This is a genomic window from Vibrio sp. TRT 21S02 (genome assembly GCF_050113675.1).
GTDB lineage: Bacteria > Pseudomonadota > Gammaproteobacteria > Enterobacterales > Vibrionaceae > Vibrio.
Genome location: NZ_JBNJOI010000011.1, coordinates 115,344 through 166,407, shown reverse-complemented (window position 1 = coordinate 166,407; position 51,064 = coordinate 115,344). Strand labels below are relative to the sequence as shown.

The following is a 51,064-nucleotide window of genomic DNA, read 5'->3' as shown; positions in this document are numbered from 1 at the left end:
TTCAATTTAAGATTTTGTCGGCTCAATGAATACTGAACATTACATAAGTAATGTTTGAATTGACTGTGCTGAATCTTTCGATTCAATGGTCACTTCGTTTCATTGAAACCTAATTTGATACCGAAGTATCTAATTGGATTATCATCAACGAGTGCCCACACAGATTGATAGGTTTATATTGTTAAAGAGCTTTCCATTCGAGCTTCGCTCAAGTGGACGGCCATTTTAGCGAGTTAACATTCAGTGTCAAACACTTTTTCGTTATTTCTCTTGAGGTTAATTTTTTTATCCTCATGACCTTTGTTGCCTTATTATCGTTAGTTCGATATCCCGTGACAACGGTGGCGCATTATAGGCACTTCCTTTGGGAACACAATAGTAAAAAACAAAAAAAACAGCACTTTCAAACTGTTCGTTCACCTTTTAATCAAGATGATAAAAAAAGGAGCGACTACGCTCCTTTTTCAACCACAAACAATTCAGTTTTACTGATGTATTATCACTTGCTCGTTACTAACCACCAGTTGTACTTTCTTATCAGGCATAACCTCACCAGCTAAAATAGCTTTTGCTAGTGGGTTTTCGACACTTTGCTGTATTGCACGTTTTAATGGGCGTGCACCATAAACAGGATCAAACCCGACTTGCGCAATTAACTCAAGTGCTTTGTCTGATACTTCAAGTTCAAAACCATGCTCTTCCATACGGTTAGCTAAACGTAATAACTGAATTGATGCGATTGACTTAATATGTTCACGGCCTAGTGGATGGAACACAACGCTCTCATCAACACGGTTTAAAAATTCTGGACGGAAATGTTTAGTCACAACCTCCATCACTTCATTTTTAATTCCTTGATAATCTAGAGCAGCAAAATTTTCCTGTATCTTGGATGACCCTAGATTCGATGTCATGATCACAACCGTATTACGAAAATCAACCGTGCGCCCCTGCCCGTCAGTTAATCGTCCGTCATCTAACACTTGCAGCAAAATGTTGAACACATCTGGATGCGCTTTCTCTACTTCATCTAATAAGATGACTGAATATGGTTTACGACGGACAGCTTCGGTAAGATAGCCCCCTTCTTCATAACCGACATAACCCGGAGGTGCACCAACCAATCTGGCGACAGAATGTTTTTCCATAAATTCCGACATGTCGATACGAACCATGGCATCTTCACTGTCGAACATAAAACTCGCAAGGGTTTTACATAGTTCCGTTTTGCCCACACCTGTTGGACCTAAGAATAAGAAAGAGCCAATCGGTTTGTTAGGATCAGATAACCCAGCCCGGCTACGGCGAATTGCATTCGAAACTACTTCTACCGCTTCTTTTTGGCCAATAACACGCTTATGCAGAACTTCTTCCATGCGAAGCAATTTTTCTTTTTCGGCTTCAAGCATTTTAGAAACCGGAATCCCAGTTTGCTTTGAAAGCACTTCTGCAATTTCAGCATCCGTTACTTTATTTCGCAGTAACGTCATTTCCTGCATTTCAGCTTGAGTCGCTAAATCAAGTTGCTTTTCAAGTTCAGGGATTCGCCCATACTGTAGCTCAGACATACGATTTAAATCCCCGGCTCGTCGAGCAAACTCCATATCCATTCTTGCTTGTTCTAGCTCGGATTTAATATGTTGAGTACCTGACAAGGCGGCTTTTTCTGCATTCCAAACCTCTTCAAGCTCTGCAAATTCACGTTCTTTTTCGCTTAATTCTTCGTTCAGTGATTTAAGACGCTTTTCACTCGCTTCATCATGCTCATTATGTAGCGCTTGTTGCTCGATTTTTAATTGGATGATTTTTCGTTCTAATTTATCCAACGACTCAGGCTTCGAGTCAATTTGCATACGAATGCTCGATGCCGCTTCATCAATTAAATCAATGGCTTTATCTGGTAATTGACGATCAGAGACATAGCGATGGGATAAACTTGCCGCTGCAACAATCGCAGGATCGGTAATTTCCACGTGATGGTGCAACTCATAGCGCTCTTTTAAACCACGCAAAATTGCAACAGTATCTTCCACCGTCGGTTCATCCACTAACACTTTTTGGAAACGGCGCTCTAGCGCTGGATCTTTCTCAATGTATTGTCGATATTCATCAAGAGTCGTGGCACCAACACAATGAAGTTCTCCGCGTGCAAGTGCTGGTTTGAGCATGTTGCCCGCGTCCATAGAGCCTTCACCTTTGCCAGCTCCAACCATCGTATGCAATTCATCAATAAAGAGAATGATGTTGCCTTCTTCTTTGGACAGTTCATTCAGTACTGATTTGAGACGTTCTTCAAATTCACCACGATATTTTGCGCCTGCAACCAATGCGCCCATATCAAGAGACAATACTCTACGACCACGCAGCCCTTCTGGAACCTCATTATTGATGATACGTTGTGCCAATCCTTCAACAATTGCAGTTTTACCTACGCCCGGCTCACCGATAATCACTGGGTTGTTTTTGGTACGACGTTGCAAGACTTGAATAGTACGACGAATTTCATCATCTCGACCTATTACAGGGTCCAATTTACCTTGTTCGGCACGTTCGGTTAGATCAATCGTGAACTTCTCCAGAGCCTGACGCATCTCTTCTGCATTAGGATCGTTAACCTTCTGACCACCACGGATTTTCTCAATCGCGTCATTTACTTTTGTTTCAGTAAGACCAAGTTCTTTAAGCAAAGAACCTAAAGCGCCACGGTCTTCTAAGGCTGCAAGCAAAAACACTTCAGATGAGATGTAGGCATCTTGACGCTTTTGAGCCACCTTGTCACAAAGGTTGAATAGTGTCCCCATCGCACTAGAGAGTTGAACATCTCCTCCAATACCAGAGACTTTTGGTAAACGCTCTAGGATTTCACTGAGTTTTGAACGTAGGTGGGTAACATCAACGTCCAGCATGGTTAACAATGGACGAATGGGACTACCATTTTGGTCTAGCAATGCCACCATTAAATGGACAGGCTCGATATATTGATGGTCGCGACCTAACGCCAATGATTGGGCATCAGAGATAGCGATTTGAAATTTACTAGTGAATCGATCAAGACGCATATCAACCTTCCTAAACTCAACTGAGATAAAATCTTTTAATCAGTATGAAAGATGGCTGCGGCGTCTACGATTTTCAAGGGGTTGGGAGAAGATATTTCGTGGCTATTCTAGCCAAATGAAGGTGGCCTGTCGGCCAGTTACACCATCGCGGCGAAACGAGTAAAAACGCTCTGGGTTTTCAAAGGTACATAGCTCACAGCTAAAAACATCACTCACGCCACAATGATTTAAATGTATCGTTGCTAGCATATTCATATCTGCAAGCCATTTGCCTGTTTTAATCGGTTTAAACGCTTCAATAGCCGTAGGATGAACACTAATAAAAGCGTGTAGAACATCTTCTCCTACTTCAAATGCATTCGCACCAATAGCGGGTCCAAGCCAAGCCATGACTTCGCCATCAAACTTAGCCAGCGCTTCTTCAACAATGCCATTAGCAAGGCCACGCCAACCAGCATGAACGGCCGCAACTTGCGTACCGGATTTATTGGTTAATAAAACAGGCAAGCAATCTGCCGTCATTGCAGAGCAAACCACGGCACGTTTAGTGGTAAAAGCGCCGTCGGCATCTAATACATCTAAAGTGGTCGAAGCCAGTTCTGCAACAACGGTTGAGTGAGTTTGATTCAACCAAACTGGCGCCGAAGGCATCTCCGATTGTTCCTGCAACCAGTCGCGGTTACTTTGAACAATCGATAAATCATCCCCAACATGCGCACCAAGGTTTAATCCTTGATATACACCTGTTGAAAAACCATCAAGTCGTGTAGAACTAAACGCTTTGACATTTTTCGGCGCTGGCCAGTTGGGAACAACTTTATCCATGTTAAAACTCTTCTTCTAAACCGTGCTCTTGTGCGTCTTGACGTAACGCTTCAGACATCTCGACCATATCTTCAGGTACTGGAGCATGAAATTCTAACTCCTCCCCTGTGACCGGATGCTCAAACCTTAACATGACAGCATGCAGGGCTTGACGGTCAAAGTTGCGGATCATTGCGGTTAACTCTTCAGTTGCTCCAGATGGAATGCGAGCTCGACCGCCATAAGCGATATCCCCAAGCAATGGATGTTGCAAGTAGGACATATGCACACGGATTTGGTGAGTACGACCTGTTTCTAGTCGTAAACGAATTCGAGTGTGTTCGCGGAAATGCTCTGCCACACGATAATGCGTTACCGCAGGTTTCCCCATAGGACTAACGGCCATTAGCGTACGTTTTGTTGAATGACGCCCAATTGGCTGTTCAACACGGCCACCAGCGGTCATACGACCAATAGCAATCGCTTCATACTCACGCGTGATCTTACGTTTTTGCAGCGAACGAACTAAACGCGTTTGCGCAGGAACGGTCTTTGCCACAACCATTAAGCCCGTCGTGTCTTTATCCAATCGGTGAACAATACCAGCACGAGGCACTTCTGCAATGGCAGGGAAATGATGCAACAATGCATTCAATACCGTCCCATCCGGTGTCCCAGCTCCTGGGTGAACCACAAAATCACGCGGTTTATTAATGACAATGATGTCATCGTCTTCATAAACGATATCAAGTGGAATATCTTGAGCTTCCCAACGCTCTTCATCTTCAAGCTCTGCTTGAAGTGTGATCAGCTCTCCTCCCATGACTTTGGTACGAGGCTTTGTTATTACATTGCCATCCACCTGAACCTTCCCATCCAACAACCATTCTTTTAGTCGTGAACGAGAAAAATCGGCAAACAACTCGGCAATAGCCTGGTCTAAACGTTGACCTAGTTGGCTATCTTTTACGGTATTCGTTAATTCAATCTGCTGAGCCATATCGAACTTTTTCAAAAACTGTGAGACTAATGCTCACTACTGTGGAAAAATAATGCATTGCATCATTGTATCCGTTACCAACGAGAATGTAACGGAAGCGAAAGAAATATTTATCTCAAGGGATCGACGCCTGACATGAAACAGCACACTTTATCTGGCTTATTGGTACTATCATTATTGGTTGGCTGCTCTAGCAGTGAAGAGATTGTTCCGGATGTACCGCCTTCTGAGCTGTATGCCGAAGCACAGACCTCCCTGCAAAGTGGTAACTGGTTAACCGCTATCGAAAGACTGGAAGCGCTCGACTCACGCTACCCATTTGGTGCTTACTCTGAACAAGTACAGCTAGATCTTATCTATGCGTATTATAAAAATGATGACTTAGCACTCGGGTTAGCCACGATTGAACGCTTTATGCGTTTAAACCCGACTCATGGAAAGTTAGACTGGGTACTATACATGCGTGGATTAACGCACATGGCTCAGGATAGAAACTTTATGCATGACCTCTTTAGTGTTGATCGTAGCGATCGCGATCCAGAGCCAGTCAAAGCGGCTTTTGCCGACTTTAAGAAGTTACTTGAACGTTACCCAACGAGTCCTTATGCAGAAGACGCTCAAAAACGTATGTATGCGCTAAAGAATCGCCTTGCAGAATATGATCTTGCTACGGCGGACTTCTATCTACGTAGGGAAGCTTGGATTGCAGCAATCAATCGTACACAAGAGCTGCAAAAAACGTATCCCAATACAGAAGCTGCACGTAAGTCTTTAGAAATTCAACTTGAAGCTTATAAACAGCTCAAATTGGAAGATGCGATAGAACGCACTAAAGCTTTAATGGAACTAAATCCAATTTAACCGCACTACATCTAACAATTAAAGCCGCTCACTCTGAGCGGTTTTTTTTATGCTAATGATCCAACGCATTTCAAAACAGCGTTTGTTAGAAAACAATAAAGGAATTTTCGGAATTTAATTCACAAAATGAGGGTGGGCAAAGATTAGACAGGCACTTTTATCAGGCTGTAAAAAGTCCCTAAAAAGTGGAAGTTTTTTAGCAAGCTACCCTTTCAAATCTAATGACTTTTGCTTTGAGTACAAGCTTTTTTTAGCAAAAAAATAAGGACTCTTTGCGATTGATCACAATAAAATTTCATCAATAAAAACCCTCTCACTTTAGTGATCTAGATCACATTCTTTTATCTCTGAATAAGTAATCTGGAGTTAACCCATGAGGGATGACACAGAGGAAAAATCTATGAAAGTAAACATCACTGGCAAAAAAATCGAAATCACCTCTGCAATCCGCACTCATATTGAGAGCAAATTTAAGAAGTTAGAAAAATGGCAAATTGATATCATCAGTTGTCAGGCAACGTTCAGTGAAGAACCAAATAAACAAAAGAAAATTGAAGCTGTAATTACGGTACCCAAAGGACAACTTGTTGCTTCAGCAGTGCATGAAGATCTTTATGCAGCCGTTAATGAAGTTGAACAGAAACTGGAGCGTCAACTGAATAAGTTAAGCCATAAGTCCGAAGCTCGCCGAGCGGACAAACCAGAAGTTGAAGAGGTAGAATAATCTACCACTGGAGGATTCAAAAAGTAGCGCCTAATCGGGCGCTATTTTTTTGCTTGACGCTCCCGCCCCCCTTGCTTATTGTGGGTAAGAAATCATTATTTAGATATTATCTATGCAAAATCCCACTCTGTTCTTTTTTGACTTCTTTTTTCTCCAGTAACCTTGGAGGCTAATTCGTTTTCAGAAAGAAAGTCAAAAACGAACAGAAAGCCTCCCAAACGGGAGGCTTTTTTCATTGTTTAAGGAACCCAGAATGACCAAACAAAAATACTCACTCGATGACATTCGTCTACGGCTCAATGAACTCGACGATCAGCTGTTAAAGCTCCTCTCCGAGCGTCGTGAGTTGAGTATTGAAGTGGCAAAAAGTAAGGTTCAAACCTCTAAACCCGTGCGTGATGCAGAGCGGGAACAACAGCTTTTAGTCAAGCTGATTAACAATGGTCACACGAAATACAACCTTGATGCCCAATACATCACTAAACTCTTCCACACCATCATTGAAGATTCAGTACTGCTACAGCAATCATACCTTCAAAACCTAACCAACCCTGAGCTAAGCAGAAAACCGTTAGCAAGAGTGGCATTTCTAGGCGCTAAGGGCTCATATTCGCACTTAGCCAGTCGTGAATACTTCAGCCGCAAAAATATGGAGCTGGTTGAGTTAAACTGTGAGCACTTTAAAGAGGTCACCAATACCGTCGAAGCGGGTCATGCTGATTATGGTGTGCTGCCAATTGAAAATACCAGCTCTGGTTCTATCAATGAGGTGTATGACTTGCTCCAGCACACCACGTTATACATTGTCGGTGAGTTAACTCTTCCGATTGAACATTGCTTACTCGCAACATCTGAATTGCACATTGAACAGCTTCAAACCCTGTACTCACATCCGCAGCCACATCAACAATGCAGTGAGTTTATTAGCCGCCTAAAAGGGGTGACGCTGGAATCTTGCGCAAGCACTGCTGATGCAATGAAAAAAGTAAAAGAGCTAAATCGAAGTGATGTCGCGGCTATTGGTAATGCTTCTAGCGGAAAACTGTATGGCCTACAACCAATTCAAGGCCATATTGCCAATCAAACAGAGAACCATACTCGCTTTATTATTGTCGCTCGCAAACCTGTTGAGGTTTCGACACAAATTCCGGCTAAAACCACATTAATCATGTCGACCTCTCAAGAAGCTGGCTCACTGGTCGCAACATTGCTTGTTTTGCAACGCTTTGGCATCAATATGACTAAGTTAGAGTCTCGCCCAATTATGGGGAATCCATGGGAAGAGATGTTTTATGTCGATTTAGAAGCACATCTAAATTCTGATGATATGCAATTAGCATTAGCTGAATTAACCAAGCTCACGAAACATTTGAAGGTCTTAGGCTGCTACCCAAGCGAAAACGTTAAGCCAACACAAGTTAAGTTGCAGTAATAACATTACTTGGCTCAAATAATTCCAATTGCAAGCTGACATGCATAGCGAATCCCCCTACCATTTGCCGTTGCAAGGATGTACATACGCGGTATTCCGGTTACCAACGTTTTAGTAACTGGAATACCTAAATACAATGAAATGGATTTTCACTCTTCTCGGCGGCATGAAAAAAACTCTATTCATCGCCCTTATTTGGCTGATAACGTTTTCCAGCCGGGCACACGATTCTGGACTCAGTATTTATTTATGGGAAGATACTCTCTCCCAAGACTTAATGACTGAATGGGAGAATCAAAACAATTCAACACTCACGCAGTCTCATTTTGACAATGATGATCAGCGGAGCCAGTTGATGCTGAACAGTACCGAGCTCCCTTTTGATATTGTTGTTTTAGATAATATATCGGCTCAGATTTACGGCAAATTAGGGCAATTCGAAGATCTCTCCGACCTGAAAAACCGAAGCCATAATGGGTCAAAATGGCTTAAGGCATGCGGGAAGTATGCCGTACCTTATTTTTGGGGAACAGTGGGTTTGGTATATCGAAAAGACAACGTAACTACGCCGCCCAAAACTTGGAGTGACTTTGTCAATCCACCTGCCGAATTACGTGGTCATATTGGCATGCTAAATGACAGCGTTGATAGCTTTCTTCCTTTCTTTTATAGCATGGGCACTTCGCCATTAACCGACAAAACTTCAGAAATAGAAGCGGTCTACCCTATATTTGCTCAATTTAGCCAACACGTATTGTCCTACGAATACGTGCTTAGCTACATCCGCAGCCATACCAATGCCAATAAAATGAAGATGGCTCTTGCCTACAGCGGCGACCAATACTCGATGAACCGTTTTCTCGAAGAAGATTTGTGGCAATTCGTCACTCCTGAAGGCGAAATTTACCTTTGGGTGGATTGCTTAGCAGTGAACAGTGCTTCGAGTCACAAAAAACAAGCGAAAGCATTCATAGAGTTTATGATGGATCCCGCTAATGCTGCAAAAAATGCAATAGATGTTAAAGCTGCAACACCGAATTCAAGTGCATTAAAACTATTGCCAGAATGGTACCTAAATGATGCATCATTGTTTCCAAACAGGGAGAGGGTCGAACAGGGGCAAATTGATAGCCCTTTGTCGGCAGAAAATATTAGCCTGAGAGCTAAGATAATTAATACGATACTTAAACGTCATGAAGCTCAACACTAGAGTTCTACTGCTTGTCGCACCCGTCGTTCTATTGGGAGCCGCGCTTTCTAGTTATAGTATTTATACCAACCAGAAAGATTCACTGATCAAGCGAGAAAATAGTTATTTACAGCTAACAATGGAAAAGTTAGCTGGCCATTTTCGTCAATCTAGCGCGCTATTGAATAGTTACTCATTAACGCTCACAAAGAGTGATGTCATCGGTAACTATTTTACCCAGCACAACACCCCGTACCGGGAACTAGAAGTGCTCGATAACCTACAAAACACCATCGCCACGCTTCAAACCAACAATCAAGATAACGTCGCTGTAACCATTCTTGATAACCAAATGAACATGTTGTTTTTTGCCGATAACCGCAATGATCCGTTTTCCAAGCAAGATCAAAATGTTCTCGATTATGTCCGTCAGGTCTTTGCACAAAGCCAACAAAAAACGCATATCGGCTATACGCATGACTATCAAGGGGATACCACCCTCATTCGTTACGACATCCTCGACAAACACACGTTAAGAGCCCCACTCAGCTATGAAACAGACGATGTGTTTTTTATCATAGTCCATCTCTCTCTGAACAAATTTAATGATCTAAGACGAATTATTGAACTCGACAACGACAGCAGTATCTTTTTTAGTGATGATCCGGTGATCCGCTCTGGTATGACGCAATCAGTAGAGCTCAAGCCCGGACTGTTTGCTACACTCGATCCTGCCCGCTATCTGCTGGAACGAAAGCTCAACCGTTTAGAGCACGAATTGATGCTATCGTATCTCGCCTCTTCAACGATCACCGTCTTGTTACTTTCACTGCTTCTATACCGCCATGTCACTCGCCCAATAGCCCGTATTGATCACCAACTACAATTGGTCGAACTCGGTAAACGCAGCAACATTGAACGCCTTTCCAGTGAAGATGAAATTGGTCGTTTGTCTGCACGTGTTTACGACATGTACAATGAACTAAACTCAAGTTATCAAAAAACGAAAGCAATGGCTGAATACGATCACTTGACCCAATTGGCCAACCGTTATCAATTTCAAATGTACGTCAAACGTATTTTGGCAAATAAGCTCAATAACCTTCATGCTTGGATTTTGTATATCGATCTGGATAACTTTAAATACGTGAACGATAAGTATGGTCATCACCAAGGTGACTCTTTATTGGTTAATTTTGCCGAACACGTTCGTTCGTTGTGTAAAGAGTATGAGTTAAAACATGGCATTAAATGTCTTGCCTCACGGTTGTCTGGTGATGAATTCGCGATTTTTATCTCTTCGGCCCACAAAAGTGCGCTGGCAGATGCTCTTGCAACTGCCATACTAGAGCCTATTCAGGCTAATCATAATTCGCCGTTAGGCAACTTCCCAATCACCGCCAGCATTGGTATTGCATGTTACCCTGAAGATGGTGATAACATAACCAGCCTACTTTCACATGCCGATACCGCCATGTACCAAGCAAAGCGAGCAGGAAAAAACCAAGTTGCTTATTACTCTCAAGAGCTTGATAGCGTTGTCCGTCGCAAAGCTCAAATTGAGCGAGCACTTCGCAGCGGCAGGCTCGACGATGAGTTCTCTCTGTTATATCAACCCTATTTCGATGCATTAGGCACGAACGTCGTTGGTGTAGAAGCTTTGTTGCGATGGCACTCACCTAAGCTAGGCACGGTTACCCCCAGTGAATTTATTCCCATTGCGGAACAAACCGGATTGTTTGGTGCAATCGATCGCTGGGTGATTAATCAAGCTTTCCACGATTTTGTTCAGTTGCAACAAGCCCATGAACACCCAATTCAGTTATCAATTAATTTGTCATCAGCCGAATTAGATTCACTTCAACTGGCCAAGTTCATTGAAGCGGCAGCAGAGCAGCATAAAGTAGTGCCTCATCTGGTAGACTTCGAAATTACAGAAACTTTCGCAACCGACTCTCAAAGCTACTCTTTGTTGCACGAACTATCGCTTATGGGTTACAAACTGGCGATCGATGATTTTGGCTCTGGCTATACCTCTATCACTCAATTGGTAGAATACCCTGTACAGAAAATAAAATTAGACCGTGAGTTTCTTTCAGCACTGCTCAAAACCAATAATCAAAAAGTGATTAAGCCGCTGGTTGAGCTTTGTCATTCTCAATCGATGAAAGTAACCGCGGAAGGGATAGAGTCCGCCGAGATCCATCGTTGGCTGGCAGAAAACGATTGTGATTACATGCAAGGGTTCTATTTGTCTAAACCACTAACACTACAAGAAATCACTCACCCTAATAATCTCGATAATGGAGCCGAACATGAAAGTGAAGAAGATCGTCGTAGCTTCGCTTAACCCAGCTAAAATAAAGGCGGTTGAAAGCGCCTTTAACACTACTTTTCCTGAGCAATCTTTTGAATTTGTTGGCGTTAGCGTTCCCAGCGAAGTCGCGGACCAACCGTTCAGTGATACTGAAACACACCTTGGTGCGCTAAATCGTGTCAAGAACGCCAAGTTGCTTCAAAAAGATGGTGACTTTTATGTTGGGCTAGAAGCTGGTATTGAGGACAACATGACGTTTGCTTGGATGGTGATTGAATCAGATAAGGTACGAGGAGAGTCACGATCTTCAAGCTTAATGCTCCCCCCTCAGGTATTAGAAAAGCTAAACGATTCCAATGAGCTTGGTGATGTCATGGACGAAGTTTTTGCGACAGAAAATATCAAACAAAAAGGTGGAGCGATTGGGTTATTAACCCACCATCAATTGACCCGAAGTTCGGTCTATCACCAAGCATTGATCTTAGCCCTTATTCCTTTTATTAACCCAGAACATTTCCGTGCAAATCTGTAGAGATGACAAAGGGAGCCTAGGCTCCCTTTGTTCTTTAATGCTTTTCTAGCAATTCAGCTATCAAGGCTTTTTCTTCGGTACTCTTCGATTTGAGCTCGTTAGATCCCCGAGTGATCGTCGCAACCCCAACTCCTAGTAACTGGCTGATCTGACGCTGGGACAATTCCCCTTTCAGAAGTTCATGAAAGATATTAACCCTAGCAACCAGTGCGTCGCGCTCATCAGGCGTGAGCAACATAGTCAATAACATATCATGTTGCTCTTTATCAACGCTCTGTTTTATTAGTGCAATGATCTGCTGCCAGTCTTGGAACTCAGGTTGTGCTGCCATGAATTTAAACTATTCCTTATCAGTACTTGGCACTTGCTTCATTCTGATTTAAGAACGCACCATCAACACCTAAAATCTCGCGATAATATGTTTCAAACATCAATATATTTTGCACATAACCACGGGTTTCATTGAATGGGATTGCTTCAATAAATGCGTAAGCATCAAGCTTACCTTGGGTACGCTCGCGCCAAGTTTTTACACGATGTGGCCCTGCATTATACGCCGCCAAAGCAAAAATTCGATTGTTATCGTACTTTTCCAATAAGCTCTTGAGGTATTGGCTACCGATTTCGATATTTTTTCCAACCTCGTAAAGATCATTGCTCCCTTGATATGAGAGTTTATATTTACGAGCTGTGTATTTGGCTGTTGATGGCATGATCTGCATAATACCGCGCGCACCTACTGGTGAACGAGCTTCTACATCCAATGCACTTTCCTGACGCGCTAATGACATCAAAGTGATCGGGTCGATATCATGTTTATCGCCGTAAAAGTTAAACCACCAGCGATGAGCGACCGGGAAACGCATCTCAATGTTATCCCACATTTTAGCTTGAATACTGGCTGTAACCGTCAGATGGTGCCAACGTTTACTAGCCGCATACGCAGCTAACATTTCCGATTGCTCTTCAGTCACATTGCGTAATAACCAACGCCATTCACTTTTTGCTGCCGCTATCTTGTTTACCTTAATCAGCTCATCAATACGCGCTAATGTTTTTGAAAACGGCTTTACCATCTCAGGTTTATACGTCAGTGACGCAAAAGAATAATTGATCGATTGCTGGATCTCTTTTGCGGCAGCTACACTATAAAAATTCAGCTGACCAACCTGCTTTTCCAATCGTTTCTTACCTTGATTGGCTTTGCCTAACGCAATCTCGCTACGACCAAGCCAATACTGCCAACGCATGGACTGCTGTTTATCTAGCGGTAAAGTGGCAATCCACTTTTGCAGCCCTTTCCAATCTTGCTGTTGAATGGCTAATCGAGCTCGTCGCTCAATCAACGCGGTATTTTTTGAGGTTGAGATAGCTTGATCTCGCCATTTGGCTAAAGAAGCTGAATCGGTATTGATCAAACGGAAAGAAATATAGTCCGCTAACGATTGGCGTTCTTTCTCATCCAGCTTTTGTGTTTTTGCCACTTGATTGAGCGCTTGTTGTGCTTTTTCTACATCGGTACGCGCCAACTTCTTCATCGCAATAACGGCTTGCTTTTGATTGAACGGCGTAACAAGGTGTTTTTTGGCAAAAGCAACCACAGACTCCGGTTTACTGTACAACGACTTCATCGTTGTTGCTTTATCCAAGTAGCTTTGGCTTTTTAACTGTTTTTTCAGGTAGTTCATTAAGCTACCGTTACGCGCTTCAAACGCCAGCAGCATTCGCTCCATCACAAGCTTTTCAGTCTGGTGTCCGGCGTTATTCCATGCCTTAAACAACGGATCACAAGATGAAGAAACGCTCTTTCCACTTAACCATAAATCTTCCGCTCCTTTAAAGGCGAGCTCCTTGCTACCAGCGTGATACTGCGCTCGGTAATACAAGCATTGATAGCGCTCTCCTTTCGGCTCATCGTGTTGAAAGTCGAGTAACGTTTTCCATTGTTTTTGAGCTGCCAGTTTATTCAGATATGGCGCGCTGATCCGTGCAGAAAAAGGAAACGTTTTATGTTCTGAAATAAAGCGATTAACTTGTTTTGGCGTTTTACTGCCAAGATCGACCAAAAACGCTCGATAATCCACATAAGGTGTTAATGGATAACTCGCTATTTCAGGCCTGATTTTTCTATATTCAGAGACCTTTTTTTGGTCTAACAGTTGTTGTGCTTTATCGTATGTAGCACGTTGATGTTGAATGTCTGAAGCCTGCACCCAATGAGAATACGTACTGCCACTCATCATCACCGCAAACGTCAGCAATGATGATGGTAGGCGCTGTGACAGTAAAGAAAACGAAGGCATCATAAAGTCTGATAAGTCCTTTTGAGAATGATGTACTTTGACCTTTCATTAAGGCTCATACTCATGGGGTAAGTAAAGGATAAAGATCTTAAATCATCATAATTTCACACAGGAGTGACATACTAGACAAAAGCATTAATTAGTTACAATGAGATTGATTAATAGACCTTATCATTCCTGATTACCTTTCATTTGGGTGGTAACAAATCCTGCTTTCTTGGTATAGAATGCCCTTTTATTATGACTCAATTGTTAGGAACGATCGGCAATGGCTGAATACGTATATACCATGTCGCGGGTGAGCAAAATCGTGCCACCTAAGCGTCAAATTCTGAAAGACATCTCTCTTAGCTTCTTCCCAGGTGCAAAAATCGGTGTTTTAGGTCTGAACGGTGCGGGTAAATCAACGCTACTACGTATCATGGCTGGCATTGATACAGACATTGATGGTGAAGCGCGTCCACAACCGGGCCTTAATGTGGGTTACCTCCCTCAGGAGCCAGTACTCGACGAGTCGAAAACCGTTCGTGAAGTGGTTGAAGAAGCGGTTGCTGACGTGGCTGATGCACTTAAGCGTCTTGACGCGGTATATGCGGCTTATGCCGAAGACGGTGCCGATTTTGATGCACTTGCAAAAGAGCAAGGCGAACTGGAAGCATTGATTCAAGCAAAAGACGGTCACAACCTAGACAACGCGCTAGAACGCGCTGCAGACGCACTACGCCTGCCAGAGTGGGATCAGAAGATTGGACACCTATCAGGTGGTGAACGTCGTCGTGTTGCTATCTGTCGTCTGCTTCTGGAAAAACCTGACATGCTACTACTCGACGAACCAACCAACCACTTGGATGCGGAGTCTGTAGCATGGCTAGAGCGCTTCCTTGTTGACTACACTGGTACAGTAGTGGCAATCACCCACGACCGTTACTTCTTAGACAACGCTGCGGGTTGGATCTTAGAACTTGACCGTGGTGAAGGTATTCCATGGGAAGGTAACTACACTTCTTGGCTAGAGCAAAAAGATGCGCGTCTACAGCAAGAAGCATCTCAAGAAAAAGCTCGCCAAAAAACCATTGAGAAAGAACTTGAATGGGTTCGTCAAAACCCGAAAGGTCGTCAGGCGAAATCTAAAGCACGTATGGCGCGCTTTGAAGAACTACAAAATACTGACCATCAGAAACGTAACGAAACCAACGAACTGTTCATCCCACCAGGTGAGCGTCTAGGTGATAAAGTTGTCGAAGTGAACAACCTGACTAAATCATTCGATGGCCGCGTTCTGATTGACGATCTATCGTTTAGCATTCCCAAAGGTGCCATCGTCGGTATCATTGGTGCCAACGGTGCAGGTAAATCAACACTATTCAAAATGCTAAGTGGCACTGAACAGCCAGATTCAGGCACGATTGAGTTAGGTGATACAGTGAAACTGGCGTCTGTAGAGCAGTTCCGTGACTCAATGAATGATAAGAACAGCGTATTCCAAGAGATTTCTGAAGGCGCTGACATCATCAAGATCAACAACTTTGAAATCCCTGCTCGTGCTTACTGCTCTCGCTTTAACTTCAAGGGCTCAGATCAACAGAAAATCATCGGCGAACTGTCTGGTGGTGAACGTAACCGTGTGCATCTTGCCAAACTGCTTAAAGCTGGTGGTAACGTATTGCTACTCGATGAACCAACCAACGACCTAGATGTTGAAACACTACGTGCACTAGAAGAAGCACTGCTTGAGTTCCCTGGCTGTGCCATGGTTATCTCGCACGACCGTTGGTTCCTTGACCGTATCGCGACACACATCATTGATTACCGCGATGAAGGTCAGGTTAACTTCTACGAAGGCAACTATACTGAATACATGGAGTGGCTGAAGAAGACTCTTGGTCCTCAGGCAGCGGAACCACATCGCATCAAGTACAAGCGAATTACTAAATAGTATTGCTTGAATTTTGCACAAAGGCCGCTATGATTAGCGGCCTTATTTATTTGCGGTTTATATGGTTACGCTAGCTTGTGTTCTTAGGGGCTATAATATAATTGCGAACGGTAACGCATTGAAGCTACTTGGATTCTGCTAAGCTTCTTAGAAGTCTATATGAGGGATAACCATGACTGAACGACGTCGCTTTTCACGCATTATTTATCAGGCACAAGCAACTTTGCAGCAAAATGGCACAACAATTAGCGCAGAAGTAAATGATTTATCACTGCACGGACTGTTATTAAAGTCCGAACAAGCAGATAAATTGACCCCTAATCAAACCGTAGATGTTGAATTTTCGCTTCCCGACAGTGATGTCGTTATTCAGTTGGTTGGCAACTTGATAAGTGGCTCCAACGGAATACTAAGAATGAGCATCGATCATATCGATATCAATAGTATTGGACACTTGAAGCGGTTGGTAGAACTCAACGTAGGTGACGACAGCTTGCTACACCGTGAGCTAGAACACCTATCGGATTTAGGGGAATCTCCCCATAACTAATGCGATATGTCACGAAAAATAACGATTTCTATCCCTTCTTCTGATGGAGAGCAGCTTTTTTATATCACCAGAAAAACCGCTCTCATCATACTAAGCTCTATCATTTTGATCACTTGCACCGCGGCGAGCTACCTCTATACCACATGGCGTAGTCAGCAAAATACGCAAGATGACTACCAGCAATTGCTCAACCAAGTACGTCAAACAGAACAACAAAAGAGCGAGTTAGAGCAGCAATACAACGAGCAACTGGACGTCGCTCATTCTTTATCTCTTGAGTTAGAAGAAAAACAAACCCAGCTTCAAACCTTAGGGAAGCGGGTCTTTGATGTTGAATCGGTCCTTGGGATTAGTAACACAGAGGAAAGCAATAGTGAACGCTCATTAGAAGAGCGGGTTGATGCAGCAGCGATCGATTCTGCAGTACGTGCAACCATGTTTCGCATGATCCCAAACGACACCCCGTTGGAATATAACCGCGTATCCTCACCTTTTGGTCGCCGTATCAATCCTATTTCAGGGCAACGTCGTATGCATTCTGGGATTGATTTAACCTGTGATATGGGAAGCGCAATATACGCGCCCGCTGATGGCGTTATTGAATCGGCTCGACCAAGCACTGGAGGTTTTGGAAACTACGTCACCATGCGTCATGCGTTCGGCTTTACAAGTTCCTATGCCCACTTAGCGAAGTTTCATGTACGCCGAGGAGAATTTGTTCGCAAAGGCCAAAAAATCGCAAGTTGCGGAAATTCAGGAAACTCAACTGGCCCACACCTGCACTACGAAGTGCATTTTCTTGGCCGGCCACTCAACCCTGAAAACACCATGACTTGGACTCCTGATAACTTTGACTCACTGTTTGAAAAAGAGAAAAAGGTCACTTGGGGGCCATTAGTTAAAATGATAGATGATGTGGTACGACTGCAAGTTACGTTAACCAATAACACCACCCCACCACTTAACTTAGATACAGTAAAAAGTGATACAACCGCCGAAACCGGATTAACCACAAATTGAGATACTAACAAAAAGAGCTGCAGCAGCAGCTCTTTATAGTTACCCGCGATGAATAGAATCATTGGCTTGTTTGAGTAGGTTCTGACTCTCAGCCATAAATTGTGATGAGTAATCTCCAAACCATTCACTGACAGTCGCAAAGCTATCGACAAAGGCTTGCTTATCATGACCTTCTAGGATCTGTAACGCTTCACCAAAGCAGTGGTGAAAACGCTTGATCATTTCAATGTTTTCTTCAGAAGCAAGAATGATGTCACCGTAAAGGTTTGGGTCTTGAGCAAACAGACGGCCCACCATCGCTAATTCGAGACGATAGATCGGGGAACTGAGTTGCAGCAGTTTATCGAGGCTTGGGTTCTCACGGCTCAGATGCAAGCCGTAAGCAAAGGATGTGAAGTGACGCAGTGCCTGAATGAGTGTCATACCATGATCATGCTCATGCGCATCGATTTGACACAAGCTCGCACCCCAAATCGAAAATTGCTCTAATAACCATTGGTAATGCTGCTCTCCGCGGCCATGGCAGTAAACAATGACCTGCTTTGCCAAACTTGGAACATCAGGACCAAACATTGGGTGCAAACCAACCACTGGACCATTATGCACCTGCATCATTGCTTGCAGTGGTTTCGACTTGATTGAGGTGAGATCACACAAAATACAATCTTGCGGTAAACGCTCAAGCTTTTCGATCACTCCTTGAGTGAGATGAATAGGAACCGTAACAACGACAAGTCCAGCATCATCTAAGATCTCATCAGCACGATGCCAGTCTTTGCTACCTAACACTTTCACTTGGTAGCCAGATAACTTAAACATGCGACCAAACAAACCACCCAATTGACCATTACCACCGATGATCACGACAGAACGCAGCTCTGGGTTAAGACATTTAAAACCAGAGTCTTTTTCACTGGCGTAAGACTCACGCATGGTTCGACGTAAAATATCTTCAATCAGTTGTGGCGGAACGCCTTTCTTCTCCGCTTCCTCACGTCGAGAGGCAAGCATAGCAGCCTCTCGGTCAGGGGCATAGATGGGCAAACCGTGCTGGCTCTTCACTTCCCCCACTTTTTCAACCAATGCTAATCGTTGAGCCAACAGATCCAACATCTGTTTATCGACAGCATCAATCTGATCTCTCAATTCGTTCAGTTCTACAGCCATGGACTTCCCTATTCTCCCTTTAGGCGATCTTCCAAGAACGGCACCAACTCAGAGTGCGCATGACGTAATAATGCCTCAGTTGAATCCCAATTAATACACGCATCGGTAATCGATACGCCATATTGCATTTCATTGAGAGGGATGTCTGAAGATTGGTTTCCTTCATTGATATGACTCTCGATCATCAAGCCAATAATGGATTTATTCCCTTCACGAATTTGATGTAATACATCTTCCGCCACTAGGGGTTGGCGACGGTAATCTTTACGCGAGTTTGCATGACTACAATCCACCATCAAAGAAGCATCAAGGCCAGACTTCGCCATCTCTTGTTCGCACTCGTTAACAGATACTGAATCGTAGTTGGTTTGCTTACCACCACGTAAGATTACGTGACCATTAGGGTTTCCTTGAGTGGTAAGAAGCGCTACCTGACCTTCACGGTTAATCCCCATAAAGCGATGGCTTGACGATGCAGCTTGCATCGCATTAATCGCCGTCGCCAAACTGCCATCGGTACCATTCTTAAAGCCGATAGGCATCGATAAACCACTGGCCATTTCACGGTGGGTTTGTGATTCCGTTGTACGTGCGCCAATGGCAGCCCAGCTAAATGTATCAGCAAGGTACTGAGGGCTGATCGGATCTAAAGCTTCGGTGGCTAGTGGGATCTCCATTTCAGCCAGTTCAACCAGCAATTGGCGGCCAACATGCAATCCATGTTCAATATCAAAGCTGCCATCGAGGTGCGGATCGTTAATCAATCCTTTCCAGCCAACGGTAGTACGAGGCTTCTCAAAATAAACGCGCATAACAATGTAAAGTTGGTCATTGAGCAGCTCAGAGAGCGCTTTCAAGCGACGCGCATAATCCTTTGCCGCGTCAAGATCGTGAATAGAACAAGGACCACATACCACAAGGAGGCGGTGATCTTTTTTCTGAATAATGTTTGCAATCGTCTGACGAGACTCTTGAATAAAGCGGCGAGCATTGTCAGGCAATGGGATCTTTGCTTTCAATTCATCAGGTGTGATCAGAACTTTCTCTTCACTGATGTTAATATTACTCAATTCACTTTTTTGCATAACTTACGACCTGTACATTTTAAATTACAGCCAGTCACATCCTCGACTGACTTTTGCGCTTAACCATAAAATAACAATCTAATCTCACATTGCAAGCGTAAAATATAAAATACACACTATGTAAAATATAATTTACACTCGTTTCTTTTTTATCTTTATCTGTATTTGGGCGTTATAGCCATGTTTTCTCACCATTAACTCGACTAAAATCAAGAGCAAATTGCCCATGCAGCGAATACTATGGATCTGATTCTTTCGTTACTTCAACAAATGTGTGTGTACTTAGTACTGGCATACATGTTGAGTAAGACCCCAATTTTTTTACCATTATTGAATATTTCCAGCCGCTTAAGCCATAAGATCAGCATTTACGTCCTATTTTCACTTTTTTGTATCATGGGGACCTACTTTGGCTTACAGATCAATGATGCCATTGCCAATACCCGGGCCATTGGCGCAGTTATGGGTGGGTTATTTGGGGGGCCCGTAGTTGGATTCCTTGTAGGGTTAACTGGAGGTATGCATAGGTACTCACTTGGCGGCTTTACCGATGTGGCCTGTGCTATTTCAACCACCGCAGAAGGGCTGATTGGTGGATTACTGCATACCTATCTCGTTCGCAAAGGGAAAGGGGCAAGTCTCTTTAATCCCAGCATCGTCTTTTCAATTACATTAGTCGCGGAAATTGTCCAGATGGTGATCATTTTGATTGTCGCAAAACCATTTCATGAAGCTTATGAACTTGTTTCAGCGATCGCTGCCCCAATGATTATTGCTAACTCTGTCGGCGCAGCTCTATTTATGAGTATTCTTCAAGATAGAAAAACTATTTTTGAGGAGTATTCAGCCACGTTTTCCCGTCGAGCACTCAATATCGCGGAGCGTTCTGTCGGTATCCTTGCTTCTGGATTTAACACTGAAAATGCTGAAAAAATTGCTCGTATTATTTATGAGGAGACTAATGTCGGTGCGGTTTCAATTACCGATGATGAGAAGATTCTCGCATTCGTAGGCATTGGTGATGATCACCATAAACCCGATACGCCAATTTCATCTCAAAGCACCTTAGACGCCATCCAGAAAAATGACATCATCTACCTAGATGGAAAAGAGAAACCTTATCAATGCTCAATATCCTCTCAGTGTAAGCTAGGCTCTGCCCTGATCATTCCTTTACGTACTGGTGATCGAGTCATCGGTACCATTAAGCTCTATGAGCCAAAAAGAAAACTATTCTCTACGATTAATATGTCGATGGCAGAAGGGATAGCACAACTGCTTTCCAGTCAGATCCTGTATGGTGACTACCAACAAAAGCAAAACCTTTTGTCTCAGGCAGAAATTAAACTGTTACATGCGCAAGTTAATCCACATTTTCTATTTAATGCACTGAACACCATCAATGCGGTCATCCGTCGCGATCCTCCCAAGGCTCGAGAACTCATCCAGCATTTGTCACAATTTTTCCGCAGTAACCTTAAGCAAAATATAGAGACGGTGACCTTAAAAGAGGAGCTGGCACACGTAAATGCTTATCTCACCATCGAAAAAGCCCGATTTACCGATCGTCTTGATGTTGAGTTCAATATTGATGATTCGATCCTTGAACGAAATCTGCCAAGCTTTACACTACAGCCCTTGGTTGAGAATGCGATTAAACACGGTATTTCAAACCGGCTTGAAGGTGGCATCATTCGTATTTTCAGTGAAAACGTTGATGGCGGGACTCGGATCATTGTTGAGGACAATGCAGGGAGTTACACCAAACCAGACGAAGACCACATTGGATTAGGCATGCAAATTGTGGATAAACGCTTACGTAACCAGTTTGGTCGCCATAGCGCACTTTGTATCGATGTGGCACCGCAACGCTTTACCCAAATGAGTTTTATTATCCCCAACCAAGGAACGGATTAAGGTTATAACATGCTTTCTGCACTGGTCATTGATGACGAATTATTTGCGCGCGAAGAGCTCACTGAACTGCTCGAAGAAACCGGCCAGATTGAGGTTCTTGATCAAGCGGCAAATGCCATTGAAGGGTTAAAGAAAATCAATCAACTTAAACCGGATGTGGTCTTTCTTGATATCCAAATGCCACAAGTTACGGGCATTGAGCTTTTAGGAATGTTAGACCCTGATACCATGCCGAAAGTGGTATTTGTCACGGCTTACGACCAATTTGCCATACAAGCCTTTGAAGAAAATGCCTTTGATTATTTATTAAAGCCTGTCGATACCGCTCGTTTAGAGAAAACACTGGTGCGCCTGCTGAAAAGTGAAGTGAAACCCGACATCACGGTGCTTTCTCCTGCCACCTTAGATCAAGTGCCTTGTGTTGGCCTCAATCGTATTATGATCATTCCTACCTCAGAAGTGGAATGCGCTTACAGCGATATCAGTGGGGTACACGTACAAACGACAGAGCAAACAGCAACCAGCCAACTAACATTAAAGATTCTGGAAGAAAAAACGCCATTGGTGCGCTGCCATCGCCAATATCTAGTTAATGTGAAAGCGATTAAAGAAATTAAACTGTTGGAAAATGGTTTAGCCGAAATTATCACACTCAGCGATCATAAGGTTCCGGTTAGCCGCCGCTACCTAAAAACCTTAAAAGAAATGCTGGGCTTTCACTAATCCACCCTACTTCCAAAATGAAAAAGAGCCGCTTGAGCGGCTCTTTTTTAACAGTAGAATTAGCACTCCAATAGACGCTTCATCGCCTCTGAAGCTTGTTTCCATTGCGGTGAAAGCTGCAGTTCAGATAGCGTATAGCTTTGCTTTTTCAACATCGTTTGTGCAATTGGGGTTTCAAGGACTGGCAGGTTATCCAATACTTCGACCTGAGCATCACGTTGATTGCAAACCAACAACATATCACAACCTGCTACCAGCGCCTGATGGGCACGCTCTGCAGGCCCTCCCATGATAGAGGCGCCTTCCATAGTCAAATCATCTGAAAAAATCAGGCCGTTAAAACCAAGCTGCTCCCGGAGCACGCGCTTTAGCCAATATTCAGAACCACTGGCTGGCTCAGGATCATAATGAGGATAAACGACATGAGCCGGCATCATCGCATCCAAGATGGATGCATCAATTTGCGCTTTGAATATCGCCATATCTGTTTCGATAATATCGCTACGATTGTCGACTGGCGTCTCTAGGTGCGAATCGGCCAGCACTCCACCATGCCCTGGGAAATGCTTTCCTGTCGTTGCCATACCCGCCGCCTTCATACCACGCATATAAGCCATGCTATGAGTCAAAATGGTCTCGATATCCTCGCCAAAGGCACGATTGCCAATGGCTTTAGATTGATGTCCCTTGTCCAACACAGGGGCAAAACTTAGATCAATATCATGAGCAATTAACTCGGCCGCCATTAACCAGCCACCAAGCTCAGCCAGTTGTTCACCATTTGCCTGCTCTGCATATTGCTGTGCTGCGGGTATACGGGAGAAACCTTCACGGAAACGCTGAACTCGTCCTCCTTCTTGGTCAACACCGACCAAAAAAGGGCGTTTCACCGTATTTCGAATTGATTTGACCAACGCTTGTAATTGTTCACTATCGTGATAATTACGTGTAAACAGGATTAAGCCCCCAACGGTCGGGTGCTGCAAGATCTCACGATCTTCAGCATTCAGCTCATAGCCTTCCACATCAACCCATAGCGGTCCCATATTTTCTCCCAGCCATTGCAAATATCTTCTATGCAGGCAGATTATTCGGTTTATTATTGCATTACAATGGCTTTCAATAATCGGCAGCGGATTCTGACCATGACAAAACAAGAGCTTTACATTGGCGTAATGTCCGGCACCAGTATGGATGGCGTGGACACCGCATTAGTAACCATTGCAGACAACAACATTCAATTGTTGGCGCACGATGAATACCCAATGCCTGAGTCGCTGAAAAATCGGCTTCTCAATGTCTGCATTGGCCAGCAAACCAACTTAAAAGAAATCGGTGAACTTGATCATTTGCTGGGTCACTTGTTTGCCGATGCCGTGCTCGCTTTGCTCGATAAATCAGGTTACCAAGCGACGCGAATACGCGCCATTGGTAATCATGGACAAACCGTATTCCACCAGCCAACTGGCGATGCACCTTTTACGATGCAACTTGGCGATGCCAACATTGTCGCCAGTAGAACAGGTATCAATACAGTTGCAGATTTTCGTCGAAAAGACATGGCGCTTGGTGGTCAGGGCGCGCCTTTGGTCCCGGCATTTCACCAAACCATTTTTCAATCTAATGACTCTAGTGTCGTGGTACTCAATATCGGGGGAATTGCCAATATATCGGTCATCCGCCCACATGAAAAAGTCTTAGGTTACGACACGGGGCCGGGCAATATGTTGATGGACAGTTGGTGCAATAAACACACTGGCGCGAAGTTCGATAAGAATGCACAGTTTGCCCAGCAAGGACAGGTTCACTCCAAGTTACTAACCCAGCTATTAAGCGAGCCCTACTTCAATCAAGCTGCACCTAAAAGCACCGGGCGAGAGCTGTTTAATCTACCTTGGTTAGAACAACAACTAACAAGCTTTGACATTAATGAAGCAGATGTGCAACGCACCTTATGCGAATATACCGCGGTGACCATCGCTGACGAGGTCTCCAAATTTTTGATAGGTGCTAAGCCGGAATTATTAGTCTGTGGCGGCGGCGCTCAAAACCCCCTATTGATGGCTCGCATTGCAGAACTCTTGCCACAGTGGCAGGTATGTTCAACCTCAGAGAAAGGTGTCGACAGCGACTATATGGAAGCCATGGCGTTTGCGTGGTTAGCGCAACGTCGGATACACCATTTACCTAGTAACTTACCGGAAGTCACCGGTGCAACACAGCTCGCTTCTCTTGGCGTGTTGTATTTTGCCTAACAAATAAGGTTTATCATGACAAACGATGCCCTGATTGCCGCTCTGTCTCATTTGGTTTCAGAAGGACGTAACCCAGAAACCATGGATATCGATTTGCTTTCGTCACTTGAAATTGTTGAGCGCATTAACCAACAAGACAAGCAGGTCCCACTTGCGGTTGAAAAAGTATTACCTGAGATAGCTGACGCCGTAGATAAGATCACTGCCGCGTTTAAACAAGGGGGACGCCTTGTGTACATGGGCGCAGGTACCAGTGGTCGTTTGGGTGTGCTTGATGCTTCTGAATGTCCACCGACATTTGGCGTATCTGACCAAATGGTGCTTGGCCTTATTGCTGGTGGCCCAGAAGCCATATTAAAAGCCAAAGAAGGTGCAGAGGATTCCCCCGAACTTGGAGAGTCAGACCTTCAAGCGATTCAGTTTAATTCGCAAGATGTCTTGGTCGGTATTGCTGCCAGTGGCCGAACGCCTTACGTCATTGGTGGCTTAACGTATGCAAACAAACTTGGCGCAGTGACCGTAGCACTCTCTTGCAACCCAAATTCACCGATTGCAGAAGAAGCGCAGATCGCCATTAGTCCCGTTGTCGGGCCAGAAGCATTAACAGGTTCAACTCGTCTTAAGTCAGGTACGGCACAAAAGCTTGTGTTAAATATGCTCACCACGGCGTCGATGATCCGCCTTGGTAAGAGCTATCAAAACCTTATGGTTGATGTTAAAGCCACTAATAAAAAATTGGTCGCCCGCGCCGCTCGCATTGTCATGCAAGCAACAGAGTGTGAGAAGCAATTGGCGACTCAAATCCTCGAAGAAACGCAATACGACGTTAAGCTGGCAATTTTGATGATTCTGACTGGAATGGATATTGAAATGGCTAGGACACAATTAACCCGACAAGATGGTTTTTTACGTAAAGCGGTCGAAAACCATAGTGACAGCTAGAAAAAAAGGTGACCTTTTGGTCACCTTTTTTTACTCTTCGTATAACCATTCATCAAACTGGCGATTGGCTTCATTTTTTGCACGGCGCTTGATTTCATTCGGGTTGGTCATGTTTTTCACCCGATCGACTTTATCAGTGTATTTGTCTGTCGCTTGGTTCACTTCACGCTTAAGTTGGTTTTCAACATAAGTGCCATTTGAAAGCTCTTTGATATTGCGCTGGGTATTGTTGATCGTGTTGGTAATACGATGCTTATTATGATCGTATTTACGCTTCATTTTGATCGTCTCTTTTAACGCGTTGCTTGCACCAGCAGTCAATGGCAACAGCACTAAACCAACAAGTAATAGCTTTCTCATTTTGTGACTTCTCTTCTAATGAACCATTAATCGGTGAATTACAACAAAGTGATCCAGTTCAAATGTCAGAGCAAAAACAAGCCACCATGACGTCTTATTAAAGAGACGGCGTTATTGGCTGTGTTCATTCCAACCACGTTGCCACTCCATACGAAATTTTTGTGCCTGCGCCGTTCCTTCACAAATCCCTTCGTAATATTGACCTGATAAGCCAATCTGATAGGCAAAATTCGGATTACAATATTCCGTTAACCCTTCACTGTAACCTTGCTCGTAATCGTCTTGTTTGACCGCACCCAGATCCATTAGCTCTTTATAAGACCGCTCAGTGTGGCCACTGACTGCATCTTGATAACCGATCTGAAACCAATCCCCCTCTTTCGCCAACTGCTCAGGACTCGACGCACATGCACTTAGCAACAACACCAAGCTTCCAATTGTGAGTTTTTTATTCATTGATTTTCCTTTCAATCTTCTTTTCAACGCCATCAAACCACTAAATCACTCTTAGCGCCACCGGCAATCAGTAAAAACCACTTAATTGAGTTATTTGCCACTAACGCCCCCATACGACCACTCGCCATAAAACTGGATGTTTGTTGCCTCTGGGTCTCTTAGTATTCAACGTGAGCTTATAAAATTCATTTAAGGATAGTTGCTATGTTGTGGTTTTTAACCTGTGTCGCAGCCCTGATTGGCGGATACTTTATTTACGGCGCCTTCGTCGAAAAAATTTTTGGTATTAATGAGAAACGCCAAACACCAGCCCACACCAAAACGGATGGTGTTGACTATGTTCCTATGTCGACCAAGAAAGTTTACCTTGTTCAGTTACTGAACATTGCAGGTGTTGGTCCAATCTTTGGCCCGATAATGGGCGCGCTGTATGGTCCAGCTGCAATGCTTTGGATTGTGATGGGTTGTATCTTTGCAGGTGCCGTCCATGATTATTTCTCTGGCATGTTGTCTGTGCGTAACGGCGGTGCTTCGGTGCCAACCATTACAGGCCGCTACTTGGGTAATGGCGCAAAACATTTCATGAACATTTTTGCCATTATCCTTCTGCTATTGGTTGGTGTTGTATTCGTATCTGCACCAGCGGGCATGATCACTAACCTGATCAACGACCAAACTGGCTTCTCCGTTACTATGACTTCAATGGTGGTAGTAATTTTTGCTTACTACATCATCGCTACAATTGTACCTGTCGATAAGATCATCGGCCGTTTCTACCCACTGTTTGGCGCGCTACTTATTTTCATGTCAGTTGGTCTAATCACTGCTGTCGCTTTCTCTAGCGAACATACCGTGATGGGAGATTTTCAAGTCAGTGACATGTTCACTAACCTAAACCCAAATGATATGCCGTTGTGGCCTGCCCTATTTATCACGATTGCTTGTGGCGCAATCTCTGGCTTCCATGCTACTCAGTCTCCTTTAATGGCACGCTGCATGGAAAATGAGAAAAATGGCCGCTTCGTCTTTTACGGAGCAATGATTGGTGAAGGTGTGATCGCCCTAATTTGGTGTGCTGTCGCGCTCTCTTTCTTCGGCAACCTAGATGCGCTATCAGAAGCGGTGAAGAATGGTGGCCCAGGTAACGTCGTATACAGCGCATCATTTGGCTTGCTAGGTGTATTCGGTGGTGTGATTGCTTTCCTAGGTGTGGTGATTCTGCCAATTACCTCCGGAGACACAGCATTCCGCTCTAGCCGCTTGATTCTTGCTGAATACTTCAATGTAGATCAAAAAGCACTACGTAATCGCCTAATGATGGCAGTACCACTGTTTGTTCTTGGTGGCATCTTGACTCAAGTTGATTTCGGTATCATCTGGCGTTACTTCGGCTTTGCTAACCAATCAACGGCTGTAATGATGCTGTGGACTGCCTCGGCTTATCTACTGCGTCACAATAAACTGCACTGGATCACCACAGTACCAGCAGTGTTCATGACTACCGTATGTGTGACCTTCATTCTTAACAACAGCACATTAGGTTTCGGCCTACCAATGCAGATTTCAACCATCAGCGGTATCGTATTTGCCCTAGCGGTGGCCACTTACGTGATTAAAACTTCAAAAGGCAAAGGGGAAACCGAGCTGCCGGATGAAGAAAAAACATCAACCGTAACAGAAACTGCTTAATCCATTGACCACTTTACTTGCATTAAAAAGGGTTCCGCTTGGAACCCTTTTCTTTTCATTGATATAAAAATGAGAGCAACCTAACTTTCATCTCAATCAGCATCAGTCTACTTGCTTGATTTGAAGTTCTTTTGGTACTTCGAAGAACATGTTCTCTTCTCGACCTAGTACTTCTTCAACCGTTTCTGCACCCAACTCTTGAATGCGATTTAAGATCTGATTAACAAGCTCTTCAGGTGCTGATGCACCAGCGGTGACTCCAACTTTTACTTTCCCTTCAAACCATTCTGGTTTGATGTCTTCAGGGCAATCAGTCAAGTAACCAGGCGTGCCTAACTTTTCAGCCAGTTCTTTCAAACGGGTTGAGTTAGACGAGTTCTTAGAACCAACAACTACAACCACATCCACACTTTGAGCCAGTTCTCGTACCGCATCTTGGCGGTTTTGAGTGGCATAACAGATGTCATCTTTACGTGGTCCTTGGATGTCAGGGAAAGCACGGCGAAGCTCTTCAATCACATCCGCAGTTTCATCCACTGAAAGAGTCGTTTGGCTTACATAGTGCAAATTGCTCGGATCTTTCACTTTGGCTTTTAACTGCTCAACATCAGCAGGAGTTTCAACCAAATACATACCACCTTCAGTACTTGCGTATTGGCCCATCGTCCCTTCTACTTCTGGGTGGCCAGCATGGCCGATCAGCACAACTTCCATGCTCTTACGGCTGGCACGTGCCACTTCCATATGAACTTTAGTCACCAGTGGGCAAGTGGCATCAAACACCGTCAGATCACGCTCTTTGGCTTCTTTACGTACTGCTTGAGAGACACCATGAGCAGAAAAGATCACGATGTTATCATCGGGCACTTCATGCAACTCTTCGACAAAGATCGCACCACGCTGTTTTAGACCTTCAACCACAAAGCGGTTGTGCACGACTTCATGGCGAACATAGATAGGTGGCTGATACATCTCAAGTGCACGCTCAACGATGCTGATCGCACGATCAACACCAGCACAAAAGCCTCGAGGGTTAGCTAATAGGATTTTCATTGCATTGCTCATGGAGTCATTATCTTCTTTGGGCGCTTATTCTACTGACAAAATCTCAACTTCAAAAGTCACATCTTGCCCAGCTAATGGGTGGTTGAAGTCGACCGTCACTGAATCTCCTGCAATCTCAGTAATGATGCCAGGGATCTCAACACCATCAGGACCACTAAAAGCCATAATGGTACCAATTTCCACTTCTGCATCACCGACAAATTTGGTACGATCCATATGATGAATATTGTCAGGATTTGGCATACCGAACGCATCAGCGGCATTCAACTCAATCGACTTATGCTCGCCTACAGCCAGCCCTAGTAAACATTGTTCAAAATTATCACTCAAGCTGCCGTCACCAATAATTAACTTAGCTGGCTTACCCATATTATGCGTACTGTCGGCTACGGAGCCGTCTTTCATTTTTATAGTAAAATGCAGCGTTACTGCAGAGTGTTGGCTAATAATTGTCACGTTACGGCTTCCTTGAAGTGATCTTTAATTTTTAACTGTTCTTATATTAGAAAGCGCTGTCTGAATCAACAGACAGCGCTTAGGGTTATTCGAGGTTTTTCACAACCTATGCTTTTACGTCTTCTTTTTTACGAAAGCTATCTAAGATGATCATTGCAGCGCCAATGCAAATGGCGGTATCTGCTAGATTAAATGCAGGCCAATGATAATCTCCCCAGAAGAAATCAAGGTAATCAACCACAAAGCCATGCACAACGCGATCAAACACATTGCCAACAGCACCACCGATGATCAACGCATAGGCGATGTTATTCCATTTCTCTTTCGCTGGTAACTTACTCATCCAGTAGGTCAACATACCGGTGACGACAAATGCAATCCCGGTAAAGAACCAACGCTGCCAACCAGCTTGATCACTCAAAAAGCTAAAAGCAGCTCCGTAGTTATGGACATAAAGCAGATTGAAGAATGGTAGAACCTCAATACGATTCGCCCAGCCATAACCCATGTTGTCCATAACAAAAAGCTTAATGCCGATATCAGCAAGGAAAATCACCAACGCTAACCATAGCCAGCGCACACCTGATTGTTTTAGTGGAATGTTTGACATCTTATCCCTTAAAGAATTAAGCCCTAAAAATAACCCCAGTAGATACTGGGGCTATGTTATTTCAATAAAGTTCCGTTAGCGTTTGCTCTAAATTATTGGTGCTGTAGCAAGGCGACAAACTTACGAGACTCCTGAGCATAGTTTTCCTATGTGATGGAGCGAGTAAGTACAGTCAACACAGCTACAGTGCCAAGAATGACGAGCAATTATGCGAACTTGCGGACTTCACCTTCGCCATCTACGTTCGATACACAGCGACCACAGATCTTCTCATGACCCGCGATGGTGCCTACGTCCGGCGTGTGGTGCCAGCAACGGTCACACTTCTCGTTTTCGGTCGCTTTCACTTCAACAAACAGACCTTCTACATCAGTTTCTTGTGCAGCGTCAGACTTCTCGCTTAGAGGCTTAACAACTGCCGCTGAAGTTAGTAGCGCAAAACGCAGTTCATCTTCAAGCTTGCCTAGCTTCGCTGCTAGTGCGTCATCTGCGTATAGCGTTACTTCTGCTTGCAAAGAGCCACCGATAGTCTTGTCTTTACGAGCATCTTCTAGCAGCTTGTTCACGCCACCACGAACCGCTTGAACGTCAGACCAGAACTCGTTGTTTAGCTCTTCGCCTTCGGCAAGACCGAATAGACCATCGAACCACTCACCAGTGAAGACAAACTTCTCACGCTCGCCCGGCATCTCATTCCAGATTTCATCTGCAGTGAATGACATGATAGGTGCCATCCAACGAACTAGAGCTTCTACGATGTAGTAAAGCGCAGTCTGACAGCTACGTTGAGCGTGGCCGCCACGTTTCGCTGTGTACTGACGGTCTTTAATTACGTCTAGGTAGAACGAGCCCATTTCAATTGAACAGAACTGCATTAGACGCTGAGTTACCGCGTGAGTGTTGTACTCACCGTATGCTTTTACAATCTCTTCTTGAGCAGCTAGTGCGCGGCCTACAGCCCAACGGTCTAGCGCAACCATTTCCTCAGCAGGAACAATATCTGTCGCAGGGTTAAAGCCGCTTAGGTTTGCTAGGAAGAAACGCGCTGTGTTACGGATACGACGGTATGCATCAGCAGAACGCTTCAGGATCTCATCAGATACTGCTACTTCGCCGGTGTAGTCGGTAGATGCAACCCATAGACGTAGAATATCTGCACCTAGTTTGTTGGTTACATCTTTTGGTGCAACTACGTTACCGATAGATTTCGACATCTTGCGGCCGTGACCATCAACTACGAAGCCGTGAGTTAACACTTGCTTGTATGGTGCTTCATCTTTCATCGCGATAGATGAAATTAGTGAAGATTGGAACCAACCACGGTGTTGGTCTGAACCTTCTAGGTATAGGTCAGCACTGTTGCCGTTGTACTCTTCACGAGCATCAACTACTGAGTAGTGTGTAACACCTGAATCGAACCATACGTCTAATGTATCTAGCACTTTTTCGTACTTGTCCGCTTCTTCACCTAGTAGGTCAGAGATTTCTAGATCCCACCAAGCTTGAATGCCTTTTTCTTCCACCAGCTGAGCAACTTTCTCGATAAGCTCTAGTGTGTTTGGATGAAGTTCTGCTGTTTCTTTGTGAACGAACAGAGCAATTGGCACACCCCAAGTACGTTGACGAGAGATACACCACTCAGGGCGACCTTCAATCATACCTTCGATACGGCTTTGACCCCACTCAGGCATCCACTCAACACCTTTGATTGACTCTAGCGCTTTTGCACGTAGGCCAGCTTGATCCATAGATACAAACCATTGTGGTGTTGCACGGAAGATGATTGGAGTTTTATGACGCCAACAGTGTGGGTAGCTGTGCTCATAAGCGTGGTGATGAAGAAGCGCGCCTTTCTCTTTTAGCGTTTCAACAACTGCATCGTTCGCTTTAAATACGTGCTGACCAGCAAATAGTTCTGTATCTGGTAGGTAAACACCGTTTGAACCTACTGGGTTCGCGACTTCTAGGTTGTACTTGTTACCTACCGCAAAGTCTTCTTGACCGTGGCCAGGAGCAGTATGGACCACACCCGTACCAGAATCAGTCGTTACGTGATCACCAAGGATCGCAGGGACAGTGAAGTCGTAGAATGGGTGTTGGAACTGAGAAAGCTCAAGATCCGCACCTTTCGCAAAACCAAGATTATGGAAATGCTCGATACCCGCACGATCCATCACATCTTTAGCTAGTTCAGACGCAACAATGATACGTTCTTTCACTTCGCCTTCGACTTGGATAAGCACGTACTCTAGATCATCACGTAGACATACTGCGCGGTTTGCTGGCAGAGTCCACGGTGTGGTTGTCCAGATAACAATTGAGATATCACCTTCACCTTCGTGACCTTCATTTAGGTCAAATTTAGAGATAAGTGCCGCTGCATCTGCTGCTTTAAAGCGAACATCAATCGAAGGAGATACTTTATCTTTGTACTCAACTTCTGCCTCAGCAAGCGCTGAACCACAGTCGGTACACCAGTGAACAGGTTTAAAACCTTTAAGCAAGTGGCCGTTATCAGCAATCTTACCCAGGGCACGGATGATGTTTGCTTCAGTTGCAAAATCCATCGTGCGGTAAGGTTTGTCCCACTCACCCATGATACCTAGGCGTTTGAAGCTCTCTTTTTGACCTTCAACCTGACCTGCCGCGTACTTACGACACTCTTCACGGAACTCAGCCGCAGAGATTTTTTGGCCTGGTTTGCCTTTTTTCTTTTCTACCATTAGTTCAATTGGTAGACCGTGACAGTCCCAACCAGGAATGTACGGTGCATCAAAACCAGAAAGTGTTTTGGATTTAATAATAATGTCTTTAAGAATCTTATTTAGTGCGTGGCCAATGTGAATGTCACCATTCGCATATGGAGGGCCATCATGTAGAACGAAAGATTTTTTGCCTTTCTTCGCTTTACGGATCTCACCGTAAAGGTCTTCTTTATACCAACGCTTAAGCATTTCTGGCTCACGATTCGCCAGATTGCCACGCATCGGAAACCCTGTTTCAGGAAGGTTCAGGGTATCTTTATACTCACTCATCGATTCTTAATTCCGTTGTGTTGGGTGACAGTTAGACATTATGCCAAGCAGCGAACTAAACCGCTTGGTCTTCAAGCTGACGCAGCCACACCCTTGCTGCCTCAGCATCCAATTCAATTTGTTGTTTTAAAGCGTCAAAAGAGTCAAATTTATGCTCATCTCGCAGCTTATGTAAAAGTACAATTTCTAATTGCTTGCCATATAAATTGGCATGAAAGTCGAATAAATGTACTTCAAGTTGTTGGCGGACACCATTTACAGTGGGTCTATTTCCAATATTCGCGACACCACCAATAGGTTTATTTCCCAAGCCCAGAGCTTGAACGACGTAGACACCAGATACCGGTGAAACGCAACGTTTTAAAGGAATATTGGCGGTAGGGAAGCCGATTGTTCGACCCAGTTTGCGGCCATGAGCTACACGGCCACTAATACTGTAGTCACGCCCTAACATTTCAGCCGCAGCAGTTAAGTTATCTTTGGCTAATGCATCACGAATCGCAGTACTGCTTACTCGCTGTTTTTGCATACAGAAACTTTGCGTACTGACCACCTCAAAACCATGCTCTTGGCCTGCTTTTAAAAGCATGTCGAAGTTACCTTGTCGACCTCGACCAAAGCAGAAGTCATCACCAACGACCAGAAACTTAACATCCAAACGCTTGACCAACAAGTCACGAATAAATGCGTCAGCACTTAAGCTGGCAAAGTACTGATTAAAATTGACACACAGCAGGCGATCTAAGCCCAACTTACCCAGTTGAACGTACTTATCACGTAACCGCGTCAATCTCGCTGGCGCTTTATCTTTGGCAAACAATTCCATCGGCTGTGGTTCAAACGTCATCACTACAGATGGTAAGCCTAGTTTTTCTGCCTGAGCAGAAACTTGGCAAAGAACTTCTTGATGGCCAAGGTGGACACCATCAAAATTCCCGATTGTCAGCACACACCCTTTATGTTGTGGCTTAATATTATGGATGCCTCGGATAAGTTGCATTGGTTGCGGATTTTTCCTCAGGTAATTTTACGCGCTGCGAAACCGACGGATTATATACTAATCAGAGCTACTCTGTCGCTGCTTTTAGATCTTTTAGTCGCACACCTAAAATGCCAAGAACCAGCAAATACACGACGCCACCCACCGCAATCAAACCTGCTAAGGTTGATGCTCTCTGGATAAAGCTCCAAGTCAGCCAAACATTCATGTCTTCAAGCAGCCACATTAACCCTGCGACCATCGCACTTCCTGCTAATACCAACTTACCAATAAAGAAAACGGTCTTGCGGCTCAGTTTATAAACCCCAGCTCGATGTAAGCCACGGTACAAGAGAACCATATTAACTAATGCAGATAATGCCGTAGCCATCGCCAAGCCAATGTAACCGTAAAAGTACGCAAAAATCGCATTAAATACCATGTTTGAGACCATCGCGATGATGCCATATTTCACTGGGGTTTTAGTATCTTGTCGAGAGTAGTAACCCGGAGCCAAAACTTTAATCAGCATAAAATTCAGCAAACCAGATGCGTAAGCCATCAACGATAAAGACGCTTGATGCACATCTTGTGGAGAAAACTCACCACGCATAAAAAGTACCATGAGCATGGGTTTAGCCAACACCATTAACCCCAACATCGCAGGAATACCCAACAAGGTCACCATACGAACGCCCCAGTCCATAGTGTGAGCAAAGCCTTCACCATGGGCGTCGACGTGCTTACGTGACAAAGCAGGCAAAATAACGGTCGCAATTGCAATGCCAAATAATCCTAATGGAAACTCTAATAAACGGTCAGAGTAATAGAGCCAACTGATTGAACCCGTTTGCAGAAAACTGGCAATAAACGTATCAAACAACAGGTTGATTTGACTAACAGAGACACCAAATAACGCGGGGATCATCAAGGTGCGAATTTTAACCACACCCGGATCACGCCAGCCCCATTTCGGCTTCACCATCACGCCGGCTTTAATAAGAAAAGGAATTTGGAAGAAGAACTGAACTAAGCCACCAAGAAATACCCCGATAGCAAGCCCAACCTCCGGTTGTGGCAATTGAGGTGCAATAAACCAAGCAGATAAGATGATCATCACATTCAAAAATACAGGGGTAAATGAAGATACTGCAAATTTACCCAGCGTATTTAAAATCGCCCCAGACAGCGCAACAAAGGTAATGAACCACAAATAAGGGAAGGTAATTTTAAGCATGAAGCTCGCCAGCTCAAATTTAGGTGCTGCTGGCCCATCATTGAGCCAATCAATAAACCAACCCGCCCCAAAAAGCGCCGTTACGGCTCCGGAACCTAATACACCAATAATGGTAACAATGGAGACAATCACCCCAAGGGTACCTGCCGCTTTGGCGATCAGTTCTCGCGTCTTATTCATGTCACCAGCAGCATGATACTCCGTCAAAACAGGAACAAAAGCTTGAGAAAATGCACCTTCTGCAAATAAACGGCGAAGGAAGTTAGGGATCTTATTGGCAAAGAAGAAGACATCGGCACTAGCACCTGCCCCCATGAGGTTCGCAACCACCACATCACGGACCAACCCTAGAACACGGGAAACTAAAGTCATCGCACTGACGATCATGCCCGACTTGAGTAGACGTTTACTCACAAAAACCTCGAATGCAGTCTAATAGATAAAATTGCCCTCACTCTAATGCAAGAATGTCAGGAAGAGAGCAGATTAGTATTAGCAATGAAAAAAAAATACTGATAGAATCCCCGCCATCTTAACCGTGAAGGCCTTTGTTATCCAAAATTTGTTTGGTTTCGACGGGTTTTTGCACAAATCATTTGACATTAAAGCGTAAATGAGGGATATTCCTCGCCCTTAAAATGTCACCGAACTTAAAGTTTTTGGGAGTTAGACCCTTGGCAAATAGTAAATCTGCTAAGAAGCGCGCTATCCAAGCTGAGAAACGTCGTCAGCACAACGCTAGCCGTCGTTCAATGATGCGCACTTACATGAAGAAAACTGTTGCTGCTATCGAAGCAGGCGACAAAGCTGCTGCAACTGAAGCATTTGCTACAGTTACACCAATCCTAGACCGTATGGCAACTAAAGGCCTTATTCACAAGAATAAAGCAGCTCGTCATAAGTCTCGTTTCGCTGCTGCTATCAAAGCTCTTTAATAGAGTATTGATAACTCAGTGAAGAAAAAACCGGCTAATGCCGGTTTTTTTATATCGAATTAAATAAAGGCTTTCATTGTGAAAGCCTTTTTTATGATTACATCTCGCTGCAGTACATGCTATGAAGCAGTTTTATCATCTCTTTTACTTCATTACTGCTTAGCGTGTAATACACCGTTTGCGCTTCCTTACGCGTGATAACTAGTCCGTCGCGGCGCAACCAAGCCAAATGTTGTGAAAGTGCAGATTGGCTTAATTCCAATTTGCTACACAACTCACCTACCGACAACTCATCATTATGCAGTAAACATAAAATCTGCAATCGTCTTTCATTTGCCATCGCCTTTAACAGCACCACTGCTTTGGCTGAGTTTTTTTCCATTTCTTGTAGGTCCATCGGCAAATACCCCCGGGATAACCTAACTTCTACAACTTGCAAGCTAAAACGAATAGTCCAATAGTTATTTTATAAATTGAAACATATTCTTTCCGATAGTAATCATTTCTAAACCATAAGAAAAGTTATCACTTAAACAATTTTGAAAAATTAGCATCACAAACATTTTTCACGGCAGGATGTTGGATCATTCGCTCAGCAAAAATGACATAGTACTCTTCTTTTATCTCATCAATATGACCGATTAACTGTAGGGGTAAATCACTCTCAACTTCTGTCATATATAATGAGGGGGCGAGAAAAATTGCATCGTGGTGATAACGAGCAAAGGCTTTCATTAAAGCGACGTCGTCAAACTCTCCTAAAATATTCGCTTGTAGGCCTTGGCGATCAAACCACTCTAATACTTTACGTCCCATAGCAGTACGACTGCCAGGGATCAGCAGTTTCCTCTGTTCAAGCACGTTAGGAAAAGTTACATCTTCGACACTCCCCGTACAGAAAAAACTCATATTGCACTCTCCGAGTTTTTTACTGTAGAGGCCCGGACTTTGACTGGAGTCCACAGGACAGTCGGATAGGATCATATCCAGTTTATGTTGAGCAAGTTGCTCAAGAAGCATTTCGTGGGTTGATTCAAAACAACGTAAATGAATACTGTTATCTTCAGGAACGGTTGTCATTAGTATTTTACTAACCAACCTTTTTGATAAGGCATCAGCCACACCGACATCAAACAACAAGTTAGAACGCTGGCTGTAATTCACGATATCCAACATCTCATAACTCAAGCCAAACATTCGGTCAGCATATTTAAAGACCAATTGGCCAAGCTCTGTTGGCTCTACACTGCGCCCATTCCGCTTGGTTAACTTGCCATCCATACGCTCTTCCAGTGCTTTTATCTGACCTGTTACCGTTTGAGGAGTGAGGAACAAAGCATCGGCTGCCTTCGTTACAGAGCCTTGCTTACACACCATCCAAAAATAATAGAGATGGTTATAATTTAAATGAGACATGATACTTACCTTGTTTCAGCCTTTCCTTTAATCATTACATTCGATATAACCGAATTATTCGTAAAATTTCACTATTTTTTTCGAAATTTAAACGTCAAATATGACAGTAGTGTCACCGAGTTTCAGTAATAAGCAGAGGTTTTAAACAATTTACAAGCTCAAATTGAGAACCAAAGCACACACCAATTATCCCAATAAATTCAATGAATTACATGTTATGTAAAAACCTAATTACAGCTAAAAGTGCGCCCTATCAATAAAATCTACTTTATGACAGCACTCTGTAATATTACTGAAATATTTCCTCCCTAATATCGGCCTCAGTTTCAACTACAGACCAATACAGTAAGAAAACGGTCAACGGAGAAAATTATGATGAACCAAGCTACTACTACAGCAGCTCCAGTGTCGAGCACGACACGTTGGCTGCGCTGGGCTAACTTGGCATTCATGTTGTATTTACTGCTTCTAGCAGTATCTATGGTAGGCAGTGGGTTTAAATGGGCGACAGGCGATCAAGCTAAAGTATTATTTGAGTTCGCCGCTCACCCAGTTGCGGGCCTAATGATCGGTCTCGTCGCAACGGCTCTTATTCAGTCTTCTAGTACTGTTACATCAATTATCGTCGGTCTGGTTGCTGGTGGCCTACCTGTAGAAACCGCAATTCCGATGGTAATGGGTGCCAATATTGGTACCACTGTAACCAACACGCTCGTTTCTCTGGGTCACGTGCGCTGCAAAGAAGAGTTTAAGCGTGCTTTTGCCAGTGCCACAATCCACGACTTCTTCAATCTATTAGCTGTAGTTATCTTCCTACCGTTAGAGATGATGTTTGGCATCCTTGAAAAAGCTTCACACTGGTTGGTTTCTCCACTACTCGCAACTGGTGATATGAGCATTAAAGGGTTTAACTTCATTAAACCTATCACTAAGCCAGTTGTAAGTGCGATCAAAGAGCCACTAGCAACGTTTGGCGACACCATCGGCGGTGTATTGCTTATCCTACTAGGTATCGCGACTATTTTTGTTGCAATCACTGTGATGGGTAAGCTAATGAAGAGCCTTATGGTTGGCCGAGCTCGTGAAATCCTGAAAAACGCAATCGGACGTGGTCCAATCCATGGCATCGCATCAGGCTCTATCGTAACGGTTTTGGTTCAGTCTTCATCAACAACGACTAGCTTGATGGTACCACTTGTAGGTTCGGGTGTACTGAAAGTGCGTGACATCTACCCATTCACTTTGGGCGCAAACATCGGCACGTGTATTACTGCCCTGTTAGCAGCTACCGCTGTTTCTGGTGAGTTTGCAGTATTTGCACTACAAATTGCCTTGGTTCACTTAGTCTTTAATATTCTAGCCACCGTATTTATCTTTGGTATTCCGTTCCTACGTGAGATTCCAGTGAAAGGCTCTGAATTGATTTCTGAGCTGGCAATCAAGAATAAAGCAGTTGTTGCTGGTTATCTCGTTGCTGTGTTCTTGGTTATGCCAGGTACGATTCTAGCGCTAACCGTTTAGTCGTAAATCCATCAATGACAGCAAGGGCTTACATAGTAAGCCCTTTTTTTATTCTGTTTATCCCGGTTAAGATTCAATGATTAATGACAAAGATAAAAAAAGCTGCACTAGGCAGCTTTTTGTTTTGTTCTATTGTTAGATTAAACCGAGAATGGATACTTAATCGCTTCGTGACATTCATACCCTTCTACCCAGAAGTCATCAAGCGTGACCCAAGTTTCTAGATCTTCTAATGAGGTAATTTTAGGGTTGATATGGAACGTTGCAGGTGACAACGGCTCACGTTTTAGCTGCACATCTCGCATCAACTCAAGCTGATCTTCATAGATGTGGGCATTGACGATTTTGTGATAGGCCAGTCCCGCTTTCTTACCGGTAATTTGCGCCATAATTGCCAAGAATACATAAACCTGAACCATGTTGAAGTTCAGGCCAAGCGGCACATCACACGAACGCTGGGTACTATTTAAGTACAGGGTATCACCTAGCAAAGAGAAATGATGGCTGTACATACAAGGACGCAAGCATCCCATATGGAACTCACCGGGGTTGTAGAAATTAAGGATCTCACCACGGTCATCTACACCACGGGTTAAGTCATCAACAATTTTACGCAACTGGTCGATATGACCACCATCAGGCTTAGCCCAAGCACGACCCTGAACACCATAAACACGCCCCATATCGTCTTCACCCTTACGATATGGGTTATTCAACCAAGCGTCGTTTAAGTTCGCATTCGCATCCCACGTTTTGGTCCCAAGCTTACGGAAATCTTCAGCGTTGTCATAACCCCGAATGTAACCCAGTAGCTCAGCAACTGCGGCTTTCCAAAAACTCTTACGTGTGGTCACTAGCGGGAACTGATTGTTACCAACATCATAGGTTAGATCCGCATTGACTACGGTCAGGCAACGCTTGCCTGTACGTTCATTTTCTACCCATACACCTTGGTCAACGATTCGCTGACAGAGTTCGAGATACTGTTTCACACCAATTCCTTACTTAACTGCTTGCTTGGTTTCTGAATCTGAATAGTGGCCGCGTTTGTATGCCCAAATCATCATTAAGATGCCAATGATCACCATCGGCAGCGATAGAATTTGTCCCATAGAAATAAATCCACCGAACAATCCCAAATGCGCATCCGGTTCACGAACATACTCAACCAAGAAACGGAATGTACCATATCCTGCTAGGAATAACCCAGAGACCGAACCCAACGGACGAGGCTTTTTGATAAACCAGTTAAGAATAAAGAACAGTACGATACCTTCTAAAAGCATTTCGTATAGCTGAGATGGATGACGTGGCAAAGGTCCACCATTTGGGAATACAAACGCCCAAGGCACGTCCGTGACGCGTCCCCATAGCTCACTGTTCATAAAGTTACCTAAGCGTCCCATACCAAGACCAAACGGAACTAATGGCGCGATAAAGTCAGCCACACCAAAGAAAGTTCGACCATTCTTATAGGCATACCAGAACATTGCCGTGATCACACCGAGTAGGCCACCGTGGAATGACATACCACCCGTCCACACTTTGAATAGGTACAATGGATCGGCAAGAAACAGGTTAAAGTTATAAAAAAGGACGTAACCAACACGGCCACCAATGACCACCCCAAGGAATCCAGCGAAAAGTAAGTCCGATACCTGCTCACGGGTCCAACCACTGCCAGGCTTATCAGCACGTCGGTTTGCCAACCACAATGCAAAAACAAAACCAACCAAATACATCAGACCATACCAACGTACAGACACTGGCCCGATGGAGAACAGTACTGGGTCTATATTGGGGAATTCAAGGTATCCTTGAGACATACGTAATACTCTTTATAGTGTCGATTAATTAGGTGAGAGTGCTTTATAGCAGCATAGTTCCTGCTACAAACAGCAAAAATACAGCAAAAATTTTCTTTAATTGTTTTGTCGGCATTGTCGTCGCCAATTTCGCACCGACTTTCGTGGTTAATATTGATGTCGAAGCGATAGCAATCAGTGCGGGAAGATAAACATATCCAAGGCTGTAAGGCGGTAAATTTTCAACCTGATATCCATGAAGGATAAAGCCCAGCATCCCCGAAATAGCAATGACCAATCCACAAACAGAGGAAGAACCAACAGCGCGGCGCATTTCAACACCATGGCGATTAAGATAAGGTACAGAGAGTGAGCCACCACCAATACCAGCTAAGCTGGAAATAACACCGATCCCAGTGCCACTGAGTAATGTCTTCCAGATCCCCGGCAGGCTTCGTTGAGTTTCCGAGCGAATAGTTAACAGCATTTGCATTGCAAGAAACAGCACAATCACAGCAAAGACCTTAGGTAAATATTGCCCAGGGATCAGTTCAGCCAGATTCGCTCCCACAAATGCCCCGACTAGCACGCCGGGCATCAACCACTTGATGACAAACATATCGACATTGCCCAATTTTAGATGGTTGAGAGCAGAAGAGCCCGAGGTTGCAATGATGGTTGCGAGAGAGGTAGCCAGAGCAATATGCATGGTAATGTCAGACTCAATACCTGATATTGGTAATAAGAAAAGCAACGCAGGTACCACAATCAAGCCACCACCAATGCCAAGCAGACCAGCTAATACCCCTACGACAGCCCCTAACAACAATAACAGTGCTAATAACCCTATCGTCACCTAAAAACCTATTTCTTACCTGCGCGAATGAAGCCCGCAAAGCCCTTATCTTCAAGAAATGCCTGCATCATAGCATAGATATTTTGGCCATACGGCTGCTTTAATGCTTCATAAGCTAACTGCTTCAGCTCTTCTGCTTCAGTGTGACGTAAAAGGTATTTAACCTTGGCGACATTCGATGTATTCATACTCAAACTGCGATAACCAAGGCCAATTAGCAATAAAGCACCAATAGGATCACCAGCTAACTCACCACAGATACATACAGGCAAATCCAATTGCTGACAGCTTTGATGAATATGAGCCAACGCCATGATCACTGAAGGATGCAATGACTCATACACATCAGAAACCCGAGAATTATTGCGATCAACGGCGAGCAAGTATTGAGTTAAGTCATTGGTACCTACCGATACAAAGTCAATTTTCTTGGAGATCAGCGGCAATAAATAAAGCATGGAAGGGACTTCAATCATGACTCCTATCGGGGGCATGACAATACGTTCATCCAACGCTACCACTTCTTGATAGGCTTGATGGATCAACATGATGGCATCATCGAGTTCTTGAGTTGCAGACACCATTGGCAGCAAAATGCTCAAGTTATTATGTTCTGCGCTCGCTCTAAGCATGGCTCTAAGCTGCATCAAAAAAATATCAGGATGATCGAGAGTAAAACGAATGCCTCGCCAACCAAGGAAAGGATTGTCCTCTTCAATCGGTAGGTACGGCAGCGCTTTATCACCACCGACATCCAACGTCCGCATAACAACACGTTTGTTAGGATAGGCACGCAGTACCGCCTGATACTGTTGTGTTTGCTCTTCTTCTGAAGGAAAACGATGTTGAAGTAAGAAAGAGATCTCGGTGCGGTACAACCCGACTCCATCAACACCTTCATTAATGGCAATGTTGGTATCAGCGCTCAAACCAGCATTAAGCAGCACTTCAATTCGTTCACCATCTTTGGTGCACGCAGGCTTTTCAATGCGGCGGTTAACCAACCGAGCAAGCTCTCGCTCTTCGTTAGCTAGAGCCCGATATTCTTTCAGTAATTGTTTATTTGGTGAAACCAGAATTTTACCGGAATAACCATCCACAACCCCTGTCCGGCCGTTAATCCCTTTCAAGTTGAGGTTAACGCCCATGATCGCAGGAATACCTAACGCCCTCGATAAAATTGCCGCATGTGAATTGGCCGCCCCCTCCAGTGAAATAACAGCAAGCAACATCTCTTTAGGTACTGATGCCAGCAACGACGCGGTTAACTCACGCACTACCATGATCACCGGGCGCTCAAAAACCTGCTGCTCTTTTTCGGTGTTGTGGAGGAAAAAAAGTAATCGCTGCCCAAGCTCTCGAATGTCTTGCGCTCTTTCTCGTAGATAAACATCAGACATTCGGGCGAAACGGTTTGAATACGCCTCAACTACCTGACGTAAGGCCCAATCAGCGCGATCGCCTTTTTGGATCTGCGCTTTCAGATCTTTGCGCAGCATTGGATCGTTGAGTAAGTGGGTAAAGAGATCGAAAATCGCCAGCGCATCTTTATTGATCTCACTGTCGAGCTTTTTACGCATCCGGCGAAAATCATTCAATGCTTCTTCGATCGCAAGAAGCAACCATTCTTGTTCTTGTTCTACGTTTAAGGTTGATGCCGGCGAAACTTGCGAAAGATCGGGTTGCGTGTCATCCCACCAAAATTCCCCGATAGCGACCCCAGGAGAAGCAGGAATACCTTTAATGGCCTGTTGTTTCTTCTCTAATCGCCATAAGCCTTGTGTTTGGGCATGAGCAATGATCACCGCAAGCTGCGCTGCAAGCGTCACTAGGAATGACTCTTCCATCTCGTCAAATTGACGGGGTTCTTTTTGCTGAACAACTAAAACGCCTAAGACTTGTTTTCGGTAGATGATTGGCGTTGCGAGAAAGCTTTGATAAACCTCTTCACCAAGCTCAGAGAAATATTTGTAATGAGGATGTTTGGACGCCTCAGCTAAGTTGAGTGGTTCTGCCGTCCTTTTTACTAAGCCGACCAAACCTTCATTAAAGCCAATGCAAATTTTATCACCTTTGAACCGAAGACCTTGCGTTGCCATAAGCTCAAGACGATGCATTTCTTCATTAGCAAAATAGACGGTGCAGCACTCCGTGTTCATCGCACTGCACGTTTGCTTAACTAAAATTTCCAGCGCCAAATGTACCTCTTCGACTTTGGAAACTTGTTCAACTATCTCCCTTAGTTGAGAAAGCATGTCTATCCTCTTCGGTGTTTACGTTTACCTTTTGTTCTGCGTTCTTTAAAGGGCATTGCCATTGAGGCAAACTCTTTCATCGCTCGACGATAAACATCGCGTTTAAAAGAAACCACTTGTCTTACTGGGTACCAGTAGCTGACCCAACGCCAGCCATCGAATTCAGGGGAACTCCCACGCTGCATGTTTATTCTAGACTCATCACAATCTAAGCGAAGGAGAAACCATTTCTGTTTTTGGCCGATACAAACAGGTTTGGAATCCCACCGGACCAAACGCTTAGGTAACTTATAGCGTAACCAATGCCGGCTGGTCGCGATGATCTTGACGTCTTTTTTCGTCAGTCCCACCTCTTCATATAACTCCCTAAACATGGCCTGTTCAGGGGTTTCCCCATCATCAATTCCCCCTTGAGGAAACTGCCATGAGTGTTGTCCGTATCGTTTTGCCCAGAAGACCTGACCATGGTTGTTACAAATTACAATTCCCACATTTAAGCGGTAACCATCGCCATCTATCACTGGCCAACCTCTATTAATATCTTCAATTACCGTGATTTTTCCACATATCCCCAATCGGAGCAAACTTACTAATGTGATTAAAGCAGTATTTATGGGTGATTCCTGAGTATTTTGGATAACTTTCACCCAATCACGATATTATCAACACACAGTTGAGACCTAGGCCACATTTATTCACCTTTTCTGTGCATAACTATGTGAAGAATCCGTTTTATAGTGATCATTTCATCACCAACACCATTACCACAACTGAAAAAAAAACATACCAATAAAACAAAATACCGCCACAAAACAACAAGATAAAATCAATAAACATCAAATAACAATGCTGTATTTATGGTTGTTTATAACCGTTATCTCAGATCGGTCAAAGATCCATCAAGTCTCAATTTATCCACACTTAAAGGAGATATTTTAGTTAACTGAACGATACACCACTAAAATTTAAACCTTTAAACTACTGTAAATAGATCCAGATAGTAATTTTTTATGGTTTAAAATCCAGAGGCTGTGGATAACCATTGGAGAGATGATCTTTTAATCAAAATGATCACAAAACAAACTTCTCGAAAATTCCCGTTCTCAGTTACAATATGTTTTTACTTTTATCGCTTTAGAATCATGAAACCAGAACCTCAATCAGAACAAGAACTGCTAGCACGAGCACAAGAAATTGCAGGAATGAACTTTGCTGAGTTAGCAAGTGAAGCTGGCATGACAGTTCCACCGGATCTAAAGCGCGATAAAGGTTGGGTCGGTCAACTGCTGGAATGGCATCTTGGTGCAACGGCAGGCAGCAAACCACAACAAGATTTCGAACAGCTCGGAATTGAACTGAAAACCATACCGATTAGCTACATAGGTAAACCGCTAGAAACCACATTTGTGTGTGTCGCTCCATTAATTGGGGTTCATGGTTTAACCTGGGAACAGAGCCATGTACGCAATAAACTTTCACGCGTACTTTGGATTCCTGTCGAAGGAGAGCGCGAAATCCCACTAAGCCAGCGTCATGTCGGCTCTCCGCTTATTTGGTCCCCCAATGAAGAAGAAGAACGGCAGTTAAAAAATGACTGGGAAGAACTGATGGAATTGATCGTTTTAGGCAAAGTAGAGCAGATCTGCGCTCGTCATGGCGAAGTACTACAATTAAGGCCAAAAGCTGCCAACAGTAGAGTCAAAACAGAGGCGTACGGCGCTAGCGGTAAGCCTATAAAAACCTTGCCCCGCGGCTTTTATTTGAGAACACAATTTACCTCTCACATTCTCGAAAAGTACTTTGTCTAATGGGTTATCAAAGGGATCTCTTCATCGCTGTAGCCATCAAGCTCTTGGTTACCAAATTCATCATAGGTATTGTGTAAACGTAAGTAAGCTTTTTCCACTCCCAGCTTGATCAATTCTTCTTTCACTAACTCCAATGAGTCAAAATGCAAAGGTTCATCATCAACTTTTACTGGCTCCAACTTGTGCTTGTACTCCACCGCAACCAAATACTGCTGCAGATCAGAACAACCAATGATAAAAACTTTCGGTGGTTGATAAGAGTCCTTATGATGACCATGAATCCATTTATTTAATTGAGTCTTTTGCATAACTTACCTCCATCACAAAAGTGTAGTTAAACAAGGATAATTTGCGAGAAGCCGAAATAACGGGTTCTTTTCTCTGATACTGACATCACATATAGTGAGATCATTAAAACGTCAGAGAAGGAAACTCAATGCAATACACTAAATTGCCGCATTCCAGCCTTGAAGTCAGTAAGATCTGCCTAGGAACGATGACTTATGGTGAACAAAACGATCAACAAGACGCCTTTAATCAGCTCGATTACGCCGTCGATCATGGTGTGAACTTCATTGATACTGCCGAAATGTATCCGGTGCCTCCAAAAGCAAAAACTCAAGGAGCAACGGAAAACTATCTTGGCCGCTGGCTTGAAAAATCGGGTAAGCGAGAAAAAGTGGTACTTGCAACAAAAGTCGCTGGGCCACGTAACCTTCCTTACATTCGCGACAATATGAGCTTAGATCGACGCAATATTCACCTAGCGCTCGATGACAGCTTAAAACGTCTAAAGACTGACTATATCGATCTCTATCAGTTACATTGGCCACAAAGGAAAACCAACTGTTTTGGTCAACTTAACTACTCTTATCCAAATACACAGGAAGAAGTCACGCTGATCGAAACACTTGAAGCTCTCGCTGAGTTAGTCAGAGCAGGAAAGATTCGTTACATTGGTGTTTCAAACGAAACCCCTTGGGGAGTCATGACGTTACTTCGATTAGCAGAGAAGCATGAGTTACCTCGGATCGTTTCGATTCAAAATCCCTACAATCTACTTAACCGAAGTTTTGAAGTCGGTTTATCTGAAATAAGTCACTATGAGGGCGTTCAGCTTCTTGCCTACTCTCCCCTCGCCTTCGGTTGCTTAAGCGGAAAATATCTTAATGGTGCAAAGCCTGAAGGTGCACGCTGTACGAGGTGGGAACGCTTTGCTCGCTACTTCACACCACAAGGAATAAAAGCAACAGAAGCTTATGTTCAATTGGCACGAGAACACGGGATAGATCCTGCTCAAATGGCATTGGCTTTCGTCAACCAACGACCATTTGTTGCTGCAAATATTATTGGAGCGACGAACCTTGAGCAGCTCAAAATGAACATAGAAAGTATTGATGTGGCACTAAGTGATGAGTTATTGACTGGCATACAAGAAATTGGAACCACATACTCCAACCCTTGCCCATAAATAGTGAAGGGCTAGCGACGCATCACTAGCCCTTTTGATTACGTTATTATTCGCGCACTTAACACTCGACGAAGGTGACGAATACGACGTTCTGCTTTCACAGCATCAGGTTCAGAGTGTCCAATTGTACGGCCGTCTTGCTCTAACCCGATGTCACGTAATAGGTGCGCGTTGTGCCAAGGCAAATCATGTGCACTGCGGCGTACTTTTCGTTTCCATTCTCTCTCTTCACGACGTAAGTCGGCTTTAACCAGCATAGTGGCAAGTGTTAAATATACAGAATGACGCATGGTATTTCTCCAGTTACATTGAGACTGGGAAAAGTTCAGCATAAAGGCAAAAAGGTGTCCGATATTTTTAATATGCTGCCTTTTCCGCAGCCTATTAAAAATTAAGAGGTGCGGACTAATTAATTTGCTTGGTGGTCTGTTTTCGAGCAGCGCTCATCATGCAGCCATTAAAATCCTTGGCTATAGATTTCGCGGGATCGATAGAGACGCAAACAGTTTGAATGAAAGTGAAATGATTCATTGTGCGCCTCCTAAGCAGTTAATTAATCCTAATGAGATGTGTTGTGTGGAGCTGTTGCTCACGGTTAAATTCTATTCAAACGGGTTAATAATTCAACCCATTGTTAACAAATATTTCTAAAACAAATAAATAAACCAAAAACCATAAAAGCAAACAGAAAATTATAAGATATTCTATAGCGAAATATTTAATCAGCGACACTTTGCTCCAAAACAAAAAGCCACGCAATGGATTGCGTGGCTTTTTGTTCGATTAAATACAGCAAATTATATCGCGTTATCAGAGATCAAGTTGTGCTTGTTCAACAAACGATACATCGTTGCACGGGAAACACCCAATTCTTTTGCCGCCATCGACACTTGGCCAGAATGCGATTCAAGAACTAATAGCAATGCATCTCGCTCACTGCGCTCACGGATACTCTTAAGGCTGCGCTTGCCATCACTGCGTTTTGGCAAATCAAGATGTGGCTCATCAAGCATCACTGTATCAGACATCAGCACGACACGCTTGATCTGGTTCATGAGCTCACGAACGTTTCCTGGCCAATGATAACGAGTCAGAGCACGTGTTGCTTCTTCAGTAAAACTGCGAGCTTGTGCGTTGTACTCTTTAGAATATTCTTGCAGGAAGTGACGAGCTAGAATAGCAATATCACCCGCTCGCTCTTTCAAGCTAGGCACATTGATACGCAAAACGTTAATGTAGTGATAAAGCTCTTCATTGAAATCACCATCAATTAGGGCTTTTTCAATATCGGCAGAGTTTGCCGCTAGGATTCGTACATCAACTTCTTTACGGCCGTTTACCGTTTCTACCGTACCCTCTTGAAGGAAACGTAATAGATTAAGTTGCTGAGACTTAGGTAGTGTCAAAATATCGTTGAGTAGTATGGTACCACCGTCTGCACGCTCCAGAATGGATACTTGCGTATCGTCTTCACGGTTAATACCGAACAAATCACACTCTAAACGACGCTCCGACATTGCACGACAGTTGACAGAAATGAATTCTTTCTGAGCACGTGCAGATGTTTTATGTACAGCGCGTGCAACCGTTTCTTTACCCGTGCCACTTTCACCATAAATGAGGATGCTAACGTCTGTTGGCCCAATACGTTTAATTTGATCACGTAGACGTTTCATCGGAATTGAATCACCGATAAGGCCCATGTCATTCATGTTGCCGTAATGTGGCCACACTTTCTTCTCTAGCTTAAGCATACCTAACTGGTGACCAATGGTGCTTAGTAGCTGGGCATCAGGAATTGGCGCAGTAAAGAAATCGATACAAAAGTTCACAATGAACTGACAAATTGTATCTGAGCTAAGCTGAGATTCACGGATAAACGCTAACCAACGAACTTGTTTGTGGTTACTAACCAGATTTGCAATACCATTTAGACTAAATTCGTCATGGCTAAGATCCACAATACCAATACACGGACCTGTCTCTGAGAAAAGTGCATCAGCCTTACGCAAATCGGCACATTGCGTACAACGCCAGCCCACCTGCTCTAATACAGAAAGCCACGGCTCGTAGGTACCGCCAACGACAATAAGAGAACCAGGGACAGAATCCATCCGGAATTGACTACCCATTCAACTTGTTCCTTTTATTAATGATTTTATCTACAGTGCGACACTAGGCACATGAAACTAGGCCGTTACATTATCGAGACTAGGCAAAAAGATCTGTCTCAATATTAAGACTAGCGTCCAATTAATGAATTTACCAATCATTTATGAGACACCGATTCACCCGCAGAATGAAACGCCGTTCAAGAACTAAGAATGGCAACATTTGACCTACAAAATCAATACAAAATTAGTTGCGATAAGTCATTGAGTATAAAGATTAATCTGTACAAAAAAAGGCCACCAAATGGTGACCTTTTTACCGCACGTAGGACTAGTCCTATGCTTGAGGGCGCATCGCTGGGAATAGGATCACGTCACGGATAGTGTGCGTGTTAGTCAGCAACATAACTAGGCGGTCGATACCGATACCTTGACCTGCTGTTGGCGGTAGGCCGTGCTCTAGAGCAGTGATGTAGTCTGCATCGTAGAACATGGCTTCGTCATCACCAGACTCTTTCGCTTCAACCTGTGCTTTAAAGCGCGCGTCTTGGTCTTCTGCATCGTTAAGCTCAGAGAAGCCGTTCGCTACTTCACGGCCACCGATGAAGAATTCAAAGCGGTCAGTGAAGAACGGGTTGTCATCGCTACGACGAGCCAATGGAGAGATATCTGCTGGGTAACCAGTGATGAACGTTGGCTGCATTAGCTTAGGTTCTGCTGTTTCACCAAAGATCTCTTCAAGAAGCTGACCACATGTCCAGAAAGGTTCTACTTCAACGTGAACAGATTTCGCGATAGAAACCATCAGGTCACGGTTTTGAATGTCTTCTTCTGTTAGCGCTTGGATTTGCGCGTGGTCTGGGTTGTAGTGTTTGATAGCTTTAAACATGCTCATACGAGTGTAAGTACCGCCAAACTCAACCGTGTCATCACCGTAAGGCATTGACGTTGAACCTAGAACTTCGAGAGCAACTGAGCTTAGTAGTTCTTCAGTTAGGTCCATCAGATCTTTGTAGTCCGCGTACGCCATGTAGAATTCCATCATTGTGAATTCTGGGTTGTGACGAGGAGAAAGACCTTCGTTACGGAAGTTACGGTTGATTTCGAATACGCGATCGAAACCACCAACCACTAGACGCTTCAGGTATAGCTCAGGTGCGATACGTAGGTACATTGGCATGTC

45 protein-coding genes and 1 other annotated feature (1 of these 46 running past the window's edge) are annotated in these 51,064 nt (G+C 44.0%); of the genes, 18 read left to right on the top strand and 27 right to left on the bottom strand.

Features of this window, described 5'->3' with window-relative positions; all coding sequences use genetic code 11:
* Nucleotides 1–485 precede the first annotated feature (485 nt).
* The 3 genes from clpB to rluD form a co-directional block, all read right to left on the bottom strand.
* Nucleotides 486–3,059, bottom strand: coding sequence for an ATP-dependent chaperone ClpB (clpB, locus tag ACQEXU_RS15350; RefSeq protein ID WP_427011483.1), 2,574 nt, complete (start codon nt 3,057–3,059; stop codon nt 486–488).
* A 102-nt stretch (nt 3,060–3,161) separates the two neighbouring features.
* Complete coding sequence (gene pgeF / locus ACQEXU_RS15345) at nt 3,162–3,884, bottom strand: peptidoglycan editing factor PgeF (RefSeq protein ID WP_427011482.1); 723 nt, start codon at nt 3,882–3,884, stop codon at nt 3,162–3,164.
* Between the two features lies 1 nt (nt 3,885).
* Nucleotides 3,886–4,863, bottom strand: coding sequence for a 23S rRNA pseudouridine(1911/1915/1917) synthase RluD (gene rluD / locus ACQEXU_RS15340; protein ID WP_367988282.1), 978 nt, complete (start codon nt 4,861–4,863; stop codon nt 3,886–3,888).
* A gap of 135 nt (nt 4,864–4,998) precedes the next feature.
* Here rluD and ACQEXU_RS15335 point away from each other — a divergent pair, with 135 nt between their 5' ends.
* The 6 genes from ACQEXU_RS15335 to yjjX all read left to right on the top strand — a co-directional run bounded on the left by ACQEXU_RS15335 (nt 4,999) and on the right by yjjX (nt 11,918).
* Complete coding sequence (locus ACQEXU_RS15335) at nt 4,999–5,724, top strand: outer membrane protein assembly factor BamD (protein WP_367988281.1); 726 nt, start codon at nt 4,999–5,001, stop codon at nt 5,722–5,724.
* Nucleotides 5,725–6,124: 400 nt separating this feature from the next.
* On the top strand, nt 6,125–6,448 hold the full coding sequence (gene hpf, locus ACQEXU_RS15330; RefSeq protein WP_367988280.1) for a ribosome hibernation-promoting factor, HPF/YfiA family: 324 nt from the start codon (nt 6,125–6,127) through the stop codon (nt 6,446–6,448).
* A 114-nt stretch (nt 6,449–6,562) separates the two neighbouring features.
* Nucleotides 6,563–6,684, top strand: a sequence feature (Phe leader region).
* A 17-nt stretch (nt 6,685–6,701) separates the two neighbouring features.
* The gene (gene pheA, locus ACQEXU_RS15325; protein ID WP_367988279.1) at nt 6,702–7,880 is read left to right on the top strand and encodes a prephenate dehydratase; all 1,179 of its coding nucleotides are present in this window, start codon (nt 6,702–6,704) and stop codon (nt 7,878–7,880) included.
* Between the two features lie 136 nt (nt 7,881–8,016).
* On the top strand, nt 8,017–9,090 hold the full coding sequence (locus ACQEXU_RS15320) for a polyamine ABC transporter substrate-binding protein (protein WP_367988278.1): 1,074 nt from the start codon (nt 8,017–8,019) through the stop codon (nt 9,088–9,090).
* Nucleotides 9,074–11,419 carry a putative bifunctional diguanylate cyclase/phosphodiesterase gene (locus tag ACQEXU_RS15315; protein ID WP_427011481.1) on the top strand — a complete coding sequence of 782 codons (2,346 nt, stop codon included), beginning with the start codon at nt 9,074–9,076 and terminating at the stop codon, nt 11,417–11,419. Before ACQEXU_RS15320 ends, ACQEXU_RS15315 begins: the two co-directional genes overlap by 17 nt.
* On the top strand, nt 11,385–11,918 hold the full coding sequence (yjjX, locus tag ACQEXU_RS15310; RefSeq protein ID WP_427011480.1) for an inosine/xanthosine triphosphatase: 534 nt from the start codon (nt 11,385–11,387) through the stop codon (nt 11,916–11,918). The genes ACQEXU_RS15315 and yjjX overlap by 35 nt, the downstream gene beginning before the upstream one ends.
* A gap of 34 nt (nt 11,919–11,952) precedes the next feature.
* On the opposite strand, the gene trpR is transcribed toward yjjX, so the two are convergent.
* Together trpR and sltY are read right to left on the bottom strand one after the other, a co-directional pair.
* Nucleotides 11,953–12,249 (bottom strand): trp operon repressor, encoded by a 297-nt coding sequence (gene trpR / locus ACQEXU_RS15305; protein ID WP_427011479.1) that lies wholly within the window; start codon nt 12,247–12,249, stop codon nt 11,953–11,955.
* Nucleotides 12,250–12,268: 19 nt separating this feature from the next.
* Nucleotides 12,269–14,224 (bottom strand): murein transglycosylase, encoded by a 1,956-nt coding sequence (gene sltY / locus ACQEXU_RS15300; protein ID WP_427011478.1) that lies wholly within the window; start codon nt 14,222–14,224, stop codon nt 12,269–12,271.
* Nucleotides 14,225–14,489: 265 nt separating this feature from the next.
* Between sltY and ettA the strand changes: the two genes are divergently transcribed.
* The 3 genes from ettA (at nt 14,490) to ACQEXU_RS15285 (ending at nt 17,727) form a co-directional block, all read left to right on the top strand.
* A complete protein-coding gene (gene ettA / locus ACQEXU_RS15295) occupies nt 14,490–16,157 on the top strand; it encodes an energy-dependent translational throttle protein EttA (protein ID WP_427011477.1) in 1,668 nt (555 codons plus the stop codon).
* A 172-nt stretch (nt 16,158–16,329) separates the two neighbouring features.
* Complete coding sequence (locus ACQEXU_RS15290) at nt 16,330–16,707, top strand: PilZ domain-containing protein (protein ID WP_427011476.1); 378 nt, start codon at nt 16,330–16,332, stop codon at nt 16,705–16,707.
* A 6-nt stretch (nt 16,708–16,713) separates the two neighbouring features.
* A complete protein-coding gene (locus tag ACQEXU_RS15285) occupies nt 16,714–17,727 on the top strand; it encodes a peptidoglycan DD-metalloendopeptidase family protein (protein WP_427011475.1) in 1,014 nt (337 codons plus the stop codon).
* Nucleotides 17,728–17,766: 39 nt separating this feature from the next.
* Here ACQEXU_RS15285 and tyrA read toward each other — a convergent pair whose 3' ends face one another.
* Together tyrA and ACQEXU_RS15275 are read right to left on the bottom strand one after the other, a co-directional pair.
* Nucleotides 17,767–18,894 (bottom strand): bifunctional chorismate mutase/prephenate dehydrogenase, encoded by a 1,128-nt coding sequence (gene tyrA, locus ACQEXU_RS15280; protein WP_427011474.1) that lies wholly within the window; start codon nt 18,892–18,894, stop codon nt 17,767–17,769.
* An 8-nt stretch (nt 18,895–18,902) separates the two neighbouring features.
* Nucleotides 18,903–19,979, bottom strand: a complete 1,077-nt coding sequence (locus ACQEXU_RS15275; protein ID WP_427011473.1) for a 3-deoxy-7-phosphoheptulonate synthase — start codon at nt 19,977–19,979, stop codon at nt 18,903–18,905.
* Between the two features lie 240 nt (nt 19,980–20,219).
* Here ACQEXU_RS15275 and ACQEXU_RS15270 point away from each other — a divergent pair, with 240 nt between their 5' ends.
* Nucleotides 20,220–21,896 carry a LytS/YhcK type 5TM receptor domain-containing protein gene (locus tag ACQEXU_RS15270; RefSeq protein WP_427011472.1) on the top strand — a complete coding sequence of 559 codons (1,677 nt, stop codon included), beginning with the start codon at nt 20,220–20,222 and terminating at the stop codon, nt 21,894–21,896.
* 9 nt (nt 21,897–21,905) lie between these two features.
* Entirely contained in the window at nt 21,906–22,619 is a 714-nt protein-coding gene (gene btsR / locus ACQEXU_RS15265) for a two-component system response regulator BtsR (RefSeq protein ID WP_427011471.1), read from the top strand.
* 59 nt (nt 22,620–22,678) lie between these two features.
* On the opposite strand, the gene nagZ is transcribed toward btsR, so the two are convergent.
* Nucleotides 22,679–23,665, bottom strand: coding sequence for a beta-N-acetylhexosaminidase (gene nagZ / locus ACQEXU_RS15260; RefSeq protein WP_427011470.1), 987 nt, complete (start codon nt 23,663–23,665; stop codon nt 22,679–22,681).
* Between the two features lie 99 nt (nt 23,666–23,764).
* Here nagZ and ACQEXU_RS15255 point away from each other — a divergent pair, with 99 nt between their 5' ends.
* Nucleotides 23,765–24,874 (top strand): anhydro-N-acetylmuramic acid kinase, encoded by a 1,110-nt coding sequence (locus tag ACQEXU_RS15255; protein WP_427011469.1) that lies wholly within the window; start codon nt 23,765–23,767, stop codon nt 24,872–24,874.
* A gap of 15 nt (nt 24,875–24,889) precedes the next feature.
* Nucleotides 24,890–25,816 carry an N-acetylmuramic acid 6-phosphate etherase gene (gene murQ / locus ACQEXU_RS15250; RefSeq protein ID WP_427011468.1) on the top strand — a complete coding sequence of 309 codons (927 nt, stop codon included), beginning with the start codon at nt 24,890–24,892 and terminating at the stop codon, nt 25,814–25,816.
* 30 nt (nt 25,817–25,846) lie between these two features.
* Here murQ and ACQEXU_RS15245 read toward each other — a convergent pair whose 3' ends face one another.
* The gene (locus tag ACQEXU_RS15245; RefSeq protein WP_367988261.1) at nt 25,847–26,176 is read right to left on the bottom strand and encodes a hypothetical protein; all 330 of its coding nucleotides are present in this window, start codon (nt 26,174–26,176) and stop codon (nt 25,847–25,849) included.
* Nucleotides 26,177–26,287: 111 nt separating this feature from the next.
* The gene (locus tag ACQEXU_RS15240) at nt 26,288–26,632 is read right to left on the bottom strand and encodes a DUF2799 domain-containing protein (RefSeq protein WP_427011467.1); all 345 of its coding nucleotides are present in this window, start codon (nt 26,630–26,632) and stop codon (nt 26,288–26,290) included.
* Between the two features lie 204 nt (nt 26,633–26,836).
* Between ACQEXU_RS15240 and ACQEXU_RS15235 the strand changes: the two genes are divergently transcribed.
* Nucleotides 26,837–28,321 carry a carbon starvation CstA family protein gene (locus ACQEXU_RS15235; RefSeq protein ID WP_427011466.1) on the top strand — a complete coding sequence of 495 codons (1,485 nt, stop codon included), beginning with the start codon at nt 26,837–26,839 and terminating at the stop codon, nt 28,319–28,321.
* Between the two features lie 102 nt (nt 28,322–28,423).
* Here ACQEXU_RS15235 and ispH read toward each other — a convergent pair whose 3' ends face one another.
* The 6 genes from ispH to murJ form a co-directional block, all read right to left on the bottom strand.
* A complete protein-coding gene (gene ispH, locus ACQEXU_RS15230; protein ID WP_427011465.1) occupies nt 28,424–29,386 on the bottom strand; it encodes a 4-hydroxy-3-methylbut-2-enyl diphosphate reductase in 963 nt (320 codons plus the stop codon).
* A 24-nt stretch (nt 29,387–29,410) separates the two neighbouring features.
* The gene (gene fkpB, locus ACQEXU_RS15225; protein ID WP_427011464.1) at nt 29,411–29,842 is read right to left on the bottom strand and encodes an FKBP-type peptidyl-prolyl cis-trans isomerase; all 432 of its coding nucleotides are present in this window, start codon (nt 29,840–29,842) and stop codon (nt 29,411–29,413) included.
* A 106-nt stretch (nt 29,843–29,948) separates the two neighbouring features.
* A complete protein-coding gene (lspA, locus tag ACQEXU_RS15220) occupies nt 29,949–30,452 on the bottom strand; it encodes a signal peptidase II (protein ID WP_427011463.1) in 504 nt (167 codons plus the stop codon).
* Between the two features lie 206 nt (nt 30,453–30,658).
* Entirely contained in the window at nt 30,659–33,487 is a 2,829-nt protein-coding gene (ileS, locus tag ACQEXU_RS15215; RefSeq protein WP_427011462.1) for an isoleucine--tRNA ligase, read from the bottom strand.
* 55 nt (nt 33,488–33,542) lie between these two features.
* Nucleotides 33,543–34,487: a bifunctional riboflavin kinase/FAD synthetase gene (gene ribF / locus ACQEXU_RS15210; protein WP_427011461.1), complete on the bottom strand. Its 945-nt coding sequence runs from the start codon at nt 34,485–34,487 to the stop codon at nt 33,543–33,545.
* 67 nt (nt 34,488–34,554) lie between these two features.
* On the bottom strand, nt 34,555–36,117 hold the full coding sequence (gene murJ, locus ACQEXU_RS15205) for a murein biosynthesis integral membrane protein MurJ (RefSeq protein ID WP_367988252.1): 1,563 nt from the start codon (nt 36,115–36,117) through the stop codon (nt 34,555–34,557).
* A gap of 260 nt (nt 36,118–36,377) precedes the next feature.
* Here murJ and rpsT point away from each other — a divergent pair, with 260 nt between their 5' ends.
* Nucleotides 36,378–36,638, top strand: coding sequence for a 30S ribosomal protein S20 (rpsT, locus tag ACQEXU_RS15200; RefSeq protein ID WP_004410238.1), 261 nt, complete (start codon nt 36,378–36,380; stop codon nt 36,636–36,638).
* Nucleotides 36,639–36,735: 97 nt separating this feature from the next.
* Here rpsT and ACQEXU_RS15195 read toward each other — a convergent pair whose 3' ends face one another.
* Nucleotides 36,736–37,035, bottom strand: a complete 300-nt coding sequence (locus tag ACQEXU_RS15195) for an ArsR/SmtB family transcription factor (protein WP_367988251.1) — start codon at nt 37,033–37,035, stop codon at nt 36,736–36,738.
* Between the two features lie 128 nt (nt 37,036–37,163).
* Nucleotides 37,164–38,054 carry a transcriptional activator NhaR gene (gene nhaR / locus ACQEXU_RS15190; protein ID WP_367988250.1) on the bottom strand — a complete coding sequence of 297 codons (891 nt, stop codon included), beginning with the start codon at nt 38,052–38,054 and terminating at the stop codon, nt 37,164–37,166.
* Nucleotides 38,055–38,429: 375 nt separating this feature from the next.
* Here nhaR and ACQEXU_RS15185 point away from each other — a divergent pair, with 375 nt between their 5' ends.
* A complete protein-coding gene (locus tag ACQEXU_RS15185; RefSeq protein ID WP_374144813.1) occupies nt 38,430–39,575 on the top strand; it encodes a Na/Pi symporter in 1,146 nt (381 codons plus the stop codon).
* A gap of 140 nt (nt 39,576–39,715) precedes the next feature.
* On the opposite strand, the gene ACQEXU_RS15180 is transcribed toward ACQEXU_RS15185, so the two are convergent.
* Genes ACQEXU_RS15180 through rppH form a run of 5 tightly spaced genes read right to left on the bottom strand, consistent with a single transcriptional unit; the run spans nt 39,716 to nt 45,012 of the window.
* Complete coding sequence (locus tag ACQEXU_RS15180) at nt 39,716–40,567, bottom strand: thymidylate synthase (RefSeq protein WP_427011460.1); 852 nt, start codon at nt 40,565–40,567, stop codon at nt 39,716–39,718.
* A 9-nt stretch (nt 40,568–40,576) separates the two neighbouring features.
* Entirely contained in the window at nt 40,577–41,401 is an 825-nt protein-coding gene (gene lgt / locus ACQEXU_RS15175) for a prolipoprotein diacylglyceryl transferase (RefSeq protein WP_367988247.1), read from the bottom strand.
* Between the two features lie 43 nt (nt 41,402–41,444).
* The gene (locus ACQEXU_RS15170; protein WP_427011459.1) at nt 41,445–42,236 is read right to left on the bottom strand and encodes a sulfite exporter TauE/SafE family protein; all 792 of its coding nucleotides are present in this window, start codon (nt 42,234–42,236) and stop codon (nt 41,445–41,447) included.
* An 8-nt stretch (nt 42,237–42,244) separates the two neighbouring features.
* On the bottom strand, nt 42,245–44,491 hold the full coding sequence (gene ptsP, locus ACQEXU_RS15165) for a phosphoenolpyruvate--protein phosphotransferase (protein ID WP_427011458.1): 2,247 nt from the start codon (nt 44,489–44,491) through the stop codon (nt 42,245–42,247).
* Nucleotides 44,492–44,493: 2 nt separating this feature from the next.
* Nucleotides 44,494–45,012: an RNA pyrophosphohydrolase gene (rppH, locus tag ACQEXU_RS15160; RefSeq protein WP_367988244.1), complete on the bottom strand. Its 519-nt coding sequence runs from the start codon at nt 45,010–45,012 to the stop codon at nt 44,494–44,496.
* A gap of 621 nt (nt 45,013–45,633) precedes the next feature.
* Here rppH and mutH point away from each other — a divergent pair.
* Nucleotides 45,634–46,299, top strand: coding sequence for a DNA mismatch repair endonuclease MutH (mutH, locus tag ACQEXU_RS15155; protein WP_427011457.1), 666 nt, complete (start codon nt 45,634–45,636; stop codon nt 46,297–46,299).
* On the opposite strand, the gene ACQEXU_RS15150 is transcribed toward mutH, so the two are convergent.
* On the bottom strand, nt 46,296–46,607 hold the full coding sequence (locus ACQEXU_RS15150) for a DUF6482 family protein (RefSeq protein WP_367988242.1): 312 nt from the start codon (nt 46,605–46,607) through the stop codon (nt 46,296–46,298). The genes mutH and ACQEXU_RS15150 overlap by 4 nt on opposite strands.
* 128 nt (nt 46,608–46,735) lie before the next feature.
* Here ACQEXU_RS15150 and ACQEXU_RS15145 point away from each other — a divergent pair, with 128 nt between their 5' ends.
* On the top strand, nt 46,736–47,770 hold the full coding sequence (locus tag ACQEXU_RS15145) for an NADP(H)-dependent aldo-keto reductase (protein ID WP_427011456.1): 1,035 nt from the start codon (nt 46,736–46,738) through the stop codon (nt 47,768–47,770).
* A gap of 38 nt (nt 47,771–47,808) precedes the next feature.
* Here the strand turns inward: ACQEXU_RS15145 and ACQEXU_RS15140 are convergent, their stop codons facing one another.
* The 3 genes from ACQEXU_RS15140 to lysS all read right to left on the bottom strand — a co-directional run.
* Nucleotides 47,809–48,060, bottom strand: a complete 252-nt coding sequence (locus tag ACQEXU_RS15140) for a DUF1127 domain-containing protein (RefSeq protein WP_427011455.1) — start codon at nt 48,058–48,060, stop codon at nt 47,809–47,811.
* A gap of 507 nt (nt 48,061–48,567) precedes the next feature.
* The gene (vpsR, locus tag ACQEXU_RS15135) at nt 48,568–49,902 is read right to left on the bottom strand and encodes a cyclic-di-GMP-binding transcriptional regulator VpsR (RefSeq protein ID WP_367988239.1); all 1,335 of its coding nucleotides are present in this window, start codon (nt 49,900–49,902) and stop codon (nt 48,568–48,570) included.
* A 316-nt stretch (nt 49,903–50,218) separates the two neighbouring features.
* On the bottom strand, nt 50,219–51,064 hold the 3' portion of the coding sequence (gene lysS, locus ACQEXU_RS15130) for a lysine--tRNA ligase (RefSeq protein ID WP_427011454.1). It continues 687 nt past the right edge of the window; only the last 846 of its 1,533 coding nucleotides appear in the window; its start codon lies beyond the right edge, outside the window; its stop codon occupies nt 50,219–50,221.

Coding starts and splice junctions, on each gene's coding strand:
- clpB (WP_427011483.1), bottom strand. CDS start 3,059: ATGCGTCTTGATCGATTCACTAGTAAATTTCAAATCGCTATCTCTGAT.
- pgeF (WP_427011482.1), bottom strand. CDS start 3,884: ATGGATAAAGTTGTTCCCAACTGGCCAGCGCCGAAAAATGTCAAAGCG.
- rluD (WP_367988282.1), bottom strand. CDS start 4,863: ATGGCTCAGCAGATTGAATTAACGAATACCGTAAAAGATAGCCAACTA.
- ACQEXU_RS15335 (WP_367988281.1), top strand. CDS start 4,999: ATGAAACAGCACACTTTATCTGGCTTATTGGTACTATCATTATTGGTT.
- hpf (WP_367988280.1), top strand. CDS start 6,125: ATGAAAGTAAACATCACTGGCAAAAAAATCGAAATCACCTCTGCAATC.
- pheA (WP_367988279.1), top strand. CDS start 6,702: ATGACCAAACAAAAATACTCACTCGATGACATTCGTCTACGGCTCAAT.
- ACQEXU_RS15320 (WP_367988278.1), top strand. CDS start 8,017: ATGAAATGGATTTTCACTCTTCTCGGCGGCATGAAAAAAACTCTATTC.
- ACQEXU_RS15315 (WP_427011481.1), top strand. CDS start 9,074: ATGAAGCTCAACACTAGAGTTCTACTGCTTGTCGCACCCGTCGTTCTA.
- yjjX (WP_427011480.1), top strand. CDS start 11,385: ATGAAAGTGAAGAAGATCGTCGTAGCTTCGCTTAACCCAGCTAAAATA.
- trpR (WP_427011479.1), bottom strand. CDS start 12,249: ATGGCAGCACAACCTGAGTTCCAAGACTGGCAGCAGATCATTGCACTA.
- sltY (WP_427011478.1), bottom strand. CDS start 14,224: ATGATGCCTTCGTTTTCTTTACTGTCACAGCGCCTACCATCATCATTG.
- ettA (WP_427011477.1), top strand. CDS start 14,490: ATGGCTGAATACGTATATACCATGTCGCGGGTGAGCAAAATCGTGCCA.
- ACQEXU_RS15290 (WP_427011476.1), top strand. CDS start 16,330: ATGACTGAACGACGTCGCTTTTCACGCATTATTTATCAGGCACAAGCA.
- ACQEXU_RS15285 (WP_427011475.1), top strand. CDS start 16,714: ATGTCACGAAAAATAACGATTTCTATCCCTTCTTCTGATGGAGAGCAG.
- tyrA (WP_427011474.1), bottom strand. CDS start 18,894: ATGGCTGTAGAACTGAACGAATTGAGAGATCAGATTGATGCTGTCGAT.
- ACQEXU_RS15275 (WP_427011473.1), bottom strand. CDS start 19,979: ATGCAAAAAAGTGAATTGAGTAATATTAACATCAGTGAAGAGAAAGTT.
- ACQEXU_RS15270 (WP_427011472.1), top strand. CDS start 20,220: ATGGATCTGATTCTTTCGTTACTTCAACAAATGTGTGTGTACTTAGTA.
- btsR (WP_427011471.1), top strand. CDS start 21,906: ATGCTTTCTGCACTGGTCATTGATGACGAATTATTTGCGCGCGAAGAG.
- nagZ (WP_427011470.1), bottom strand. CDS start 23,665: ATGGGACCGCTATGGGTTGATGTGGAAGGCTATGAGCTGAATGCTGAA.
- ACQEXU_RS15255 (WP_427011469.1), top strand. CDS start 23,765: ATGACAAAACAAGAGCTTTACATTGGCGTAATGTCCGGCACCAGTATG.
- murQ (WP_427011468.1), top strand. CDS start 24,890: ATGACAAACGATGCCCTGATTGCCGCTCTGTCTCATTTGGTTTCAGAA.
- ACQEXU_RS15245 (WP_367988261.1), bottom strand. CDS start 26,176: ATGAGAAAGCTATTACTTGTTGGTTTAGTGCTGTTGCCATTGACTGCT.
- ACQEXU_RS15240 (WP_427011467.1), bottom strand. CDS start 26,632: ATGAATAAAAAACTCACAATTGGAAGCTTGGTGTTGTTGCTAAGTGCA.
- ACQEXU_RS15235 (WP_427011466.1), top strand. CDS start 26,837: ATGTTGTGGTTTTTAACCTGTGTCGCAGCCCTGATTGGCGGATACTTT.
- ispH (WP_427011465.1), bottom strand. CDS start 29,386: ATGAGCAATGCAATGAAAATCCTATTAGCTAACCCTCGAGGCTTTTGT.
- lspA (WP_427011463.1), bottom strand. CDS start 30,452: ATGTCAAACATTCCACTAAAACAATCAGGTGTGCGCTGGCTATGGTTA.
- ileS (WP_427011462.1), bottom strand. CDS start 33,487: ATGAGTGAGTATAAAGATACCCTGAACCTTCCTGAAACAGGGTTTCCG.
- ribF (WP_427011461.1), bottom strand. CDS start 34,487: ATGCAACTTATCCGAGGCATCCATAATATTAAGCCACAACATAAAGGG.
- ACQEXU_RS15195 (WP_367988251.1), bottom strand. CDS start 37,035: ATGGACCTACAAGAAATGGAAAAAAACTCAGCCAAAGCAGTGGTGCTG.
- nhaR (WP_367988250.1), bottom strand. CDS start 38,054: ATGTCTCATTTAAATTATAACCATCTCTATTATTTTTGGATGGTGTGT.
- ACQEXU_RS15185 (WP_374144813.1), top strand. CDS start 38,430: ATGAACCAAGCTACTACTACAGCAGCTCCAGTGTCGAGCACGACACGT.
- lgt (WP_367988247.1), bottom strand. CDS start 41,401: ATGTCTCAAGGATACCTTGAATTCCCCAATATAGACCCAGTACTGTTC.
- ptsP (WP_427011458.1), bottom strand. CDS start 44,491: ATGCTTTCTCAACTAAGGGAGATAGTTGAACAAGTTTCCAAAGTCGAA.
- mutH (WP_427011457.1), top strand. CDS start 45,634: ATGAAACCAGAACCTCAATCAGAACAAGAACTGCTAGCACGAGCACAA.
- ACQEXU_RS15150 (WP_367988242.1), bottom strand. CDS start 46,607: ATGCAAAAGACTCAATTAAATAAATGGATTCATGGTCATCATAAGGAC.
- ACQEXU_RS15145 (WP_427011456.1), top strand. CDS start 46,736: ATGCAATACACTAAATTGCCGCATTCCAGCCTTGAAGTCAGTAAGATC.
- ACQEXU_RS15140 (WP_427011455.1), bottom strand. CDS start 48,060: ATGCGTCATTCTGTATATTTAACACTTGCCACTATGCTGGTTAAAGCC.
- vpsR (WP_367988239.1), bottom strand. CDS start 49,902: ATGGGTAGTCAATTCCGGATGGATTCTGTCCCTGGTTCTCTTATTGTC.